Below are 57,424 nucleotides of genomic sequence, written 5' to 3'. Positions count from 1 at the left end.
CATCATCATGACCACAAATGCGGGCGCGCAGGACATGGCCAAACCGGCGATTGGCTTCAAATCGGCGCGCCGTGAAGGCGAGGACATGGAGGCGATCAACCGCCTGTTCGCGCCGGAATTCCGCAACCGCTTGGATGCGATCATCCAGTTCGGGCATTTGCCGCAAGAGGTTGTCTTCCGTGTGGTCGACAAATTCGTGCTGCAGCTGGAAACGCAGCTCTCTGATCGCAACGTGGTCATCGAGCTGACCGACAAGGCACGCGAATGGCTGGCCATTGAGGGCTATGATGAGCATATGGGCGCGCGGCCATTGGGACGCGTGATCCAGGAGCATATCAAGAAGCCACTGGCTGATCAGGTTCTCTTTGGAAACTTGGTCAAAGGCGGGACGGTGCGGGTCGATCTCGATCAGAACGAGAAAGGCAAAACCGTTGGATTGAAACTGGAAACGGTCGCCGAACCGGTGAAGCCTAAGCCCGATCCGGTTCCGTCCAAAGCCAAACGCAAGGCACCGGCGAAGAAGAAGACGGTGGCCAAGGCGACCGCCACCAAAGCCCCAACGGGCAAAGCCTCTGGGCGCAAAAAGCCCGGCTCAAGCGGCGGCCGCGGCGCAGTGCCCAAGGTGCCGTTGAAGACTTAGTTGGAAAAAGGCCGGGCAATTGTCCGGCCTTTTTGCTTAGGGAGGAAATCTTGAAGCCAGAAGCCATCAACCTGGCGGCCAAGCTCAGCCAGTTTTCTGACCAATGGTCACCAAAGATCGTCGGTCAGTTCAACGACAACGACATCATGGTGGTCAAAGTGCAGGGCGAGTTCGTCTGGCACGACCATCCCGACACCGACGATTTCTTTCTGGTTCTCGATGGCGAAGTGCGGATCGAAACCGAGGATGGCAATGTCACACTTGGGCCTGGTGAGCTCTACGTTGTTCCGAAGGGCAAAAAGCACCGTCCGGTCGCCGATCGCGAAGCCCACCTCTTGCTCATTGAACCGCGCGGCACGCCCAACACCGGCGATGAGACCACCGCCGTCATCAAAGAGACGATCTAGAAATCATCCCGGTCAGCCGAGAATGGCGCGATACTTTTCAGCCTGGCTGGCCAGCATCGCCTGGTCGGCCATCTCGCCAGTATGCGGCTTCAGCGGCACGCCGGTGTGCCGCGGGATCACATGCACGTGCAGGTGAAACACCGACTGGCCACCGGCCGCCTCATTGAATTGCTGGATCGTAATCCCGTCGGCCTCAAAGGCCTGATTAGCGGCCTGCGCCACCTTCTGTACCGCCTCGAACAGCGCAGCCAACGTGGCTGGATCGGCGTCGAGCAAGTTGCGTGATGGCGCCTTTGGAATCACCAGCGCATGCCCCTCCGCCTGCGGCATGACATCCATGATAGCCAGAACCTGGTCATTCTCCAGAATCGTATGACTTGGAATCTCCCCCTGCAAAATCTTGGCGAAGATGTTCTGCGGATCATAGTCAGTCATGGCAGGGTCCTTGGCGACAGTCTTGGAGGCGTGATCAAGCTTTGCGGAAAGGGGTGCGCTGTTCAAGATATTGCGCGTCGAACATCACCTGCTCACGCTCGCCAGCCAGATAATCCGAAACGGCGCGGCGAAAGCTCTCATTGGGAATGTAGTGCATGCTCGTTGTGATCGCCGGAATATACCCGCGCGCTAGCTTGTGCGCACCTTGGGCTCCGGCTTCGACGCGGTCGAGCTTGTTTGCGATCGCATAGTCGATGGCCTGATAATAACAGACCTCAAAGTGCAGAAACGGATGATGCTCCGTGCAACCCCAGTTGCGCCCATAAAGCGCGTCGGCACCTTTGAAATTGAGCGCGCCGGCGACATACCGTCCCCCGCGTTTGGCCATGATCAGCACGATGTCCTCGGCCATACGCTCGCCGATCAGCGAGAAGAACGAACGCGTCAGATAGGGTTGACCCCATTTGCGCGCGCCGGTGTCCTGGTAAAAAACGAAGAACGCGTCCCAATGCTCTTCCTTTAAATCGCTTCCGGAAATCCACGCGATTTCGATGTCATTGGCCAGCGCGTCGCGGCGCTCCTTGCGAATTTGCTTGCGCTTGCGCGATGCCAACGCCGCCTCAAAGTTTGAAAACCCTGCATAGTCTTCATTGTACCAATGGAACTGCTGGTCGTGGCGGGTGAGAAAATCATGCGCCTCAAGAAGCTGTGCCTCCTCGTCGCTGACGAATGTGATGTGCGCTGAGGATAGGCCGAGCTTGTCGACGACCGCCTTGGCACCTTCGGCCAGCAGAGCCTGAGAGCCGGTTTCTTCCCCACGCGTGAGCAGTTTTGGGGCGCTGGCCGGCGTGAACGGAATGCTTGATTGCAGTTTGGGATAGTATCGCCCGCCGGCCCGCTCATAGGCGTCGGCCCAAGCATGGTCGAAGACATATTCGCCATAGCTGTGCATCTTCAAATAAGCGGGTAGGGCGGCTTCGACGATGCCGTCGGAATCGCGAAGGATAACGTGCGAGCCGATCCATCCGGTTTCCGGTTCCGCCGAACCGGAATCTTCCAAGGCTGACAAAAATGCGTGAGAAACGAAAGGGTTGTACGCCACACCAGAGGTGCGCGAGGCGCCTTCTAACGCATCCCAAGCGTCTTTGGGCATGTCGCCAATGCTTTCAACCGTCTCAAGCGTGCGCGCACCGTCCTGGCCGGTGTCCGGTTCACTCATGGCGCAAGCTCATGCGGGTCGAAACCCTCAAAGGTGATGGCATCAACATAGCGGCTGACCCGTTTGGCGGCGGCGGCGTTTTTTACGGTCCAGCACAGCAGCGCCTTGCGTCCGAGCCACTTGGCGAGCAGTGGAGAGACAGCCGGCAAATGGTCGTGATTGTAGGATACAAAATCGCACCAAAGCGCTGGCCGGTGCAGTAAAGCGCCCTGAACAAAACTCTGCCATCGCGATAAATGCACCCAATGCTCATACCCCATGCTTGCCGAAACAATGCCCAGCGGACGACCGAGCCTGTGGGTACGCAGGCGGGCAACAAGCGCTGGATCGAACGACATCAGAGCCAGCGGGCCGGGATAAGCGTTCGTCGCGCCAGCAACTGCATCGGCAAGACCCAACTGTCCGTCAAAATTGCTCTTGAGCTCCACCAGCAGCGGCGTTCGCCCATCCACATGGGCCAGCACTTTGGCGAGCGACGGAATCGTCGTCCCCGACCCGGTCACTGGGATAGCTTCCAAAGCCTCACGTGTATGATCGCGCACATCACCTTTTTCCGCTGTCAAACGGCCCAAAGTATGGTCATGAAAGACCACCACATCTCCATCGGCCGTCGGCTGCACATCCAACTCGATGGCAAAGCCACGCTCAATCGCTGCCTCAAACGCCGGTATCGTGTTCTCGACAAGGCCATGGCTTCTGTCGTGCAGGCCGCGATGCGCCGCGGGACGAGCGGTCAACCAAAGGGGAGTGTTCGGCATTGGGTGCTAAGAGACCAGCGTCTTAAACGGACCGCAAAGGCCGGCCAGATTAACGCCAAAACCGGCAAATCGTTGCTCGAAACGCATGGGACGTGTATCTCAAAATTGATGTGAACTTGACCGGCCACGGGACCTGACCACCTCTTGCAGCCTTATCATCTAAAGACGCGCGAGCGAACGTCCAGTGGCTTCGGCCAGCGGCGCAACGGTTTTTTGCTGTTCAGCAGTCTGCTGTCCCTATCTGCCGTTTTTACGGCGTCGACCGCTGAGGCTTCGGATGGTTTCGACTTGCTTTCCCATCGCGCGGTTTATGAACTGACGCTGATCGACAGCGAGCGCGATTCGGGCATCGATTTTGCCTCCGGTCTCTTCATTTTTGAGGTGACCGGGGCTGGGTGCACCGGCTGGACGATGGCCAGCGACATGATCCTGTCCATCGAGGGGCGCAGCGGCAACACGATCCGTACACAGACCAGTTACCGTGCCTTTGAAGATGGCGCCGGCCAGGTATTTACCTTTCAGACCAACACCGAGACCAATGAAGAAGAACCGATCTCGGTGACCGGTGCCGCAGAGCGCGAGCCGCAAGGCAATCTGACGATCCGCCGGTTTGCTGAGGAAGAAACAACTACCGCGGCCATGGCGGAGACACTGTTTCCTAACCAACTGACCGAGGCAGTCATGCGCGCCGCCTTGGCCGAGGAGCATTTGGTTTTCACGTCGGTTTTTGATGGCAGCCACGAAACCGGGCTTGCCCAGCCCGTCACGGCGATCATCGGCGAGGCAGGAGCGCCAACCGTTGTCGGTCCTGTGCGCGCCAACGCGGATGGTGATAGGCAGATCGACGAGGATCAAGGCGATCGTCCGGAAAGCTGGGGTGATTTTCCTGCGCCGACGCGCGCTTGGCCCGTGACGTTGAGCTATTTCGATCCCGTTGAACCCGATTCCGGACCAAGTTTCGTCGTGTCCTACTCGCTGGATACCAATGGCGTGTCGGACCAATTGATCCTCGACTATGGATCGTTCTCGCTTCGCGGTGTGCTTGCCGACTTCGAAGCGTTTCGCCCATCAGCCTGCGTCGAGTGATGGTCTTTGCTCTGCCGTGAAGCCGAATGATCGGCCTGCTTGGGCGCGGACTGTCCAAACACCAAACCAACACCAACCGCATCGTCGCCGAACCGCGCGCGTAAGGAATCCATAGCCTTTTCAGCCTCGGTGCGGCGTTGCGCATCGGCATCAGCCAGATCGCGATCATCGGCATCCTCGGCGTCCATGAGCTCCGAGACGCCCACGCCCAGAAGACGAAACCGCGTGCCATCTACCACACCCTGAAGCATGGGCTCGACCGTGCGAAAAATACGATCCGCACTTTGCGTCGGCGTTGGCAAGCTGTGCGAGCGCGTCAGCGTCTTGAACGCCGCGGTCTTGATCTTCAGCGTGACCGTCCGGCCGCTGAAGTGCTTGGCTTTCAATTGTTTGGCAACCCGTTCGCTGGCGCCACGCGCAATCACCCGTAGCGCATCAAGGTCAACGATGTCCTCGTTGAACGTCCGTTCGGAAGAAACGCTCTTACGTTCGCGGTCCGGTCGAACAGGACGCGGATCGATGCCGGACGCCAGGTCGTGCAGCCGCGCCCCATGCTCGCCGAAACTGCGCCATAAACGTTCCGGCTCGGCAGCCTGAAGATCGGCGAGGGTCGCATAACCCTTCTTTTCAAGACTTCGCGCCATAGCCGCGCCAACGCCAAAAAGCGCGCGCACCGGCATGGGTGCGAGAAGGTCGAGGGTTTCAGCGCGGCCAATGACCGCAAAACCACGCGGCTTGTCCATGTCGGAGGCCATCTTGGCCATCGATTTGTTGTGCGAGAGGCCGACCGAGACGGTTACGCCGATATCCTCCTCGATGCTTTTGGCAAAACGCAACAGGGTGAGCGCGGGCGAACCGTCATGCAGGCGTTCCGTGCCGGTGAGATCAAGAAACGCCTCATCAATCGACAAGGGTTCGACCAGCGGGGTTAGCGCCAACATGTGCTGGCGAATTTCTTGGCCAACCTCAACATAGCGTTTCATGTTGGGCTTCACGATCACCGCATCCGGGCAGAGTTTGCGGGCGGTGAACATGGGCATCGCCGAGTGCACACCATGGATACGGGCGATGTAACAGCAGGTGGAAACGACGCCGCGCTGGCCGCCGCCAACAATGACCGGCTTGTCGCGCAGATCAGGATTGTCGAGCTTTTCCACTGCCGCAAAAAAGGCATCGCAGTCGATATGCGCGATGGATAGGCTTTCAAGCTCGTCATGAACAAGCATCCGCGGTGACCCACAGGCCGGGCAGCGCTTGGGAAGGTCGGCGCGTGTCTTGCCCTGCGCCTGCGCGAGACAGTCACGGCAATAGCCGGTGATCACGGCCAAAGGTCGCCAGCGGATCCAGCCTGCGCTTGGCGCGCGACAGAGGCCGGTTCAAGACCGCTTTCCTCGCAAAAAGCCAGCAACAGCGGTTCATTGGCCATAACGTAGTCGAACAACCCATCCTGAAAGCCGGAATCGCTAACGCGCGCGCGCAGTTCAGCGGGCGCAACACCGGACAGCGCGAAAAATCGCTCCATATCTTCGGGGCGCCCACCCAAAAACACCAGCAACTGCAGGACTATAGTTTCGCGGTCAGCCTTCATTAACGCTGCCTATTGTTTGTCCCAATTGGGACCCGATTTACCCAGGGTCGAGCAGCCTTCATGTGCCGACCTTTGCTTTTTCTTCAAGTTTGAACGGCATAACAAACGTAAAGGCAACCGCGCCTGATGCCCCTTGGATTCGCTTTTGGGGCAAACCCTGGTGCCGGTTTGCCGATCCGGAGCAATAGAATGAGCAAGACGATCCTCATCGTGGAGGACAATGAGCTGAACATGAAGCTGTTCAGCGACCTTCTGGAAGCCAAAGGCTACGCCACCGTGAAAACCGGCAATGGCATGGATGCCATGGAGCTTGCACGTACGCACCGTCCGGATCTCATTTTAATGGACATCCAATTGCCGGAAGTTTCTGGCCTCGATGTGACGCGCTGGCTGAAGGAAGATGATGATCTTCGCCACATTCCCGTTATCGCGGTCACCGCATTTGCCATGAAGGGCGATGAAGAACGCATCCGTTCCGGCGGTTGTGAAGCTTACATCTCCAAACCCATTTCCGTGTCGGGCTTTCTCGACACAATCCGCACATTTGTGGGCGAAGCATAAGGACTTACCATGACCGCGCGCGTACTCGTCGTCGATGACATTGTCGCCAACGTCAAACTTCTAGAAGCCCGTCTGAAGGCGGAGTATTTTGAAGTTCTGACCGCCACCAGCGGCTTCGAGGCGCTTGATATCGCCGGCAGTTCTGATTGCGATATCATCATTCTCGACGTCATGATGCCGGGGCTTGATGGCTTTGAAACCTGTCGTCGCTTGAAGGCCGATCCGAAGACTGCGCACATTCCGGTCGTCATGGTGACTGCGCTTGATCAGCCAAGCGACCGCGTGACCGGCCTGGAAGCGGGCGCCGATGATTTCCTCACCAAGCCAATCAAAGATGTGGCGCTGCTGACGCGGGTGAAGAACCTGGTCCGGGTGAAACGGCTGATCGATGAACTGCGTGGGCGTGCATCGACCCGCGATGCCATGGGGCAGCCTGCCGCCGCGCCCGTCGATGATTCGGCAATAACGGGCAAAATTCTCCTGGTTGACGATCGCCCCAGTTCCTATGAGCGGCTGAAGACGACGCTCTCCAAGCGGTTTGACGTGAATGTTCACACCGATCCAGAATCAGCGCTCTTCCATATCGCCGACGAAGCTTACGACCTCATCGTCGTCAGCCTGTCGCTGCGTGATTATGATGGCCTGCGCCTTTGCTCGCAGCTCCAGAATCTGGAGAAAACACGCGCTCTGCCGATCGTGATCATATCCGAGCCGGAAAATGACGCCAAAGTCCTGCGCGGCCTCGACATGGGCGTTAGCGATTATCTGGTCCGGCCAATCGATGCCAACGAGTTGATGGCGCGTGTGGTGACCCAATTGCGCCGCAAGCTTTATGCCGACCAATTGCGCGAGAGTGTTGAACAGACGATGGAAATGGCGATCATGGATGGCCTAACCGGTCTCCACAATCGGCGCTATTTCGACACCCATTTTCGGGCTTTGACCCATCAGGCGGCATCGCGTGGCAAAACCTTGTCGTTGGTGCTCACTGACATCGATTTCTTCAAATCGATCAACGATACCCACGGTCATGATGTGGGAGATGAAGTCTTGCGCGAGTTTGGCGATCGCATCCGTAAATCGGTACGCGGCGCGGACCTTGCCTGCCGCTATGGCGGCGAAGAGTTTGTGTTGATCTTGCCCGATTCCGATCAAGACGCGGCGGCTGCCATTGCAGAACGCTTGCGTGCGCGCATGGACCATGACCCCATCCCGGTTGCAGGTGGTCAAAAACAACTCACCATCACGATCTCGCTCGGCGTTGCAACAATTCAGGGGCCGGAAGACACCGCTGAAGCCATTTTGAAGCGTGCCGATGAAGCGCTTTACAAGGCCAAACGTGACGGTCGAAACCGGGTCATGCTTGCCGCTTAACCTTACCGGCCAGCTTTAACCACAACAGGCAAGGTTAATCCTACAAATCTGGGCGCCAGAGCCCCATTAACCGCGTATTCGCTTGCGCTAAAGCACTGATTTGCGGCTTAAATTCCTTACCGCCTCGTGCGGGTCCCACTTGCGTTTCGGGTCCGCCGCACACCCCGGAACGTTGGGATGGCTGGTGCCCATCTCCACCTTTTGGCCTCCTCAAGCCTGGAGCACGGCACCAGCCGCTCGCGGTCTTTTCTCCAAACACAAAGCCAAAAAAAGCGCGCTCCCGAACGAGAGCGCGCTGCGATCAAGCGACGTCGACGCGTCGGTTATTTGATCTTCGCTTCCTTGAACTCAACATGCTTGCGCGCGATCGGATCATATTTGCGCACAACCATCTTCTCGGTCATGGTGCGGGAATTCTTCTTGGCCACATAATAGTAGCCGGTGTCGGCTGTCGAAACGAGCCGGATTTTGATGGTCGTGGCTTTTGCCATGCGAAGGGCCTCGATAGTCAATCGGTAAAAGGGTGCCGACCGTCAGACGCGCTGACCACCAATGGGCATAGGTCGGAGGATGCGGTGCTATCGAGCCAAACGGCTTTTTTGTCAAGGGCCGGTGGCCGTGTCGTTCTTGGTTTGCGCGGCTCTCAGATCCCGCGATCGCAGTGGTGGCAATCCCTTCCAGCGCTTGGGTCGGCGGTCGGCTACGAGAAGTCGCGATTGCTCGGTCACATCCTCTTGCAGCCCATGGTTGAGCACGGCCTGCGTCACATGGTGCAGGGGCTGATCAGCCAACGAAGGCGCGGCAAACCACCCTGGCTGCAGAAGCTCACCATCACCAGAACCGGTGGGCATTGGTGGCACCTCTGTTGCCTTGACCTTAGCCAGGAAGAAGCGTGTGTCGTACCGGATAGGTAGGTGCGGCGGTGTGATGGCGCGAGCGATGTAAATGAGGCTGCCGTCCAGATGGCCTGCCAGTGCCAATCCGGTTTCTTCCAAACATTCGCGCAGCGCAGCTTGGGCAAACGATGATCCAGCTATGCCTGCCACCTCCGCATCAAGCACGCGCGCGCAAGCTGCCGTCAGGCGGTCCTTTGTTTCGTCAAGCCGGTCACGGGGTTCGACCCGCCCTCCGGGAAAAACCAGAAAACCTGGCATGAACTTGAGCGAGGCATGGCGGCGGCCCATGAAGATGTGCGGCACGCCTTTGCTATCCTGCCAGAGGGCAAGAATGCTCGCCGCTGGCCTCGGCCGCGCCGCACGCTGGACACCTGCATCGCCAACCAACTTTACCTGCCCTTGGCCTTGCGAACGGCCTTGCGGGCATGGGAGGCTGGTGACTGGCTGCGCTTGCGGGCCGTTCCAGGAACCTTGCGGCCACCCTTAGCTCCCTTGGAGGACCCCTTGGCGCCTTTTCCGGCACGACCGCCACGGCTCACTGGTTTCCCGCTCTTACCCTCGCTCAGCATCTCAAAGCGAAGGGCACCGGCAAGCGGCGCCACCTCAACCAAGCGTACCTCAACCGCATCGCCCAATTGAAAGGTAATCCCGGTGGCTGACCCAACAAGCCGCTGATGGGCCTCGTCGAACGAAAAATAGTCCGCGCCCAATTGAGAAACCGGCACAAACCCGTCGGCGCCTGTTTCCGCCAAACGCACAAACAATCCGGCGCCTACAACGCCGGTGATCCGGCCGTCAAAGCGTGCGCCAACTTTGTCGGCAAGAAACGCTGCGACCAGTCGATCGGTCGTTTCTCGCTCGGCCAACATAGCCCGACGCTCCGTACCCGACAGATGATCGCCAAGACGGGAAAGAACCTCATGGTCGGCCGCCAAAGCATCGTCCTCGCCCAGCCCGTAAGCCTTGAGCAACGCGCGGTGCGCGAGCAAGTCGGCATAGCGGCGGATCGGCGACGTAAAGTGGGCGTAGCGCGACAGATTAAGCCCGAAATGGCCGATATTATCCGGGGTGTACTCTGCTTGCGCCTGGCTGCGCAGCACCATCTCATTGATCAGCTGTTCGCTTGGCTCGCCCTCGGCACGTGCCAGGATTTTGTTGAAATCGGCAGGCTTCAGCGAGCTTTGGCTGGCGATCGAGATGTTGAGGCTTTTTAGGAACGCCCGCAGGCCTTCGAACTTTGCCGCGCCCGGTGCGTCGTGCACGCGATAAAGACACGGCGTTTTCTTCGCTTCGAGCAGTTCAGCCGCCGCCACATTGGCCTGGATCATAAACTCTTCGATGAGCTTGTGAGCATCCAACCGCTCAGGTACGCGCACACCTGTGACCTTTCCGTCACCGTCGAGCACAAGCTTGCGCTCGGGCAGATCAAGATGCAGAGGCGCGCGTCGTTCGCGGGCCTGATGGATCACGCGATAGGCCGCCCAAAGCGGCTTGAGAACCTGTTCGGCGATATCAGGCGGGCAGGGGATGATGCCTTCAGGCGGCTCGGTTCCATCGATCGCAGCCTGCGCGGCTTCATAGGCAAGGCCGGCATGCAATTTGATCCAGACCCTGTGAAGCGAATGCTTGCGCTTCGTTCCGTCCTTGGAAAAGACCATGCGGATGGCAAGCGCAGGGCGATCCTCACCCTCATGCAGCGAACAAAGATCGGTCGAGAGCCGTTCGGGCAACATCGGGATGACGCGGTCGGGGAAATAAACTGAATTGCCACGCAAGCGCGCCTCGCGGTCAATCAAGGAGTGCGGGCGCACATAGTAAGCGACATCGGCAATCGCGACTGTGACAACGAACCCACCTTCATTGTTTGGGTCCTCGTCCGGCGCGGCATGGACAGCATCATCGTGATCCTTGGCATCAGCCGGATCGATTGTGATCAGCGGCAGGTCACGCCAATCTTCGCGCGAGCCTTTTTTCGCCGCGGCCAGGGCTTCTGCATGGGCGAGGACATCGGGGGGGAAGACATCGGGCAGGCCTTGGCGCAGCACAGCAATCTGGCTAATCGCGCGTTCGGTGCCGAGCTGACCAAAGACCTCTTCCACCTTGCCGTTAGGCGATCGACCTCGTCCGCGACCGGGCAAGCGAATTGCTGCCACCAAATCTCCGTCTTCGGCCTCGCCAAGATCGTGTGTGTCGACTTGAAGCACGTCGGCCTTACGCTCAACCGGCTCGATATACGCGCTTCCGCGCGAGGGTATACGCACCACGCCATAGTGGCGCACGTCGCCGCGCCCAATGGCTTTGATGAGATGGACCCGGCCGGGCGTCTCGCCATCGGCGGCGTCAATCAACCGTACAAGCAGAACATCACCGACGCCAGGTGGCGACTGGGTTGAGCTCGCGCGACGGGCGGATTTCTTTTCCACCAGCACAAACTGGTCCGGATCGCGCTCGCCATCCAATTGAATGCGCGGAACGACGATCAAGTCACCTTCATCGTCAACCGAGACCACTTGGGCTGGAAACACTGGCGGCAAAGCGTCCGCGCGGCGGAAACTGTTGCCATCTTTGGTGATCACGCCCTGATCCTTCAACGCCTTCAGGCGCTGTTTCAGGGCGATGCGGTCAGCACCTTTGATACCGAAGGCGCGTGCAACCTCGCGCTTGCCGGTTTGGCCGGGATTGTTGCTCAAAAACTCCAGCAATGCCTCGTCGGAGGGGAGCCCGCTCATTCCGCGCTGGCTGCTTTCTTCGCTGGCTTTTTCGCCGTCGCTTTCTTGGCGGTGGTTTTCTTCTTGGTTGGCGCTTTCTTTTTGGCCGCCGGTTTTTTGCCTGCCTTGGCGGCGCGCGCGGCGATCAGCTCGATGGCTTGCTCCATCGTCACGTCTTCAGGCTTGGTGTCCTTGGGGATCGTGGCGTTGATCTTGCCGTGCTTCACATAAGGCCCGTAACGGCCGGAATGCACCGTGACTGCACCACCTTCGGGGTGATCGCCGAGCGTTTTGAGCGCCTGCGGCGCACTACGGCCACGCCCACCGCCACCGGCGGCTTTTTCTGCCAAGACTGTGACAGCGCGGTTGAGACCAACCTCGAAGACTTCATCAACGGAGTCCAGATTGGCGTACATGCCCTCGTGCAGCACGAAGGGACCGTAGCGACCAATGCCAGCGACAATGTCCTTGCCAGATTCCGGGTGTGCACCGACCAAGCGGGGCAGGGAGAGCAGCCTCAAGGCCTTTTCAAGGTCCATAGCGCCGCGATCCCACCCTTTGGGCAGGCTGGCGCGTTTGGGCTTGGGCGCTTCGCCAAGCTGTACATAGGGGCCGAATCGACCGTCACGCAGTGTAATCTGCTCGCCGGTCTCAGTGTCCTCGCCGAGCACAATCGGACCCGACTGAGCCTCACCATCATTGTCGTTGGCGGCCAACTGGCGGGTGTAATTGCACTCAGGATAGTTGGAGCAACCGATGAAGGCGCCGTAGCGGGATATCTTCAGTGACAGCTGGCCATCTTCGCAGGCCGGGCATTTGCGTGGGTCTGATCCATCGCCCTTATCGGGGAAAATGTGCGGCCCGAGCAGATCGTTGAGTGCGTCGATCACCTGCGTGATACGAAGTTCGGAGATCTCGTCCACAGAGGCTGAAAAGGCCGTCCAGAAAGCGCGCAGAACATCGCGCCAGTCGCGCTCGCCGGCGGAGATTTTGTCCAATTCCTCTTCCAGAGATGCGGTGAAATCATACTCCACGTAGCGCTTGAAAAAGGCTTCCAAAAACGCTGTGACAAGCCGGCCTTTGTCCTTTGCAAAGATGCGCCGTTTCTCGACTTCAATGTAATCGCGATCCTGAAGCACAGCGAGGGTCGCCGCGTAGGTGGACGGGCGGCCGATGCCCAGCTCTTCCATCCGTTTCACCAGGCTTGCCTCGGAAAAGCGGGCGGGCGGCTCAGTGAACTTTTCGATCGCCTCGATTGTCTCATGGGTAATCTTGTCGCGTTCGGTGATCGCCGGCAGACGCTTATCGTCATCATCCTTTGACGAGGTGCCGACGTCATAAGCGGCCAAAAACCCATCAAAGGTGATCACCGAACCGCTGGCGCGCAACTCGGCGGTATGACCGCCTTGGGAGGCGACCAAATCAACGCTGGTGCGTTCAGAGACCGATGCCGCCATCTGGCTTGCCATCGTGCGCGCCCAGATCAAGCGGTAGAGCTTGGCCTGATCGGCATCCAGATAGCGCGAAACGTCCTCGGGCGTGCGCGAAAGCTCGGTTGGCCGAATAGCCTCGTGCGCTTCCTGGGCGTTCTTGGCTTTTGAGGAGTAAAGACGCGGCGAGTCCGGCAGATACTTGGCGCCAAATTTCTCGCCAATCAACTTACGCGTCGACCGAATGGCTTCAGGGGCCATCTGAACACCGTCGGTCCGCATATAGGTGATCAGACCAACGGTCTCGCCATTGATCTCCGTGCCCTCATAGAGGCGCTGGGCAATCCGCATGGTCACGCTCGGCGACATACCAAGGCGCGAGGAGGCATCCTGCTGCAATGTGGACGTCGTGAACGGCGCATAGGGGTTGCGGCGCACAGGCTTGGCTTCGACCTTGGCGACCGAGATATCGGCCTGCTCAAGCATGCTCTTGATCGAGCCAGCCAGGTTGGCATCTGTCAGATCGTGCCGACCGTATTTGGTGCCGTCATAGGATGCCAGACGCGCCTCAAAAGGCGCGTTGCTACCGTTTTTGAGGTGCGCAGTGATCGTCCAATAGGCCTTCGGAACGAAGGCTTCGATCTCGGTTTCGCGTTCCGTCACAAGTCGCAGCGCAACCGATTGGACACGACCAGCCGAGCGTGAACCGGGGAGCTTGCGCCAGAGCACGGGAGAAAGCGTAAAGCCGACCAGATAATCCAGCGCGCGCCGCGCCAGATAGGCATCGACAAGCGGGCCATCGATCGCACGTGGGTTTTCCATCGCCTCAAGCACGGCGCTCTTGGTGATGGCGTTGAACACAACCCGTTCCACCGGCTTGTCCTTCAGAACCTTCTTGGCTTTGAGAATTTCCAAGACGTGCCAGGAGATCGCTTCACCTTCCCGGTCAGGGTCAGTGGCCAGGATAACACGGTCAGCCTCTTTCACGCTGCGCGCGATATCGTTGATCGTCTTTGATTTGCCGGCATCGTTTTGCCAGCGCATGGCAAAATCATCCTCCGGATCCACCGATCCGTCCTTGGACGGCAGGTCGCGCACGTGGCCCATCGATGCCAGAACTTTGTAGTTCGGCCCAAGATATTTGTTGATGGTTTTCGCCTTAGCAGGCGATTCCACAATGACGAGATCCATGTGGTGGCTTCACTCTCACGCAAGAAGGTAGATGATGGTTTCAGCGCTGTTGGATAGCGCCGGGCGGCCGGACGAACCGACGTCGCGATTGGCTGGAACATGAGTATGGGGCTTGCACTTGTCAAACGGCATTCGTCAAGCAGGACGTCGACAACCCGTCACTGAGTGCTAATGCCGAGCCAGTGCGCGAAGACAGAGCAAGAAACGAAAAGAGATCGCTATAAGTGAAGATATACAACTTGAACGTGTATATTTAGCTGTTAGAATACGAAAACTACAACCAGTGAATGGTAATTCCGCAAATGCCCCATGGGCGCTTAGGAAAGGGTAGTTGGTGCGAAATCCTAACGACAGGCCCAACATTTACGACAGTGACGATGGGCGCGATCAAGAGAAAAACGAAGAACAGGAGACAACCAGTCTTCTTTCTTTTCCGTTACGGCTTGTGCGCACAGAAGATGACACCGCAACCATGGACAACACCGCCAAGTCTCATGACGTAGCCGAATACATCGCCGAAATGCTGCAACCACTCGAATCCCTTGCCCAGCAAAACCGGCTTGATGTGTTGGGTCTCATGATCGCCATGGCGCGTGAACAGGCCAATGATGACATTCGCGAGCGTGACCGCTGTCGCTAGGCTGGCACTTTGGCACGGATCCCTAGGGCGAGGCGTAATTATCGCCAGCTTTCTCAGGGCTCCAGGCAAAACGGTCGCCGGCCGATCGAACAATCCGGCCGACAAGTTCATTCTCCACGAGCCAAACGCGCACCTGCGCCGTCGGAAGACCCGTCGATTCAATCAACACATCCGCTGTAATCGGCGAAAACCCCATGGCCTGCTCAATGGCCTGCTGACCTTCGGCATCAACCGGCTCATACTCCGCTCGCAGTTCCTTATCCTCACGCAGAAGCGGCAATTGGTCGCCCGATGACTGTGATTGGACGCTGGGCGGTTCCCACTTGGCCGGCTGCGACAAGAGTGGCCCGATTTCTTCCAAGACATCATCAGCGTTGGTCACAAGCGTCGCGCCGTCGCGAATAAGGCTGTTCGGCCCGTCACTGCGTGGATCAAGTGGAAACCCTGGGACCGCCATGACAAGACGGCCAAGCTCACCGGCCTGCCGTGCCGTGATCAAAGAGCCGGAGCGTTTGGCAGCTTCGACGATCACGACGCCCAGTGAAGAGCCGGCCACGAGGCGGTTGCGTTTGGGGAAATCCTGCGCCCGCGCCACCCAGGTGAGCGGCATTTCCGAGTAGACAGCACCGCCGGTGTCGGCGATGCGCGCCATGAGATCGCTGTGCTCTGGTGGGTAGGGGCGGGCAAGACCACCAGCGGTGAAGGCGAGCGTACCGGTCTCCACGGAACCCAGATGCGCCGCCGCATCAACACCGCGCGCCAGCCCCGACACCACCGTGACGCCAGCTTTCCCGAGGTCAGTGGCCATCCTCTTGGCAAGTGCCAGGCCACCGGCCGAGGCGTTGCGGGCGCCAACCAAAGCCACCGTTGGTTTGGCCGAAACTTCGGCAGACTTCATCAGCGCGCAAAGTATCGGTGGAGGCCGAGGTGTGTGGGTCAGAACAGGCGGATAACCCGGCTCCCCACAGACCAAAAAACGGGCGCCGAGTTTCGCAGCATCGACCATTTCGCGCTCAATGGCGTCTGCATCGGCGGGCTGAAACCGCACGCCACGCCGGGCGCTCATATGGGGCAACGCATCGATCGCGCCTTGTGCACTGCCATAAAGGTTCAAAAGGTCCTGAAAGAGCGCCGGCCCGATGCGTGGCGTTCGAATGAGGCGAAGCCAGGCGAGCCGCTGGTCGTCCGATAACGTCGGCCAGCCCTCGGCCATCTAGGTCTCGCTCTTGCTCTTGGATTCGGACTTGGATCCGCCGATCTTGGATTCTTCGCCTCGGATCAACCGAGCGATGTTGGCGCGGTGTTTCCACCAGACGAGCGCCACCATGATTGCCGTCACTTCACCCAGGGCCGCAGCTCCGAACAAGGAGCCTTCGGGCAACAGAAAGGCCGCCACTGGAACGCACAGACTGGCGACCAGCGCTGCCAGCGACGAGAAGCGAAACGCAAACGCCATCGCCAGCCAAACCACGGCGAACAGCAATGCGTGCGGCCAAGAAAGCGCAAGGACCACACCGAGAAATGTGGCAACGCCCTTGCCACCCTTGAATTTCAGCCAGATCGGATAGCAGTGGCCCACCAGCGCACCAATGGCGGCCAAGGCTGCCGTCCCAGGCCCAAATTGAGCGGCAAGCAAGACGGCAGCGAAGCCTTTGCCCGCGTCCAGCAACAACGTTGCTGCGGCGACATCTTTGCGTCCGGTCCGAAGAACATTGGTGGCCCCAATGTTTCCTGAACCGATCGAGCGCACATCGCCCAAGCCGGCCGCTTTGGATAGCAGCAAGCCGAAGGGAATGCTGCCAAGCAGATAACCGAACAGAAACGCCGCCAAGAAAAACGGCGCCGACGCCGCCAGATTGATGGGATCGGGCATGGATCAGACCTCAAACTGTGATGGAGACGGTAGCGCGTTCAAGCGTCAGGCAGCAACATCGATCGCGCCATCCTCGCGGCGCTCGGCGATCTTCCGCCCACCTACGAATGTGAGTTTAACGCGACCAGAGAAGCGTGCGTCTTCAAACGGCGTGTTCTTGGATCGCGAATAGAGGGCGTGGCGATCAAGGACCCAGGGCTCATCGGGATCAAACACCACAACATCGGCCGGTGCTCCTGGTCTTAGCGTGCCAGCGTTGAGACCAAGTATGCGCGCCGGTGTAGTCGAGAGCTTATCGACCAGCTGTATCAAGCTCAGATGCTCATTGTGAACCAATCGCAGCGCCGCCGGCAGAAGCGTTTCCAAACCGATGGCGCCATCATGCGCTTCGGCAAACGGATGGCGCTTGCGTTCAACATCCTGCGGATCATGGTCAGAGACAATGACATCAATGGTTCCGTCGGCAACGCCCTCGATCAGCGCCTGGCGATCGTCTTCGGTGCGCAGCGGTGGCGAAAGCTTCAAAAAGCTGCGCCACATGCCGATGTCGATCTCATTCAAGGAAAGGTGATTGACCGACACGCCGACGGTCATCATGACGCCAGCGGCCTTGGCGCGACGCACTGTTTCAACGCTCTTTGCGCAGGAAAGCTGGGCCGCATGGTATCGTCCGCCGGTCAGTTGCGCCAAGCGAATGTCACGGTCGAGCATGATAAGCTCAGCCTCCACCGGAATGCCGGGCAGACCATAGCGCGTCGCGGTTTCGCCTTCATGCATCACGCCGGCACCTCGCAGATCGGGGTCTTCGGGGTGATGGATCACTAAGGCACCGAAATCGCGCGCATAGGTAAGCGCGTGGCGCATAATGGCAGCGTTCGCGACCGGGTGGCGACCATTGGAAAAAGCAACGGCGCCAGCCTCTTGCAGGAGCCCGATCTCGGCCATTTCCTCGCCAGCCAGGCCCTTCGTCAGGGCGGCAATCGAGTGAATGTGCACTTTGGCCGTGTCGCGTGCCCGGCGCATCAAAAAGTCGACAAGCGCCGCATCATCGATGACCGGGTCGGTGTCGGGCAGAACCCCAAGGCTGGTGACGCCACCAGCGGCAGCGGCCTGGCTGGCCGATGCCAGCGTCTCCAGATGGTCCGCGCCCGGTTCGCCGACCCGAACCTGCATATCCACCAGGCCTGGGCAGGCGACGGCACCACGCCCGTCAATGGACAAGCATCCATCGGGTTCAGCAGTCGAAACAGCATCTGGACCGGCCGCTATAATCCGGCCATCGATCATCAAGATCGCGCCCTGCGCATCGAGATTGCGTGACGGATCGATGACCCGAACATTACTGATCTTGGTGGGGCGTACGGCCATGCCCTAGCGCTCCCCGCTGGACGGATCGAGATTGCTACCAGGCAAATGATGCGCCAGAGCATCGAGCACCGCCATGCGCACCGCGACGCCCATCTCTACCTGTTCGTTGATCACGCTTTGTGTGCTTTCGGCGACTTCCGGATCGATCTCGACACCGCGGTTCATCGGCCCTGGATGCATGACAAGGGCATCCGGCTTGGCGAAGCGCAGTTTGGCCGCATCAAGGCCGTAATAACGGAAATACTCGCGTGTTGATGGGATGAGAGCGGCATGCATGCGCTCGCGCTGCAATCGCAGCATCATGACGACATCGGCGCCATCCAATGCGTCGGGCATAGACGTATACACATCGCATCCAAGCCGCTCAATTTCGGCAGGCATCAAAGTCGAAGGTCCGCATAGCCGCACGCGCGCACCCATGGCGTGGAGAAGGAGGAGGTTGGATCGGGCCACGCGCGAATGAAGAATGTCGCCACAAATCGCCACGATCAGCCCCTGCAGCGATCCTTTGTGCCTGCGTATCGTCAAAGCATCGAGAAGCGCTTGCGTGGGATGCTCGTGCGCGCCGTCACCGGCGTTGATCACCGAGCAGCCGACTTTGCGCGCTAGGAGCTGGACCGCACCGGCCGCATGATGGCGAACAACAATGATGTCAGGCCGCATGGCGTTCAGCGTCGCCGCGGTATCCACCAATGTCTCGCCTTTCTTCACCGATGAGGAGGCGACGGACATGTTCATGACGTCGGCGCCAAGGCGTTTGCCCGCCAGTTCGAAGGAGGATTGCGTGCGGGTGGAGGCTTCAAAGAAGAGGTTGATTTGCGTGCGGCCACGAAGCGTCGAGAGCTTCTTTTCGACTTGGCGACTGACGTCAATCGCCTTCTCGGAAAGATCGAGCAACGCAGAGATGTCGTGGGGCTGCAGGCCTTCAATGCCGAGCAAATGGCGGTGACCGAAACGCGGGGCTTCTGGTCGGTCAAGCGCGGCATTGCTGGTTGCTGTCATAAAGCTGGGTCATAGACCCCAGACCAGGCGGCGGCAAGGCTTTGCCGACCACCTGATGAGATTTCCACCCAAAGCTGCCGGCTAACCCCGCGAGGCGCGCCACAGCGATGGATAGGTCGCCAGCGTATCGCCAAGTGCGCCGCGCGGTGTGCCGGTCTCGATGTGGACGGCAACCGTGCCGCTAACAGCGGCATGCTCGGCAAGCGCCATGGCAAGCGCATGGGCGTCCTCCGCCGACATACGTGGGGCAAGGCCTAGGATCGCATGGTGGGGAACTTCGGGCATGTAGACGCACGGTGCGCCGAGCACCCAGACTTCACGCAGCCCCGGGGAGTGACTGAAGAGCGAAGACAGCGTCTCACGATCCGGGGCGTCGAGCGTGCAATCGGAGAGCTTTTCAAGATCGATTTCAGCGCGCTCTTGCGCGACGGCTGCGGCATCATTTTGCAGCTTTGTAACGGCTTGGCGCAGTGGTTCTTCTTCAAGCGGGCTGACCATCGCCAGCGCACTTTGCAGTCGGTCAAGTATGGTCGGGAGCGCGCTCGGCAGGCGATCGGCGCAGGTCATCAAGTTGGCAACGCAGTCGGGAATCCCCATCTCGATTTGCGCCTCAGCCATCCGAAGCCGCGCCAACGCCCAGCGTGGGTTGGCATCAACCAGAGCTTGATAGGCTTCCAGGCCGAGGGCCGGATCATTCTTATAGAGTTCATCGGCGTGGTAGAGCGGATGGTGATGCGGGTCGAGCGCAGGCAAGACGTCTTTTCCGCCGCGGCCGCGCGAGAGCAGGCCAAACAAACCTTTCGAGCGCACCGCCGATGTGCTTGCTGTCTCCGCCGAAGGTTTTGCCGGCTTTTTCTTCGATTTTTTCGCTGCTTTGGCTGTCTTGGTCTTGGCGGCTTTTGGTATCACCGGATCTTGGTCGGCTGAGTCGCTCACCCGTGATCCTTCCGGTGCAAGCATGCGCTTTGTGACCGCCTTCTGGACAGAGTCAGTAAGGGTTTCGAGCACGGGCGCCTCGGCGGGCAGTACGGGAACGGCGCAGGACGTGTCGAGACCGGCAATGCGCTCTAACAGCATGGTCGGCAGCCCAAAGCGGACCTCGTCATGCTTCGGTTGGCGATGATCCGCGATGAAATGCAAGGCACTATCCAATTCCGCTGCAGCATACCCCGAACGCAAGGCCGCGACGGACTCAGCACTTGATTGTCCGGCTAAGCCGTCCTGCCAGAACCGGGCGGCAAGCAGGCCCTGCGCCAACAACGCTTCAACAAGCACCTGCGGTCCAGCGTAGCGCGCTGCCAATCGATCGGCCTCGCGCATATGGGATTCTAGAGCCTGGCCATAGGCCCGCTGGGCCTGATGCTCGGTTTCTTGGACACCATTGAGATTGGTGAGGCGGATCAGCTTTGATCGCTCGCCCAAAGACGATTTGAGCGAAGCTAGACGAGCAAGCGTTTCATTATCAACCGTTTCGTTCTCCGCCTCGCGTCTGGCACAGACAAGAGCGTGCGCCGCAAGCGCTTCGATCTGCCGCAAAGCAAGACCTGCCAGGACAGCAAAGCCAATCGTGACCAAATACCCTTTTGGTGTGGAGCGCCTTGAGCCACCGGTTGCGGTCGCACGCAAGCCTGCAGACTGATCGACCGCGATTTTCAACGATCCTTCAGAACATTCCACCAGACCGCAGGCTGACCGCACGGCCTCGAACAATTCCGGCGCTTGCTTGGCTTTCAGGGGCAGGGCCCTGGCGGTGTCGGCGGCAATGCGCTGCGAACGTTTTCCCACATAGTTTCCAGCCGCAGCGCCGAGCACGCCACCGAAAGGAGCGGCAAGCGGAACGCCAGTTGCCGCGATTCCGGCAGCTGCGCCGACCACACCACCAATGCCCACATGCCGCACCACGATCTGACGCAGAGGTTTGCTCGCCTCGGCGCGCAAAAACGTGTCGCCGGCTGACGGTCTAGTCGACGCAAAGTTGGTTGGAGCATCACCGGCTAGAACGCCGGCAGCGGCGGGCTCTGACACCAGCTCTGACGTCGTCGCGGGTTCAGGCGACTCTCCTGATCGACCTTTCGATCCGGCCAAACGGGCAAGGTGCGAGACAGGTGAGACATCTGGATTCGACGTTCCGTCACCACGCGCGAATGGCAGTTTTGACAGCAGACTCCCGTTCGACGGTTTGTCTTGCGTTCCTGTCTGATTGCGCTCCGCGCCTATTCGGCGCATGTCGGCCAACGACAATCCGCTCATAGTTCCGATCCCGTACACACTTACACCCCGGGAGCGCCGCAAAGCGCACCTCGTCTGCCTCAGGGTAAACCGGAATGCTTACCGATTCGTGAGGCTGCGCAGTTTGGGCAAGCAATCGGATAGAATGTGCGCTGCTGCCGCGGCATCAATGGTTGCTTCGCGTTGGCGATTGGACACACCGGCGGCGCGCAAAGAGTCAGCGGCAGCTTCGCTGGACAGGCGTTCATCCCAGAACAGCATCGGCAAATCGATATGCTCGGCCAGCCCGCGACGGAACGCGCGCACGGATTGGGCGCGCGGACCCAAGGACCCATCCATGTTGAACGGCATGCCGATGACCAGGCCCCGTACATCTTCTTTTTCAATGATTTCGATGAGCGCGCCGACATCGTTTCGAAACTTGGAGCGATGGATCGTGGTGAGCGGACTTGCCAAGCCCCAATCAACATCGCTTATCGCAACGCCAATGGTCTTTGTTCCGGGATCAAGGCCAAGCAACGCGCCCGAACCACCGGATTGATCGACAAAGGCTTGCGCATCGAAAAACTGTTGCGGTGCAGCCACTTACTGGAACGCTGACTCAGAGAAGCTGCGCAGTTTGCGCGAATGGAGCCGTTCACTGGGCATGGATCGCAGAAGCTCCATCGCACGAATGCCAATCTGCAAATGCTGATTGACCTGCGTGCGGTAGAACGCGCTTGCCATACCTGGAAGCTTCAACTCGCCATGTAGGGGCTTGTCGGAAACGCACAGAAGCGTGCCGTAGGGCACGCGAAAGCGGAACCCGTTTGCCGCAATCGTCGCCGACTCCATGTCCAGCGCAATGGCACGCGACTGCGAGAACCGCTCGACCGGCTCCAAAAAGTCGCGCAATTCCCAGTTCCGATTGTCGATTGTCGCGACGGTTCCGGTACGCATGATGCGTTTCAGCTCATAACCGGAAAGATCGGTGATCTCAGCGACAGCCTGCTCAAGGGCCACTTGCACCTCGGCAAGTGGCGGTATCGGCACCCATGGCGGCAGATCAGCGTCCAGAACATGGTCTTCGCGCACGTAACCGTGGGCCAGCACATAGTCGCCAAGACGCTGCGAATTGCGCAGGCCTGCGCAGTGGCCGAGCATCAGCCAGGCATGGGAACGCAGAACAGCAACGTGATCGGTGATCGTTTTCGCGTTGGATGGTCCAACACCGATGTTGACGATGCTGATGCCCTCATGCTCACCGGCGCAAAGGTGGTACGCGGGCATTTGCGGAACGCGCATGGCGACCTCGCCCTCAGGCTCACGCCCCATGCGGACGTTAAAACTCGTCCGGCCGCCCGGCTCGACAAAATGCGAGTAGGCACTGTCAGGATTGGATAGTTCCTTCTTTGAAAATTCAATAAATTCATCGATATAGAACTGATAGTTCGTGTAAAGAACGAAGTTCTGAAACGCCTCAGGCGGTGTCGCCGTGTAGTGCTTGAGACGGTAAAGCGAGTAGTCGGTGCGCGGCGCGGTGAACAGCGCCAGCGGATAGGGCTCGTTCTGGAGCGATGGCGCGACGCCGTTGACGATCGCATCGTCGGTGATGCCGAGATCAGGCACATCGAAATAGTCGCGCAGCGGCCTGTCGTCCTCGAATGTTCCATCACCCTCGATCACCATTCCATCGGGAAAGGCAAAATGGATCGGGATCGGAGTATCGGACAGGCCAACCTCGACCGGCACATCATGGTTCTCGATCAGCGCACCGATCTGTTCCAAAAGGTAGGTTCGATAGAGTTCCGGTTGCGAGATCGTGGTCTCGTGGCGTCCAGGGCGGGTCACATGGCCATAGGCAAGGCGCGAATCCACTTCCGCGTAAGACTGCGTTGCCAGCCGTACAAACGGATAAAATCCCCGCACCTTCCCATACCCCGACCGTTTCTTGGTCTTTTCGCCCAAGGCATCCATGTGCTCGTAGAACGCCTCGCGCAGACGCGCCGTCTCATCATTGTATAGCTCGGTGAGCGCATCGACCGCTTCGCCGGCGTCGCGGGTTTGCAAGGTGGAGTGTTGGCTATGCGGCATGGGGTTTTGTTCTTTTCGTTGTCTGCTGCTTGTCGAAGATAGGCTGTCACGAGGAATCGATAGCCTCGCGCGGTCGCTTTCCTGTGACGTATCACCACTTCAACGTCGCTTGAACCCATTTGGGACGCGCGCTATCACCCTGCCAGTATTTTCCTGCAGTCTGTGCACGCAGCCAACTCTCGCGTGCCGAACCAAGGTTTACTCCATTGAGCGTAGACAGTGACACCGTGCGCCGCATTGCACATCTGGCCCGCATCCGGCTTGAGGATGACCGCATCGAGCCGATGCGTGAAGAACTCAACACCATTTTGGCCTTTGTCGAGCAACTCGACGAAGTCGATACGCAAAATGTTGAGCCGATGACCTCCGTTGTTGCGACAAAAATGCGTCTGCGCGCCGATGTTGTGACCGATGGCGGCATAAGCGATGATGTGATTGCCAATGCGCCGGCTAGCGAAGACGGCTTCTTCATGGTCCCGCGTGTGGTCGAATAGCAGCGTCGTGCTGTGCTCGATCGTGTTTTGAAAAGACTGATAGAATGTCCGATTTGACCACCCTTTCCATCGCACAAGCGCGCGAAGGCCTTGGCGAGAAACAGTTTTCCGCGCTGGAGCTGACAGATGCCTATCTGGAAGCCATTGAGACCGCCAACGCAAAGCTCAATGCATACATCGTTGAAACGCCCGATCAGGCACGCGCCATGGCCAAAGCCAGCGATGAAAAACTCGCGGCAGGCGAGGGCGGCACGCTGGAAGGCATTCCGCTCGGGATCAAGGACCTGTTCGCGACCAAGGGCGTTCACACACAGGCTGCCAGCGGCATCCTGCACGATTTCAAGCCGCGCTACGAATCGACCGTCACCCAGAACCTTTGGGACGATGGTGCGGTCATGCTCGGCAAGCTGAACATGGACGAGTTTGCGATGGGCTCGTCGAACGAAACATCGGCCTATGGCCCGGTCGTGAACCCGTGGCGATCGACAGGCTCCAACGCCGATCTGGTCCCAGGTGGATCATCCGGTGGCTCAGCGGCCGCCGTTGCCGCCTGGCTCTGCGCCGGTGCGACGGCCACCGACACCGGCGGATCCATTCGCCAACCGGCAGCCTTGACCGGCACAGTCGGGGTAAAACCGACGTATGGCCGATGCTCGCGCTGGGGTGTCGTGGCGTTTGCTTCATCGCTTGACCAAGCAGGGCCAATCACTCGCGATGTGCGTGATGCAGCCATTCTGCTCAAAAGCATGGCATCGGTGGACACCAAGGATACGACCAGCGTTGATCTTCCTGTGCCTGATTATGAGACGGCTATCGGCGAGTCGATCAAAGGCAAAGTCATCGGTATTCCCAAGGAATACCGCATGGACGGCATGCCGGATGAGATCGAAGAGCTTTGGCAGACCGGCATCGCATGGATGCGGGACGCAGGCGCCGAAATCCGCGATATCTCACTGCCCCACACCAAATATGCGCTACCTGCCTACTATATCGTGGCCCCCGCCGAAGCGTCGTCCAATTTGGCGCGCTACGACGGCGTTCGCTATGGCAAACGCGAACCTGGATCGGATATCGCCGCGCTTTATGAGAACACGCGCGCAGCTGGGTTTGGCCAGGAAGTTCAGCGCCGTATCATGATCGGCACCTATGTGCTTTCGGCAGGCTATTACGACGCTTATTACAAGAAGGCGCAGCGGGTCCGCACGCTGATCAAGCAGGACTTTGAAACAGTCTATGCCGATGGCGTTGATGCGATCTTGACCCCCACCACGCCAAGCGCGGCGTTTGGGATCAACGAGATGGCAACGGCTTCGCCGATCGAAATGTATCTGAACGACATTTTCACCGTCACGGTGAACATGGCCGGCCTGCCAGGGATGTCGGTGCCTGCAGGTCTCAGTAAGGATGGCTTGCCGCTTGGCCTGCAGATCATTGGTCGGCCCTTCGATGAAGAGACATTGTTCACGGTTGGGTCGGTGATCGAAAAGCACGCCGGGCATTTTGCGCCGAAGCGATGGTGGTAGGGCATGGGAATATTCCCGCTCACACTACGGCCTGCGGACAAAGCGGATGTGCCCCGCCTCATCGAAGTGGGGGTGGCATCGTTTTTGAGCTTTGCTCAAGACCTGCCGGGTTTTGGCAAAGCGCCTGAGACGGGGCCTGATGCTGTGCCGCACTGGGTTGGTGAAACCGGTGAGAGCATTTTGCTGGCCGAGCATGCTGGCGATACCGTCGGCTGGACGAAGGTCAATCCCAACAGTGGCGAAATCGAAGACCTTTGGATCGACCCGTTCAACCATGGCCAAGGCATCGGGGCAATGTTGCTGACAGCTGCCGAAGCTCAGGTTAAGGCCTCTGGCCTTGGCTGCACGTGGCTGACAACCCACGCTGAGAAGACGGGCGCCATGCGGTTTTATCGCACGCACGGCTATGCGCTGCTCAACATTGACAGGCATTGCAGCGCCGAGAGCGTGCCGGGTGTCATCTATCCGCGGGCCCTACTTGGCAAGCAACTGCACCGCCCGAACGCCGCAGCGGCAGAAACCATGGCCGACGTGCGCATCGGTATCGACACGCTCGATCCGATGCTTGTGTCGCTGGTCGCCGAGCGGTTCGCGTTTATCGATCGCGCCGCCGACCTGAAGCCAGCGCTTGCGATGCCGGCGCGTGTCGGTGACCGGGTGGAAGAGGTCGTGGCCAACGCACGTGCTCAGGCTGAAGGCATGGGATTTGATCCAGACCTAACCGAAACGCTGTGGCGCACCATGATCGACTTGGCGATCGAGCGCGAAGAAGACAAAATGGCAAGCCCTCAGCCCGAGCCAGCCGCATGAGCACCTTGCCGCTTTCGCGCATGCTTCTGGACGTCTTCGCCGGCATTCTGGCCGTTCTGATGGCCGTCACGGCGGTGCTATTGCTCATTTTGGTTGCCATCAATGCCAGCCGAGGGCAGGGCGATGCCAACGCGTCACTCTTGGTCGTTGCCGGTTGTTTTGGCATTGGCGCGGCTGGGTTTTACGCCTTAAAACGCTGGGCCAAGGCGATCCGATCTGAACCGAACTAACTTCACGCCTTGCCGACGAACCCCTGAACGCTCGGCACAAGAAAGACCGTCATGAACGAGCATGTAACCCCCACCGTCGTCCGCGAAGCTGATCCGGCTAAATTCATTCCCGGAGCCACCGGCGACTGGGAATTGATCATCGGCCTGGAAGTTCATGCCCAGGTGACCAGCAACTCAAAGCTGTTTTCCGGCGCATCGACGCAGTTCGGCTCTGCGCCCAATTCGAACGTTTCTTTGGTCGATGCCGCGATGCCCGGCATGCTGCCGGTGATCAATGAGGAGTGCGTGAAGCAGGCAGTGCGGACGGGCCTTGGTCTCAACGCCAAAATCAATCTGCGCTCGGTGTTCGACCGCAAAAACTATTTCTATCCAGATCTGCCGCAGGGCTACCAGATATCGCAGTTCCTCGACCCAATTGTGGGTGAGGGCATCGTAACGGTGGATCTTGTTGGCGGCTCGTCCTTCCAGGTCGGCGTCGAGCGTCTGCATTTGGAGCAAGATGCCGGTAAGTCGCTGCACGACCAGCACCCGACGATGAGCTTTGTCGACCTCAACCGGTCTGGCGTCGCGCTGATGGAAATTGTCTCCAAGCCGGACATCCGCTCATCCGAAGAAGCGCGGGCCTACCTTACTAAGTTGCGCTCGATCCTGCGCTATCTCGGCACGTGCGATGGCAATATGGAAGAAGGCTCCATGCGCGCCGATATCAATGTCTCGGTACGCCGTCCCGGCGAACCTCTTGGCACACGGTGCGAGATCAAGAACGTCAACTCCATGCGGTTTGCCGTCCAAGCTATTGAATATGAAGCGCGCCGCCAGATCGCGATTCTGGAGGATGGCGGCACGATCGATCAGGAAACGCGGCTGTTCGACTCCGTCAAAGGCGAAACGCGATCCATGCGGTCCAAGGAAGAAGCGCATGATTACCGCTATTTCCCGGACCCGGACTTGCTGCCGCTGGAGTTCGACCAGGCTTTCGTCGATGCCTTGGCCGCCGACCTGCCAGAGCTGCCTGACGACAAGAAAAACCGCTTCATCGAGGCCTATGGGATCACGCCTTACGACGCTTCCGTGCTCGTCGCCGAAAAAGAGACAGCCGACTTCTTTGATGCTGTCGCCGAGGGGCGTGATGGGAAACTGGCCGCCAACTGGACGATCAACGAACTGTTTGGCCGACTCAACAAAGAAGGGGTCGCCATTGCCGACAGCCCGGTGAACGCCGAACAATTGGGCGCGATCATCGATCTCATCGGAGAAAAGGTGATTTCCGGCAAAATCGCCAAAGACGTTTTCGAGATCGTCTGGTCCGAAGGCGGGGACCCGCGCCAGATCGTGGAAGATCGTGGGATGAAACAGGTCACAGACACCGGTGCAATTGAGGCCGCCGTGGATGAGGTCATCGCCGCCAATCCCGACAAAGTGGAACAGGCCAAGGCCAAGCCCAACCTTGCCGGTTGGTTCGTCGGACAGGTGATGAAAGCGACGGGTGGCAAGGCCAACCCGCAGGCGGTTCAGGCGATTGTGCGAGAGAAGTTAGGGCTGTAGGTTTCGCGCCATCAGCTCTGAAAAAGGACCGGGACCATGAAACGATTTCTCACCATCGCTATCCCGGTCTTTCTCATTGGATTCGTGGCCGGCAACGCGTTCTGGTACCTGGCCTCACCGCTTTGGATCGACAACGTCGTCTCAGAAGCCTTGCCGGACGAACTGATGGTCTCAGTCGTCAGTGAAGGCACCTTCCAAGACGCCGACCGGGCGCACCAGGGTGCCGGCAACGCCATGCTCCTGCAAACGGCAACCGGGTCGCACCTGATGCGGTTCACTGAGTTTGAAGTGACCAACGGCCCAGACCTGGAGGTCTGGCTGGTTGCCGACGATGCACCGTTTTCGTCCGGCGCCGTGCTTGCCAGCGAATGGGTGTCGCTGGGACAGTTGAAGGGCAATATCGGCGATCAGACATACACGATCCCAGACGATGTCGATGTCGGCCAGTTTGGCTCGGTGGTCATCTGGTGCGAACAGTTCAGTGTTCTGTTCTCAGTCGCCACATTGGCAGCGCCTAGCTAGCGCCGCCGAAAAGCTGCGCTGCCAATCCCGCAGTCGATTGATAAGCCGAGGCAGCGCTCGCTGCGCTTGACCCGTTTGCTTGCGTAGATGTGTCCCCATCGGCCTGGCTCATGATCTGCGCCAAAAGGCCAGCCTCCATTCCTACGGCACCCGCGCTTTCAACCTCTTCCGGTGCGCCCGGCTTACGTTCACTGGCTTGTTGCTGCGCCACCTGTTGCTGCGCTTCCAGACGTTGCTGCTGCGCCTGCCGGGCAACGGCGCGATCCTGAGAAGATGGTTCCGCAGGAGCGAGGGCAGCGCGAATGACGATATCCATCTTGCGGATCGTGGCATCAGGTGTTCGTTCGGGCGAGGTATCGATCTGCACCTCGCCGCCCACGGCGTACTTCTTCCCATCAGGGCCGCGCGTGTAGGTGTATTTCGGCGCACTGGCATAGGCTCCACCAACCGTCGCATGCGCCTGTTCGTGCGCTTTGACCTCGGCATCGCGCTTCTTCAGCTCACGGACCTGCGCCTCTTGCTCTTTGGAGAGTGGCTCGCCGGTGGAAGACGTCGCGCCGGGTTGGGTGGGTTTCTCCGGTTTGTTGCCGGTAGCTTCGCGCCCAGCACCAAACCCCGCGTCAGCCGAAGGACTGCGCGGCGAGGCGAGTGGAGAAGAAAAGGCTGCACCCAATTCCAATCGACAGGACCCCATTTAAAACCGGCGTCAAGAATCGAAGAAAAGGGTCAGCAAATCCTTACGATCCGCCGACTTGCGCGGCGTGGCCGATCAAAGCTTTGTGAGCAACAAGCACCAAAGCTTGCATATGACCTTTTCATTCATCGCTGAGGACATAGATTGAGGCCATCTCTTGGCATGGATCGGGCGCAATGCTTGCCGTCCGTGCCGCTCCCCGAAATGAATGAAGGATGGCGTCATGACGACCCAAACCGAGCCCATCGACCTTTACTTTTGGCCAACGCCCAATGGCTTCAAAGTCACCATCTATCTGGAAGAATTGGACATTCCCTACAACGTCCATCCGATCAACATCGGCAAGGGCGATCAGTTCAAGCCGGAATTTTTGGCCTTTTCACCGAACAATCGCATGCCTGCCATCATCGACCCGGAAGGTCCTGGCGGTGACCCGGTATCGGTATTCGAATCCGGCGCTATCCTGCAATATCTCGGCCGCAAGTTCGGCGCCTTCTATCCGACGGATGAGCGCGATCGCGTGAAAACCGAAGAATGGCTGATGTGGCAGATGGGCGGTTTTGGCCCAATGCTCGGCCAGAACCACCATTTCAACCAATATGCGCCCGAAGAGTTGCCCTACGCCAAGAAACGCTACACCGACGAGACCCATCGCCTTTACGGCGTACTGAACAAGCAACTCGACGGTAAAGACTATATCATCGGGGACTACACGATTGCCGACATGGCCTGCATTGGCTGGGCCCGCGGCTGGGAACGCCAGCAGATGGACATCGCCGAGTTCCCCCATGTCGGTCGCTGGATCGACACAATGATGGCGCGTCCCGCCGTAGAGAAAGGTTTCGCGGTCGGCTCAGAATGGCGCAAACCGATGTCGGACGATGATAAAAAGGTGCTCTTCAACCAGCGCGCCAAATAACCAGGTTTGCTAAACGCCGGTCGCGGTCGGTTGAAGACGATTAGCCGCGACCGGCGACCGGCGAAAGCTTGGTAACGTCCACACCGAGGTTAGAAAGGCTCGCCGCATAGTGCAGTTCCGAGGGCGTTTCGAACAACGCCTTTGCACCCATCGGCGCATGCAGCCAGGCGTTCTGCAAGATTTCTTGATCAAGCTGGCCTTCACCCCAATTGGCAAAACCAAGAGCCAGCAAGAACTGGCCAGGGCCTTGGCCAAGGCTGATGTCGCGCAGCACATCCATCTTCGTGCTCAGATGAATATCGTCGGTAACGGCGACGGTGCCATCGCGTTCAAGAACGTCCGGCGAATGCAGCACGAAGCCTCGGGTTTTCTCCACCGGCCCACCGAGCAAAACCCGTGCATCCAGCCGGGATTGCAGTGTCTCATCAAGCGACGCGCCGTCATCGCTGGAGCGACCATCGTTATCCATCAATCCCAGCTCACCAAGGACGTCGCCAACAGTCTGCGCAGGCTCCGGGCGGTTGACAACAATGCCCATGGCGCCGTGCTTATCATGGACACAAAGATAGATGACCGTGCGCTCAAATCGCGGATCGCCGATCGACGGCATGGCGATCAGGGCTTGACCGGCAAGGCTTGGAAACTCATCCATTATGAAACGCTTCGCTGAAGGCAAAAGGGAAAGGGCGCCGGCGAAAGGCCGGTGCGCCGCCTGGATGCCAATGTTTGCTGCTCCTGACGCCAAAGGCCAGCCCAAAGTTGATGTGTCGATGAAGTTGGCCGTATTGGCGGTGGTAGCATCTTTTGCTTGGACGTCCACTCCGGTTGTCGCGCTTGGCGAAACGCGCAATTCCGTCGCCCTGGAGGGCGCAACAATCAGCCTGTTTTCTGCGCCACCTATGGCCGCGGCGCTGCTGGCTGACGCGATCTCGCTTGGCGAGGGCGAGCAGCTCCTGTTCCTCTCCATCGATCTCAACGAGGGCTGGAAAACTTACTGGCGTCTGCCTGGCCGTTTTGGACTGGCGCCCGATCTCGATTGGCAGCGCAGCGATAATGTCGCCGCCGCGACGGCCCATTTTCCCGCACCAAGCTTGTTCGACGAGGGAGACGGTTCGTCCATCGGGTATGCCGCACCCACCGTTTGGCCGATTGTTCTGCAGCCTGAAAACAAAGATCAGCCAATGACCTATCGGCTGTCCTTGGAGATTGGCCTGTGCGCGGCGCTCTGCCTGCCTGAAAGAGTTGAGCTAACGGCCCGGTCACAATCCTCCGGCGCCGATCAGAATATGACCTTGGCGCAGATTTTCGACCTTCAAGGTGACCTGGCGCGGGGCACGCGACCCTTGTCAGAGCTGATCTTGGAGCAGGCTGGCGCTCAAATCACGTTGACCAGCGGGGGAACGATGCAGGACGAGCAGGCCCAAACCTGGCACGATCTTGCAGGCTTTGCTGTTGCTGAAGACAATTTGGGACGCCATAGCCTTCTTCAACGAACCGAGAGCGAAGCTGACGAAGTTCCGACCATGACCGGTCCATGGTCCTGGCGAACACCAATCACGCGCGTCACGATCATTGAACCTGGCAGACCGATGCGCGTCTACGCTCGCGAGCCGACCACCGCGCCCTGAGCCGTCGGATTTTTCGCAACTCTGCCTCTAGCCCAGGGCAGGGAGCGCCTTAGATGCATGGCTGAAACAAGAACCTGGAGAATCGCATGCCTCTTTCCGTTGGCCAATCGATGCCAAATGTCACCCTCAATGCCGTTTCTCATGATGGCGATGAAGCGATTGAAACTGGCGATCTGTTCGCCGGCAAAAAAGTCCTCCTTTTGGCCATGGTCGGTGCATTCACCGGAACCTGCAACAATGACCATCTGCCCGGTTACATTGAGCGTGCCGTCGAGCTCAAAGCCAAAGGTGTCGATCTCATTGCTGTGCTAACTGCCAACGACGTTCATGTGATGAAGGTGTGGCACCAACAGAGCGGATCTCCAAAGGACATCGTGTTTTTGGCCGACGGAAGCCTGGCCTTCACCAAGGCCGTCGACATGGTGCTAGACGGAACCGCATTCGGAATTGGCATGCGCACAAAGCGTTATGCAGCGTTGGTCGAAAACGGCGCCGTAACCAAACTGATTGTGGAAGAAAATCCAGGCGTTGTCGCGACAACTGACGTTTCGTCAATGCTCGCCATGCTTGACGAGCAGTAAAAATCTGGACCGGAAAAAGTAAAGGCGCGGGCGCACGCGCCTTTACAAAAGCCCGTAAAAGCTGGGCTTGCGTGGTTACTGCTTGCCGCGGCGTTAGCGAAGCCTAAAGAGCTGATTTGCTTTCAATTAATCTCGAATTTTAGCGACCGATTCAAACCGCGTCGCCATACTGCCACTCATCGACGTTTTGGGAACGTCACGGCCAATTAGCCACATGGGAGGCACACAAAATGGCACGTTTAGCAGTCAATGAGTTCGAAGCTGGCTATCTCGGTCAGCGCGCCGACGAAGGCGATCTGTTCTTCGATCTCGGCATGATGTACGCGACCGGTCGCTCGGTTGCCGTCGATCTCGTCGCGGCACACAAATGGTTCAACCTTGCATGCCTGCGCGGCAAGCAGGCAGCCAAAACCTATCGCGAAGAAATCGCTGCCGAGCTGTCCAAATCGCAACTGGCTCAGGCGCTGCAATCGGCACGGACATTCCTAGCCAGCAACAAGGCTTAAAAGGCCGGATCGCAAACGTGAATCGGCGTTAATGCTGCTCTGCACAATTTGCATAGCAGAGGTGCTTTTTTGGTTCTCCAAGTGTGGGGCGAGTGAGTCTATATCGGTTCTGTCCACTCCCCCCGGACACTTCAAAAACTGAGGAAGAACAGCCATGCCAATGATCAAAGCCATCACGTCCAGCGTTGAACGTGCCATTGCCAATTACAACCAAAAGCGTATCCGCGCCGAAGAAGAGCGTTTGACCGAACTTCAGTTCGCTCGTGAGATGCGCGTCCGCGCCGAACCAGGCTCGCCTGATTTCTACTACTACAACGCGATCGTTAAGCGTTGCGGTGGCATCTAGGCAACCAGCCAAACACCGGCCAATGATGCCGCGATCGCGCGGTTGACAAAGTCCCGTTCCCGTTTGACAAGCGACGGCGAACGGGCACGTGGCCGAGTGGCTGAAGGCGCTCCCCTGCTAAGGGAGTATACGGTGTTGAGCCGTATCGAGGGTTCGAATCCCTCCGTGCCCGCCATCATCAAAAGCCCGCCGAAACGGCGGGCTTTTTGCGTTTGTGAATGGTCGATCGTCGTACCGCGAACACGACCAATAGGGGCATGCTTATGGGACAAAACTCCGCGCCGCTGGTGGGCCTCAAAGTCATCGAACTGGCGCGCATCCTGGCCGGGCCCTGGGCAGGGCAGGCGCTCGCCGATCTTGGAGCCGATGTCATCAAGGTCGAGGGGCCTGGCGGCGACGACACCCGCACATGGGGTCCGCCCTTCATTGAGCGCGATGGCGACACTTCGGCGGCCTATTATTATGCATGCAACCGCGGCAAGACTTCGGTCTTCGCCGACTTCAAGACCGAAGAGGGGCGCCAGCGCGTCCTTGACCTCATCGACGACGCCGACATCCTGATCGAGAACTTCAAAGTTGGTACACTTGCGAAGTTTGGTCTGGATTACGAGTCACTAGCCGCCCGAAACCCGCGCCTGATCTACTGTTCGATCACGGGGTTTGGCCAAACCGGACCATACGCGCAGCGCGCCGGCTATGACTTCATGATTCAGGGCATGTCCGGCCTTATGTCGATCACGGGCGATGCTGACAGTGGCCCCCAAAAGACCGGTGTTGCAATCTCCGACCTGGTGACCGGGCTTTACAGCGGCATGGGCATTCTTGCCGCCGTCGAACAGCGCCACCGCACAGGCCGAGGCCAGCACATCGATATGTCGCTGTTCGATTGCTCCGTCGCCTTGCTCGCCAATCAAGCGATGAACTATCTGGCAAGCGGCGTCAGTCCGTCGGGCTTGGGCAATGCGCACCCCAATATTGCGCCCTACCAAACGTTCCAAACCAAAGATGGCTACGTCAACATTGCCGTCGGTAATGACGGCCAGTTTGCGCGATGTTGCGCCGTGCTCGGATTGAACGACCTTACCCATGACTCGCGATTTGCGACCAATGCCGCCCGGGTCGCCAATCGAACCCTGCTGATCGAACGAATGACCGACGCGACACGGACACAAACCTCGGCTGATCTTCTTGCCGCCTTCGAGGCCGCCACGGTTCCAGCTGGCCCGATCAACAGCGTGGGCGATGCTCTCGAGGACCAACAGATCGCCGCGCGCGGTATGCGGATTGCGCCGGGGGGCGTGCCAGGTCTTCGCGGTCCCTGGCAGTTTTCAGACGCCACATTGAAAAGCGACCAGACAGCGCCGGTGCGGCCTATGCGCGTTGAGAAAAAAAGTTAGCATCAAAGGGCATGTCGACGGTCCTGCCATCGGCTTCGCGTATCGTGAGTTGCCCGCTTTCCAGGGCGATGGATTCGATCGCCTTCCAGCCCGTCGGGCGCGGAACCGCCCCTATGACATGAGCAATGCGATGCGTCACACCCTCGGCCAAATCGAGCACCGTTGGTACACCGGCCTTTGAGAAGACAGTTTCGCCAAGCGCCGCCTTGTGACCGGCCGCGCCTGCCGCGATTCCGTCTTCGATCCCCAAAACGCCACGGTGGCGTCCGCTCCATGGCGCGTCTTCGCGCCCACCATTGGAATGCCAAAGCATGGTGAGCGGTAGCACCGATGGGTCTTTCAACACGAAGACGATGTCGTCAAAAGCGTTGTGAATGACGGCCGTCCATCCCAGCGCAGAGCCTTCGGCCTCGACCAGCGCGACAAAGTCTTCATCCCCGTCGGAAATCGGTAGCTGAGAGACATCGATCGTCCCGCCTTCGGTGGCAGGGACCTTCGTAAAGTCATCGATGGCTGTTCCGCTGGCCAAGGCATGACGACCTTCGACAATCGGCGCATCGGGTGTGACCGCAAGTCGCTTGGGCGAGGTGAATAACCGTGCGCCGCCCGCGATGCGCATCATCGGGTGGTGGGCATAGGTCAGCCCGCCAGCGCCACCAATGACCTCATGAACCTGATAGAGAAGCGGTGCGTCGGGGGCAGGGCGCACATGTTTGGTTATCTTGGCACCCATGATAGGGCGCTCCAAGGTGAAATGCAGTCCCGATTCATCACTGCGATCTAAGGACCAGGAGCTGTTCGCGCTCCACCCGTGTGGCGGGGAGGGCTCGACATCGCTCTTTCCAAATGGCGCGCAAACAAAATCGCCGGAAAGCTTGCGATCGACCGGCGGCATGTCCTCTGGAAACGACTGATCATTGATCCATGGCGCTCGGTGCAGCGGCGCCAGCGTCTTGCCTTGCCAATGAAACGTCAGAACCGGCACGTTGCCTACCGTCGGATCGACGCCCACTTCGCAACAAGCAGAACTGGCAAAGACAGTGCCTGGCGGCAGGGATGTCGGCGTTTCCATTCATCAACCTTCCAAAAATCGAAATCCAGCCTACGCCAAGAGGTTCACAGTGCTGGCCCCGCATCAATCTGGCATGCTAAGCAGGGCGCTCACCAGTCCTCCACGGCTTCATACACAAGCGGGTCAAACCGATGACATCCAATGTCACACCCATCACGCCAGATGCCCACCTTGGTCATAACGCGCCGCATCATCCTCGCAACGAGGCGATGCCGCTCGATCTTGGCTGGGTGCGGGACGTTCGCGTCAATCTGTCGGCAACCGAACGGCGTGTCGCGACACTCCCCGGACGCCGCACGGTGAAGAAAGATGCGCAGGCTGCATGGCTCCTCAAGGCGTTGACTTGCATCGATCTCACCACGCTCAACGGCGATGACACCGGAGGACGGGTTCGCCGTCTTTGCGCCAAGGCCGCACGGCCGGTCCGACCGGATTTGCTTGAAGCGCTGGGCATGGCCGAGCGCAACCTCACAACCGGCGCGGTCTGCGTGTATCATCGCTTTGTTGCCACGGCCGTTGATGCCTTACAGGGCACCGGCATCCCCGTCGCGGCTGTCTCGACCGGCTTTCCCGCCGGGCTCTCGCCGCACCATTTGAAAGTTCAGGAAATCAAAGAGTCGGTGGCCGACGGCGCACAGGAAATCGACATCGTCATCACACGCGAACATGTGCTGACCGGCAATTGGCAGGCGCTTTACGACGAAATGCTGGAGTACCGCGAAGCCTGTGGCGATGCCCATGTGAAAGCGATCCTGGCGACCGGCGACATCAAAACGCTGCGCAACGTTGCGCGCGCCTCTTTGGTCTGCATGATGGCCGGCGCCGATTTCATCAAGACGTCCACCGGCAAAGAAGGCGTCAACGCAACCTTGGCGGTATCGCTGACCATGCTGCGCTGTATCCGCGCCTATGAAGAGCGCACCGGTTTGAAGGTTGGCTACAAGCCTGCCGGTGGCATCTCCACCGCCAAAGATGTGCTCAACTATCAATTCCTGATGAAAGAAGAGCTTGGCCGGGAATGGCTCGAACCCGATCTCTTCCGCATTGGTGCCTCCAGTCTGCTCGCCGACATTGAACGTCAGCTTGAACATCACGTGACCGGCGCCTATTCCGCCTTCCTCCGCCACCCGATTGGATGAGTCGATTATGAGCGTTGCTGACTATTTCGACACGATGGATTACGGCCCCGCGCCTGAGGCTGATGGTGATGCGCGCGCCTGGATCGCCAAGCACGACGCCAATTTCGGCCATTTCATCGATGGCAAATTCGTCCAAGGTTCGACCACCTTCGACAGCCACGCCCCGGCATCTGGTGAGCATCTGGCCAAGCTTGCGCAAGGGTCGTCGGACGATGTGGATGCTGCGGTCAAAGCTGCGCGCAAAGCACAAAAAAAATGGGCGGCGCTGCCAGGCCATGCGCGCGCGCGTCACCTCTATGCGCTTGCCCGCTCGATCCAGCGCAACGCCCGGCTGATCGCCGTCATTGAGGCGCTGGATAATGGCAAGCCGATCCGCGAGACGCGCGACATTGATGTGCCGCTCGCCGCACGCCATTTCTACCATCATGCTGGTTGGGCGCAGCTGCAGGACAAAGAGTTCCCCGACTATGACCCGGTCGGCGTCGTCGGGCAGATCATCCCGTGGAATTTTCCGGTTCTCATGCTGGCTTGGAAAATCGCGCCGGCGCTCGCGCTCGGCAACACATTGGTCTTGAAACCCGCCGAATTCACCTCGCTTACCGCCTTGCTTATCGCCGAACTGGCGCAAGCCGCTGGTCTTCCCGCTGGTGTCCTCAACATCGTCACAGGCGAGGGCGACACGGGCGCGGCGCTCGTTGATCATCCCGATGTGGACAAAGTGGCCTTCACCGGTTCTACGGAAGTCGGCCGGATCATCCGCAAACAAACGGCAGGAAGCGGAAAGTCGCTAACGCTGGAGCTGGGTGGCAAGTCACCGTTCATTGTCTTTGACGATGCTGATTTGGATGGCGCTGTGGAAGGCGTCGTTGACGCCATCTGGTTCAACCAGGGCCAAGTGTGCTGCGCTGGATCGCGACTCTTGCTGCATGAGGGCATTGCCGACGCCTTCATTGCTAAGCTGACCCGTCGCATGGAGACATTGCGGGTCGGCGCCCCGCTCGACAAAGCCATCGATATGGGCGCCATCGTCGCCCCGGTTCAACTGGATCGCATCAAAAGGCTTGTCGACCAGGGCGTGAAGGAAGGCGCGACACTGCACCAACCTTCTGGCTCTATTCCCACAGCCGGTAGCTATTTTCCGCCGACGCTTCTATCCAATGTCGGCACGTCCTCGACGGTTGCGACCGAAGAAATTTTTGGCCCAGTCGCCGTGTCGATGACCTTCCGCACACCTGATGAAGCCGTGCAGCTCGCCAATCATTCCCGCTACGGCCTTGCCGCCTCCATTTGGTCGGAAACGATTGGGCTGGCGCTCAACGTGGCAGCCAAGCTCGACAGCGGCGTGGTGTGGGTGAACGCCACCAACATGTTCGATGCTTCCGCCGGCTTTGGCGGCAAGAAGGAATCCGGTTTTGGCCGGGAAGGGGGCCGGGAAGGGGCGTTTGAATATCTGAAGCCCAAATTCTGGAAGAATGCCAAACAGCGTCCGTCGACAGGTCTGCCCGAACCCAAGCTGCAAGCGGGCGGGTTTGACCTGCCGACCATCGACCGCACCGCCAAACTCTACATCGGCGGCAAGCAAGCGCGCCCGGATGGCAACTATTCGCGTCCCGTTGTTTCACCCAAGGGGGAGGTAATCGGCGACGTCGGTGTTGGCAATCGCAAAGACATCCGCAACGCCGTTGCCGCGGCGCGCAAAGCAACTGGTTGGGCGGCTGCAACTGAACATAACCGTGCACAAGTGATCTATTACATCGCCGAAAACCTGTCGGCGCGCGCCGACGAGTTTGCCGCGCGCTTTTCCAGTGTCGCTGGAACGACGACCTCAAAGGCTGCAAAAGAGGTTGATGCCGCCATCGATCGCCTGTTCACCTATGCGGCCTATGCCGACAAGAATGATGGCCGAGTGCACGTTCCGCCCTTGCGCGGTGTTGCCCTGGCAATGAACGAACCGGTTGGCGTGGTCGGCGTGGTGTGCCCCGATGAAGCGCCTTTGCTCGGCGCGATCAGCCTCGCAGCCCCCCTGATCGCCATGGGCAATCGCGTGGTATTGGTGCCAAGCACTGCCAATCCACTGGCGATGACCGATTTCTACTCGGTGCTCGAAACGTCGGATCTTCCAGGTGGCGTTCTCAATATCGTCACCGGCGACTCGCTGGACTTGGCTGAGGTTCTGGCAAGCCACGCAGACGTCGATGCGGTGTGGGCCTTTGGTACGCCCGAGCTATCGACCAAGGTCGAAGCGCTATCGGCTGGCAATTTGAAGCGCACCTTTGTCGACTATGGGCGGGCGATCGACTGGTTTGCGCCTGCGGCAGAAGGCCCCGAATGGCTGCGAAAAGCGTGTGAAATCAAAAACATTTGGATCCCCTACGGCGAGTAATGCGCCCGTAGAAGCGCGCTGACTTAACATCCTCTTCACGCTTATGCTGCACTTTGGCAGCAGAGTTTCACTGTTTGTGAAGTATGCCGCATCGAACAAGCCGCTTATTGTGCTTGCCGGTGTGGCCGCCAGTTTGTATCGAGTATGGCGTGATGATGAAATGGTTAACGGCGCTTTCAGGCGCCTTTTCGGCTGCGCGCAACGCAGCTGCTTTCCCTGTTCGAACGCCCTTTGGTCGTGCGGTCGCCGTATCAGGCGTTTGCGCGTTGACGCTTGCCGGCTGCAACGCTGTGACGACCAGCGATGGTGGCGGCGGCGATGGCATTAATGATGCTGCGCTTGGCGTGGCGGCCAGCCCACGGGTCACCGATCAGGAAACCAACTTGCCGCGCGGCGGGGGCAGGGCACAAGTTGGCCGCCCCTATCGCATTGCTGGTCGGCTCTACACGCCACGCGAGGACCCCAATTACGACCGCACCGGCATCGCGTCTTGGTACGGACCCGGGTTTCATGGCCGGCTGACCGCGAATGGCGAGGTTTTTGACCAATACACCCTGTCGGCAGCGCACCCGACGCTGCCCTTGCCGAGTTATGTCCGTGTCACAAACCTAGAAAACGATCGCTCGGTTATGGTCCGCGTCAACGATCGCGGGCCTTTCGCCCATGATCGGATCATCGACCTATCCAAGCGTGCAGCAGACGTCCTGGCATTTCGCGGCGACGGCATAGCGCGCGTCCGCGTGGAATATGAAGGCCGTGCACCGCTGCACGGCCAGGATGTAGCCTGGCTGGAGGCATCGGCTGAAATCAATGGACGGCCGATCAATGGTGGCGATCCCAACATAATGCTTGCCCGCGCGCCGGTCCCTGCACCAACGCCGGTCGCCGCGCCTGCTCAAGCCGCCTTTGTGGCGACCTCGGACGCAACGCCGGTTCCGCAGCAGGGCGTACCGCAGCGCACCTCATTCTTGGACACGTTGTTCGGTCAGCCTCAACAGCCACAGGTCCAGCGCGCGCCGGCGATAACGCCAGCCGTGGCGCCTGCCGGGTCTCCAATGGTTCTGGCGCCGCCCGCTGGGTCTCAGGCTTCCGTGACGCCTGCCTTCGTACCGGCCCAATCCCAACCTGCAGCAAGCCTTGTACCGAATGCGCCGATCCCAAGTGCCGCTATTGGCTTCATGGCGACCGATTTGGAAACCGGTTTTACCCAGCGTAATCAATCTTCCTTGGCGCAAACCGCGCGCATTGAGCTTGCCCACCGTGCAGCATCCGCCAATGCCCTTGATGCCGCCAGCCGCATGGCGCTGCAATCTCAAGCGATTGCCCGTTTGAGTGAGGCGCAGAACGCACCGGTCTTAGCTCTCGCTCCCACCGAAAGATCTCCGACCGGTCGAACCGCTCTCATCCAGATTGGCATCTTTGGTGATCCAGCCAATGTCGCCCGCCTTCGCAGCGAATTGTCGAGCCTGGGAGAGGTGGTTACCCAGCCAATTCAATCGCGAGGCCGTGAATTGACGCAGGTGCGCTTGCGCGCTGCTGCACCGACGCGCCAAGCTGAAGACGACCTCTTGCGCAGGCTGGCCAGCCGAGGCTACACCGACGCCTATGTGACAGACGCCAACGGTTGATCCGGTCTGTCGCAGCCGGGTCGGCACGGCGTAGGAGCAATCGTCTATGGTGCAAGCAAGAGCGACGCAAGCGCGCAGCCTTCGTGCGTTGGCACGTTGGTCAGCCCTTGCGACGCTGGCCATGCTTCTGGCCGGTCTTAGTTTTGCCGAAGGCGCACTCGCCCAAGCCTTTGAAAGCCGCGCGCCCCGCGCCTTTCTCTATGATGTAAACTCACGCACAGTTCTCTACACGCAACTGGCCGACGAAGCCTTTGAACCGGCGTCGATAGCCAAAACGCTGACCGCTGCCGTCGTTTTTGAGGCGATTTCGAACGGATCGGTGAGCCTCGATACACCTTTAACCATCAGTGAGGATGCCTGGCGCCGCGGTGGCGGACCGTCCGGACGGGCTGCAATGTTCGCCGAGTTGGGTAGCGATGTGGCGATCGCCGATCTTTTGCGCGGTCTTACAATCATTTCCGGCAATGATGCCGCTATAGCGCTATCGGAAGGCATCGCCGGTAGTGAACGGGCCTTTGCCCAGCGGATGACAGACCTCGCGATGGAACTTGGCGCGACCAACAGCCGATTCTCCAACGCTACAGGGCAGCCGGAACGCGGCATGCGCACAACGGTGCGCGATATGGTGGTGGTCACAACGGCTCTGATCGACGCCTACCCCGATCTTTATGCCATGTTCGGCGAGGATCAGTTTTCCTGGAACAACATCACCCAGCGCAACCGCAATCCGATCTACAATCAAATCGAAGGCGCCGACGGCCTGTTTGCTGGCTACAGCGACGAGGCGCTGTATGGCCTCGTCGGTTCGGTTGAGCGCGACGGACGCAGGATTGTATTTGCGCTTTCCGGCGTCGATACGCCAGAGGGCAGGGTGGATGAGGCACGCCGCCTGGTCCGCTACGCATATGAGGATTTCCGCACGGTTCGTGTCGCCGAACCCGGCGAACCCATCGCCTTTGCACGAACCTATGGAGGATCATTTCGGGAGGTCGGACTGGTCGCTGCCGACAACGGCGCACTGGAGCTTTTGTTGCCGCAAGAGGGTGTCGATCGGGTGCGTGCCCGCGTGGTCTATGACAGCCCCATTCCAACACCCATTGTTGAAGGCCAGCTGTTGGGACGCCTCTTGGTCGAACGCGACGGCACGATCATCCAAGAAACACCGCTGGTTGCCGCTTCGACAGTGGAAACGGGATCCATGGTGCAACGGGCCCGTGACGGGTTTTTGGAACTTGTGCTTGGCTGGATTCCGCCAATCTCTTTTGCTGGAACGTTCTGAACTGATGGCAGCAAAAAAGACCAGTCCTAAGCAGCCCAAGGGTGGCTTCTTCATTTCATTTGAAGGTGGCGAGGGCTCCGGTAAATCGACCCAGGCTGCCATGCTTGGAGAGACCCTACGAGCAGAAGGCTATGACGTCCTGGAAACCCGGGAGCCAGGCGGTTCGCCAGGCGGAGCCATTGTCCGCGAAGTTCTGCTAGGCGGTCACGCGGCTGAAAAAGGTCCGCTTGCCGAGGCATGCTTACTGACCTCCGCGCGCCGCGAACATGTCGATCACATCATCAGGCCGGCCCTGGACCGAGATCAGGTGGTTCTTTGTGACCGATTTGCTGATTCCACCCGCATCTACCAAGGCTATGTTGGTGGTCTACCGACCGAAACCATTGACCAGCTGGAAGCCGTTGCCACCGATGGCCTGATGCCGGAGGTCACCTATGTTCTTGATGTCACCAAGGACGTGGCCAAGACACGACGGCAAGCGCGCCTATCCACGAAAGGCGACGCTGACGATCGTTTCGAAAAAGAAGATCAGAGCTTTCACGATAAAGTCGCAGAGGGGTTTCGCCGCTTGTGCGAGGCCAATCGGCATCGCTGCATCCTGATCGACGGCAACGGAAAAGCAAACGCGGTTGCCGTGACCATCCGCGACAGCCTCCGCCTGCGCGGCCTGATCTGACCGATGGCCCGAAAAGCTGTCACCAAGGAACCTGAATCCTCCGCTGGTCTGCCGCTCAATGCGCCGCTTGTCGGTCATTCTGGTCCCCAAGCAGCGTTCATCGATGCTTTTTCAGCTGGACGCATGCATCACGGCTGGCTGTTGCACGGGCCAAAAGGTGTCGGAAAAGCACGTTTCGCCGCGCAGGCCGCTGCCTATCTGATTGCCGAACAGGCGCGCCAAGGCACCGAAACACTGGCGGTCAATGTTACCCACCCCGACGCACGATTGGTGACCCAGGGCGCACATCCCGACCTTCATTGGATCGATCGAAAGACCGGCAGTGACGGCAGGAAATTGCCCAAAACCATTCCCGTCGGCGCCGTCCGATCCACGCTTCAAAAGTTGCAATCGACGGCGGCCTACGGCGGATGTCGCGTATTGGTGATCGATGCCGTTGACGAGCTCAATGTGGAAGGCGCTAACGCGCTTTTGAAACCGCTGGAAGAACCATCGCACCAGACAGTGCTTTTGCTGGTCGCCCATGCCCTCAATCAAGTTTTGCCGACCATCAGGTCACGCTGCCGCCATCTGGCCTTCGGGCCATTGGATGGTTCGGACCTGCAAAGCGTGGCGCGCGCACTCTCCGAAACCGACATCTCAGAAACCCTCGTGGAACTATCGGACGGCAGGGCAGGGCACATGCTCACACTAGCTCGCGATCCCGAGGCGATGGCCGCCTACCAGAGCTTCTGTGCGCTAGCCGCCGACGCTGGAGGACGACCTGAAAGCCGCACTCTGTCAGAAAGGCTCATGTTGGCCGGAACACTAGGTGCGATGGCACCGGAATCGCGCGATCTCCTGCTCGGTCTTATTGAAGACTGGTTGTCGCGACGATTACGAGGAAAGGCAGAGCCGCCCGGCCTGCCAACACCGCCATCCTTGTCCGATTTGCGGGCAAAGAAAGCGCTTGCTGACCTTTGGAGCGAGCACACAGCGGCGGTCCGAACGCATGTGGCCATCAACCTCAATATTTCGGAACGCATCATGGTGCTTTTCGACCGGCTGGATCAGGTCTATAGCCACGGGTAAATCCCTGCGCGCCGAATGCTATCCAGAAAGCCCTCCACCGCCCTATGTCCAATCGTTATTATATCACGACCGCCATTTCTTATCCCAACGGCACCCCGCATATCGGCCACGCTTATGAAGCGCTGGCCACCGATGCGCTGGCCCGCTTCAAACGCTTGGACGGGTACGATGTCCGGTTCCTGACCGGTACCGATGAGCATGGGCTTAAAATGGACAAAACGGCACGCGAGGCAGGCATGACGCCGGCGCAGTTGGCCGACCAGAATGCACCGCGGTTCCAGGCGATGGTCGAGGCGCTTGGCTGTTCCAACGATGATTTCATCCGCACGACCGAACCTCGCCATCATGCGGCTAGCCAAGCGATCTGGCAGCGCATGCAAGATGCTGGCGACATCTACAAAGATAGCTATGCCGGCTGGTACTCGGTGCGCGACGAAGCCTATTACGGCGATGACGAGACGCGCCTCAATGATGATGGCGTGCGCCTTGGACCGCAAGGTACGCCAGTCGAATGGGTCGAAGAGGAAAGCTATTTCTTCCGATTGTCAGCTTTCCAGGATCGCCTGATGAAGCACTACACCGACAATCCTTCCTTCATCGGGCCGGATGAGCGCCGAAACGAGGTGATGAAATTCGTTGAAGGTGGGCTAAAAGACCTCTCCATTTCACGCACCACCTTCGATTGGGGGATCAAGGTCCCCGGCGATGAGGCCCATGTCATGTATGTCTGGGTCGATGCGCTCACCAATTACATTACCGCGCTCGGCTTTCCCGACGAGACGAACCCTCTTTGGCAATATTGGCCAGCGGATTTGCATGTGATTGGCAAGGACATTGTGCGGTTTCACACCGTCTATTGGCCGACTTTTTTGATGTCGGCAGGCATCCCGTTGCCCAAGCGCGTGTTCGGGCACGGATTTCTGTTCAACAAGGGCGAGAAGATGTCGAAGTCCGTGGGCAACGTGATCGATCCTTTCACGATGGTCGATCACTATGGCCGTGACCAGGTGCGCTATTTTTTCCTGCGGGAAGTGCCCTTTGGACGCGACGGCAATTACAGTCACGAGGCTATCGTTGGTCGTATCAATGCCGATTTGGCCAACGATCTTGGGAACTTAGCGCAGCGGTCACTCTCGATGATTGGAAAAAACTGCGACGGCAAAGTTCCGGAAGCCGGTACACTAACCAGCGATGATGAGACCTTGCTGTCGTCTGCGGACGCCCTTCTTGATCAGGCCCGGACGGCCATCGACAAGCAGGAGTTGCACGCGGTTCTGACATCCATTTGGGCCGTGGTTGCCGACGCCAATCGCTATTTCGCAAGCCAAGAGCCTTGGGCGTTGAAAAAAACCGATCCCGAGCGCATGGCGACCGTCCTTTGGGTGACAGCCGAGACGATCCGCAAGATTGCCATTCTTGTGCAACCTGTCATGCCTGAAAGCGCCGGCAAACTGCTCGACGCCCTTAGCGTGCCAAATGGCGCCCGACAGTTCGCGCATCTTGGCGCGGACAACCGTCTGCAAGCAGGTGCAGATTTGCCGAAACCGACGCCAATTTTTCCGCGCTATATCGATGATGATTCTGGGCAAGCAGCAGCAGGGAAGGGGGCCTAACCCCCAATGCTGGTCGATAGCCACTGCCATCTTGATTTCCCCGACTTTGAGCCGGAACGCGACGCCGTCATTGAGCGCGCACGCGAGGCTGGTATCGGCCACATGGTGACGATCTGCACACGGGTAAAAAAGTTCGACCAGATCAAAGCCGTTGCCGAGGCCTATGACATTGTGACCTGTTCCGTCGGCACGCACCCCCACAACGCCGACGAAGAACTCGACATCACAGTCGAAGATTTGGTTGCGTTGGCCGATCACCCCAAGGTCGTGGCCATTGGCGAGGCCGGACTCGATTATCACTACGACAATGCGCCGCGCGACGCTCAGGCAGATGGGCTAAAACGCCACATCAAGGCTGCACGTATCACGGGGCTGCCATTGGTCATCCATGCCCGCTCGGCGGATGAAGACATGGCAACAATCCTTGAGGAAGCACACGCAACGGACGGCGCTTTTCCCATGGTGCTGCATTGTTTCTCGTCCGGCCTTGATCTGGCCAGGCGCGGCGTTGCGCTTGGCGCCTTTGTCTCGTTTTCCGGTATATTGACGTTCAAAACCGCGCAGGAACTGCGCGACATTGCAGCAAGCATCCCCGAAGAGCGGCTGCTGGTCGAAACCGACGCACCTTACCTTGCGCCAGTACCGTATCGCGGGAAACGCAACGAACCGGCCTTTGTGACGCACACAGCCAAAGTGTTGGCCGACGTGCGCGGCATGGATCGTGCTCACCTGGCCGATCTAACGACAAACAATTTTCAACGTCTTTTCAAAAAGGTAGCGCTTGGATGACTTTGACGCTCACCATTCTCGGCTGCGCGTCGTCGGCTGGTGTGCCCAGGGTAGGGGGAACAACCCATGAAGAACGGTGGGGGGCCTGCGATCCAAACAATTCCAAAAACCATCGCCGCCGCTGTTCTGTGCTCCTCACGAAGACAGGTCCTGGCGGCTCCACCTACTGCGTCATCGACACCGGCCCGGATTTTCGCGCGCAGATGCTGGAGGCCGAGGTCCCGCGCCTTGATGGCGTTGTCTACACCCATGAGCATGCCGATCATTTGCACGGAATTGACGACATGCGGCCCTACGCGTTGATACAGCGCGCGCGGATCCCGGTGTTCATGGACGATCGCACATTTGCGCGGGCCAACGCTGCCTTTGGCTATGTGTTCGAAACGCCGCCCGGTTCAACTTATCCGCCTATCCTCCATCGCCATTCCATCGATATCAACAAACCTGTAACTGTCGACGGCGCCGGTGGAACGATCGAGATGATGCCCGTGCCCGTCGACCATGGCGACATCAGTGCGCTTGGTTACCGTATCGGCACCACGCTTTATCTGCCGGATGTCAGTGCCATACCGGCGGCGAGCATGGCGCTTTTCGAGGACCTCGACACGCTGATTATCGATAGCTTGCGCCGACGGCCGCATCCCAGCCACTTGAATTTGGAGCAAGCTTTGGCGCTTGTGGCCGATGTGAAGCCCAAGCGTGCAATTCTCACCAATCTGCACAATGATCTGGATTATGAGACCGTGCACGCTGAAACACCGCACACGGTAGAGCCGGCCTTTGATGGGCTGCAAGTCAGCATTGCCTAGCATCTCTGGCGTTTGCAGCATTATTTATGTTCCATAATATATCTTATCGGACAAATGGTGATATTTCTTGTGGGCTATCCCCTTGGCGGAACTGGCGAGCCGATGCGACGCCAGTTGCTGCGATAGGCTGGGCAGCAGTCGAAGCCCACGGCCAATTGCAAGGAGCTGAGCATGAGCACCAATGGATCGACGGACGGCCCACCTGGCGAACTCTCGACGCTGCTTGCGATCATGGCCAAGCTTCGCGATCCCGAAACCGGCTGCCCATGGGATGTTGAGCAAGACTTTGCGTCTATCGCGCCCTATACGATCGAAGAGGCCTATGAGGTGGCAGACGCCATCCAGCGCGATGACCGCGACGATCTCTGTGACGAATTGGGCGACCTCCTCCTGCAGGTCGTCTTTCATGCCCAGATGGCCAAGGAAGAAGGTTCGTTTGCCTTTGAAGACGTTGTGGCCGCCGTAACGACCAAGATGATCCGGCGTCACCCTCACGTTTTCGGCGATAATGATCGCGATGATCCGAAGGCCGTCAAGGCGCGTTGGGAGGAAATTAAGGAAGAGGAAAAAGCCGCCAAACGCGCCCGACAGGCGGCCAAGGGCGATGCATCAGGCGAGGGGCACAACAATCACCCGACAAGCGCCATAGAGGGCGTGCCGACCACCCTGCCCGCGCTTCAACGAGCCTTCAAACTCCAAGCCAAGGCAGCGCGCGTCGGCTTTGATTGGCCAACCCCGCAAGCGGTGATGGAAAAGCTCGCCGAAGAAACAGCCGAAGTCGCCGACGAGCTTTCCGCCACGCCGCATGATCGCCGCCGCCTTGAGGACGAGATTGGTGACGTCCTGTTCGTTGTGACCAATCTTGCGCGCAAACTCGATATCGATCCAACCGTTGCCTTGGAACGGACAAATCAGAAATTCATCAAACGCTTTCAATGGGTCGAAGACAGCCTGTCGCAAAGCGATACGCCCGTTGGCAAAGCGCCGCTGGAAGCAATGGAATCGGCCTGGCAGGAAGCCAAGACAAAGGCCTGACTGACAGAAAAACCTATTCAGCTGCTGCAGCAACACCAAATCGCGCTCGCGCATGCGCCATCCGTCGCGGTGTCATAGCGACACGGATTTTGGTTGAGCCATCGTCCAAGACCGTCTCATCGAGCACGGTCGCATTGGCAAAAACCCAAGCCCGTCCCTCGCCGTCCTGAACCGGAATATGAAAGGTTTCTTCCTGGCGCGTGGCCGTAATTTCTTCCTCAATCTGTGCCAGGAGCGCATCAAGCCCCTGCCCGCCCACAGCCGATACGGCCAGCACGCGTTCGCCCTGCACATCCGCTTGGCGTCGCGTTACGGCTAAGCTATCGGCATCCATCAAGTCAATCTTGTTCCAGGCCTCGATTATCGCGCGATCACTCTGGCCGTCGCGATCGACCACGCCCAATTGTGTAAGAACATCAAGCACATCAGCGCGCTGTGCCTCCGTTTCCGGATGCGTGATATCGCGGACATGGACGATCAGATCGGCTTCGAGAACCTCTTCCAACGTCGCACGAAACGCCGCAATCAACGAGGTCGGCAGATTGGAGATAAAACCCACCGTGTCGGAGAGAATGACCTCCGTTCCCTTGGGCAACTCTACCTTGCGCAGTGTTGGATCGAGCGTGGCAAACAACAGGTCCTTCGCCATTACCTTTTCATCGACGATCCGATTGAAAAGGGTGGATTTGCCAGCGTTTGTGTAGCCGACCAAGGCGACCGTCGGCGCCGGAACGTCCTGACGGCGCGACCGGTGCAGCGTCCGCGTGCGTCTGACCTCTTCCAACTGGCCCTTCAAACGCGTGATCTTTTCTTGGATCACACGGCGATCGGACTCGATCTGCGTTTCGCCCGGTCCACCAAGAAACCCCTTGCCGCCGCGCTGCCGTTCAAGGTGGGTCCAAGACCGTACCAAACGGCTTTTCTGGTAGCTTAGATGCGCCAGATCAACCTGCAGCGTACCCTCACGGGTTTGTGCGCGGCGGCCAAAGATCTCTAGGATGAGCCCGGTTCGGTCCACCACCTTTGCCTTCAAGGCGCGTTCTAGGTTGCGCTGTTGAATCGGCGTCAGTTCGTGGTCAACGACGACCAACTCAACATCTTGATCGGCGACGCGATGCGCGATCTCTTCAACCTTGCCAACGCCAAGCAACGTGGCGGGTCGGGGCGCCTGAAGAGTCAAAAGTTCAACGAAAACAACATCAAGACTGATCGCGGCCGCGAGACCAACCGCCTCTTCCCGGCGGGCGCCTAGCGAGCGCTGCTCACCAACAGCGCGCCCGCCCGCATCCCCTACCCGCCTTGCGGCACGGCCGGAAATGACTGGTACGATGACAGCAGTACGAGTTTCTTTGGCGCGCGTATCTTCGATCTGGAAGCGCGGCTTGCCAGTAGGTTTGCGATCTTCATCGCCAGTTTCAACGGTCAAGGACGATCCTTTTACCCGTCTGTACGCTCTTCGTCAGACGGATCAAACAGTTGCACCGGTTGCGCCGGCATGATGGTTGAAATCGCATGCTTGTAGACCAGCTGCGAATGGCCATCACGACGCAAGAGAATGCAAAAATTGTCAAACCAGGTCACAATGCCCTGGAGTTTCACCCCATTGACCAAAAAAATGGTCAGCGAGGCTTTCTGCTTGCGCACATGGTTGAGGAAGGCGTCTTGCAGATTCTGGGTTCGCTCGTTTGCCATGGTTACCCCCTGGTCGTTGTTGTTTCTTGGCCGCACATGTCGAACGCACCCTCATGCGCCCTTGCGCCACGCTAGCACGGCTTTTTCGCAAGCCAAAGAGCTTTGGGCGTTGAATTAGCGTTTCCTAAAGACCAGCATTTGGGCAACTAACGCCTAAAAAACAAGACACTAAAGCCCGCCACAAGACCAATGATCTCAAGCCGCCCTGCCACCATCGTCAGGCTCAAGGCACCGCTCGCCAGCGGCTCAAGCTCATAATAGCCCGGCCACTCTTGCCGTGGCGCCCAGCCAAAGGTGTAAACCGGGCCGGCATTCACCAAGGCACTTAAAGACGCAACCAGCGCAGCTTCCGGCGGTAGACCGGACAGGGCCAGAACCACGCCACATCCGGCCCATACGACGAGAAACAGTACGAAGGCTGTCCAAATCGCTCGCATACCGTCGGTATCATAGGCAAACCGGCCGAGATGGTCGGTGTGCACCGCGTGCGGATAAATGATGTGTTCGAGTTCCTTGAGGCTATGCCGCGCCATCACGGCCACACGATAGAGCTTAACACCGCCGGCTGTGGAAAACATGCCGCCGCCAATCAGAATGACGACGAGCACCAGAGACAAGGGCAACACTGAAGCGCCAGCATTGCGCGCCTCAAAACCAGTGGTTGAAACCAGCGATGCAGCGGTAACAAACCCTTCGCGCAAAGCTGTGACCGGTCCCAACACGCTGCCTGATCCCGCCGCGAGCGCAAAAGCAATGGCGTAGGCGACCCCTAGGACGCAGGCCAGCCCGCCCACCGAAACGCTCTCAATCAAAGTGATCGATCGACCGAGGCGCCCGGTCGCTACCAATCTGTGCCACATGATGCTGGATGCGCCGATCAGCATGAACAGCCCGACAACCCACTCTGCCAGCGGCGCACCATAGTCGCTGAGCGTTCCCGGACGCGGCATCATCCCGCCGGTCGAAACCGTCGACAAAGACAGGGCAAACGCATCAAAAGCGCCGATGTTGGCGGCAAGCAGAAGCGCAAAACATGCAAGCGTGACCGCGACATAGGCACCAAAGACGCCGCGCACCCGGTTTTCCAGGATCTGTTGGGAATCTCCGCCAAGGCGCAACAATGGCGTACCCCCAGCCCCTGCCGGTGCCAGAACAACGATGATCGACATCAGCGTTGCCAACCCGCCGAGCCATTGCAGCCAAGCGCGCCAACCGATGATCGACAGCGGCACGGTGTCCAGATTTTCGATCGCCGTCCCGCCGCTTGTGGTTACTGCTGATGTCGCTTCGAACAGCGCCAAATGGATTGGTAGATCCGTCAGAAGCAAAAACGGTGGTGCTGCGATGATGGGCGTCACGACCCAAGCAATGATCAGAACGCGGAAGCTGATGGCGCGTGTCAATGGCGCGCGTCGTCCCGCAAACGTTAGGCGGACAGCCGCCGCAAAGAAGATCAGGATGCCCGCCTGCCCGGCAAACAGGGAGACCGCTGCGGTGTCGCTCTGCCCTAGCCCGATTACAGCGCACATAATCATCGCGAGCGCCATGACTAGACTGACGGCAGCAAGGGCGCGAAAGCCGACTAGCATGGGTGTCGCTGACCCAAACTGTAGAAAGCTTGCTCTGTCTCTTGGGCGCAGGCCACGGGACAGCTAGAAGAACTCGAGCGAAACACGGAAAAGCTGTTCAACGCGTTTCACCTGGCCCGCCAGGGCGAACATAACCACGCGATCGCCAGCCTTCACCATGGTTTCGCCGTCCGGCATAATGACCTTCGACCCGCGCAATATCGCACCGATCCGCAAACCATCGGGCAAATCGAGATCGCGCAAGTGCGCCCCAACCAGAGGTGATGTGTCCAGTGCCTCAGCCTCAATCACCTCTGCCACACCGTCTTGGAGCGAGTGGACCTGACGAATGCGTCCCTTGCGAACGTGCTGCAAAACACGGGAAATCGTCACTTGGCGAGGGTTCACATAGGCATCAATGCCAAGCGACTGGGCAAGCGGCGGGTAGGAGCTGTTATTGATGAGCGCCAAATTCTGTCGCACGCCAAGACGCTTCGCCATCACACAGGAGAGAATGTTGACCTGATCGTCATTGGTCAGCGCAACGATCGTATCGGTCTGGCCGATATCACTTTCGTTCAGAATGTCCTGGCTGAGCGCGCTGCCGTGCAGAATTACCGTTCGTGAAAGATCGTCAGCAATATCGACCGCCCGCTCGCGATCTTGCTCGATGATCTTCACTTTGGTGCGTACCTGGCGCGTCTCCAGCGCTTGGGCGACATAAAGGCCGATATTGCCGCCACCTGCGATGACCACGCGGCTTGCCTCGGCCTCTTCACGTCCGAAAATTCCAAGTGTCCGGCGAACCTGCTCACGGTCGGCAGCAAAGTAGGCAACGTCGCCAGCCAACATGGCATCGTCGGACCGCGGCACGAACATACTGTCATTGCGAAGAACGCCAACCACCGTGGCTTTGAGCTCTGGAAAAAGCCCGGAAAGCTGACGCAAGGGCGTGTCGATCACCGGGCAATCATCGCGCAGATAAACGCCAACAACCGAGATCCGTTCGTCGGCAAAGCGTGCTGAGTCCAATGCGCCAGGAAGGGCTAGACGCCGCAGCACCATTTCCCCGACCTCGATCTCCGGAGAAATGATCACATCAATGGGAAGATTATCGCGCGAGAAGAGCGAGGCGTACTGTTTTTCCAGATAGCTCTGGGCGCGGATACGCGCGACCTTTGTGGGCACATTGAACAGTGAGTGCGCCACTTGGCAAGCAATCATGTTCACCTCGTCGTACAAGGTGACGGCAATAATCATATCGGCTTGTTCGATGCCGGCCTGAACCAGGGCATCGGGATGCGAGCCATGGCCAACGACGCCGCGCACATCCAGCGTGTCGCGGATAGCTTGAACAAGCCGCGCGGACGTATCGATCACCGAGACATCATTGTTTTCGCGCGACAGGCGTTCGGCAATACCAAAGCCAACCTGCCCTGCCCCGCAAATCACTACCCGCATCGGCGACGGCGCCCCTGTTTCTTACATCACCACTGTATACGCGGCTTCTTGAATGATCTCTGGTCGCACATTTCAGGTGTGCGTGCCAATCACCCGTTGAGGCCCAATGATTTCAGCTTGCGGTGGAGCGCCGAGCGCTCCATGCCGATGAACTCAGCGGTTTTGGAGATATTGCCGTTGAACCGGTTGATCTGCGAGGATAGATAGTCGCGCTCGAAAAGTTCACGCGCATCGCGCAAAGGCATGCTCATCAGATGTTCGCTGCCCATGCTCGCCGTTTTTGGAAGCAAGGACGAGACATCGGGCGGTAACAGATCCGCTGTCACGTGCGAGCCGTTGTCGCCGCGCGCCAAAATCATCAGACGTTCCACATTGTTGCGCAACTGGCGCACATTACCGGGCCAATCGTGAGTTTGCAGGATCGTCATGGCATCGTCGGCAATCTGCCGCGTCGGCAAGCCACTGGCTTTGGACAGCTGCTGCATGAAGTACTCTACCAACTCCGGGATGTCCGAACGCCGTTCCGCCAAGGACGGGACGGGCAGCGGCACCACGGCCAATCGGTGGTAAAGATCGGACCGGAACATGTCGTCCTCAATCAGCGGCTCCAGCGGGACTGACGATGAGGAAAGAACGCGCACATCAACTTGAACCCGGGTCGATCCTCCGACGCGCGTGAAGGTCTGATCGACAAGAACCCGCATGATTTTCGACTGGGTATCACGCGGCATTTCGGACACTTCATCAAGATAAAGCGTGCCGCCATGCGCCTCCTCCAGCGCGCCAACCTTGCGCGGTGTGCCCGGTTCAGCTTCGGTCCCAAAGAGTTCCAGCTCCATGGTTTCAGGTGAGATATTCGCCGCATTGAGAACCACGAACGGTCCGTTGGCGCGCCGCGATTTGGTGTGGATGGCACGGGCAACCAGCTCCTTGCCGCAGCCTGACGCACCAAGAACCATCACACGCGAATTGGTCGGTGCCAGCCGATCGATCTGCGCCCGCAGCGTGTTCATCTCTGGTGACGAGCCGACCAGTGTGTATTCAATACCCGACGTCTGGCGAAGCTCGGTGATTTCCCGTTTCAGCGCGGTTGTTTCCAAGGCGCGCATGGCAACATGCAACAGCCGGTCGGACTTGAACGGTTTTTCGATAAAATCGAACGCGCCCGTCTTGATCGCATTTACGGCAGTATCAATCGTTCCGTGACCTGAGATCATCACTACGGGAAGCTCTGGATAGGACGACCGCACAACGTCAAGAAGCTGCATGCCGTCCAGGCGGCTGCCCTGCATCCAGATGTCCAAAAACACAAGGTTTGGCCGCCGTTCTTCGATCGCTTGCAATGCCTCATCAGCGTTTCCAGCGAGCCGCGTCGTGTAGCCCTCATCTTCAAGAATGCCGGCAACGAGTTCGCGGATATCCGCTTCATCGTCGACGATCAGAATATCACCACTCACGCCTCGTGCTCCTTCGCCTGGTCCGTCGCATCCGCGTCGGTGTCAGGATGTTGTATGATCTCAGTGTCGATCTGTTCTGAACCAAGGGGTTTGGTCGTATCTTTGTCGGCGCCCGGCAACGTAATCCGCACCAGGGCACCGCTGGTAGGCGGAGTCGCCTGGTCGCCGTCGAGCAGCCGCAGGGTCCCGCCATGGTCCTCGACAATCCGCCTGACGATGGCGAGGCCAAGCCCCGTGCCCTTCTCGCGGGTCGTCATGTAGGGCTCAAGCAGTTGGTTGCGCCCAGACTTGGGGAAGCCGATGCCATCGTCGGCAACATCGATGACATAGGAACCATCCTCGCGCCGCTTGGCATGAACCTGCACATGGCCTTTGGGCGCCGCATCGCCCGCTTGTTCGCCGCGCGAGGCAATGCCTTCGGCGGCGTTTTTGAAGAGGTTGGTGAACACATGCCCCATCAATCGACTATCCAGGGAAAGCGGCATGCCGCCGGGCTCCAGCTCCGCCGCAAACCGAATGTCAGGATACCCATTGTCCATCAGGAAAACTGTGTCGCGTATCACAGTCGCCAGGTCACCAGGCGCAAATTCAGGTTTCGGCATGCGGGCAAACGAGGAAAATTCATCAACCATTTTGCCGATGTCACCCACCTGGCGGATGATCGTGTCCGTGCACTGCTCAAACACCTCGGTGTCTTCGGTGAGTTTTTTGCCGTAGCGCCGCTTCAAGCGCTCCGCTGAAAGCTGGATCGGAGTCAGCGGATTTTTGATCTCATGGGCGATGCGCCGAGCAATGTCGGCCCATGCGCTGGACCGTTGTGCGGCGACCAAATCGGACACGTCGTCAAACGTCATCACAGCCCCTTGAATGGTACCTTCGTCGTTGGCTTCAACGGTTATGTTGACGGTCAAGATGCGCTGATGTTCACCGCGCTCAATGCGGATTTCGCGAGCGGGACGGCGTCCGAGCTGCTCGTCGATCGTGCCTGAAAACAGAGAAGAGAATTCCGGCACGGCATGGCTGATCGATCGGCCGAGAAGCGCGCTTTCTTCCACATCCAGAAGGCGGCAGGCCGAGCGGTTAACGAGCGTAATCCGCATCGACCGATCGATGCCGATCACGCCGGCCGACACACCGGCCAGCACCGCCTCGGTAAATCGGCGGCGGCCATCGATTTGATCCTTGGCGTCAATAAGTTCGTTGCGCTGGGTGCGCAGATCGTTGGTCATGCGGTTGAAGCTTTGACCGAGCACCGCGAGGTCTCCCTCCTCGCGCCTCACCGGCACCTGAACGTAAAGATTGCCCGATGAGATTTGCTGCGCAGCAACCATTAGGCGACGTACCGGCAAAACCAGCCGATCCGCAAAATTGATGGCAATCCACATGGCGGCCAGAAGCATGATCAGCGCTAACCCGAGAAACATGAACCCAAAGGAAAGCTGCACGCCGAACCGGCGATCCTGCATGGCCTGGAACTCGCTGGCGTTCTGTTCGGTCACCAACAAATATTGGACGACACGCGGATCGACCGCGCGTGAAATGAACAAATAAACGTCGTTGAACTCAGGCAGGCGAATGAGCCCTGCAATCTGGTTGGTCGTGCCCGGCGGGATGAGCACCGGATCATCCCCTGTGACACGCGCGATCATGCCGGGATCGGGTTGCCGATACCCTTCAGCAAAGCGCGTGTCGGCGCGCAAAATCTCAACGCCGTCCGCCCCGACAATCGACATATAGGGGATCGATCGTAACGCGGCGATGTTTGACATGTGTTCCGCGAAGCGCTGCGGGTCGAAATCGTAAAGAGCCTTGGAGCGATCGAGCTCACTGGCGACGGCAGTGAGTTCGACATTCAGCACCTGGCGGTACTCGTCGAGATAGGCGCGGGCCACAACAAGCGAGAAGTCCACCATGGATTGGGTGCGCTCAGAGAACCAGCGGTCAAGGCCACGGTCCAACGTCAGGGTCGCGACGATGGCCACGAGAACGGCGGGCACAGCGGCAATCAGACTGAAAAGAGCCAATATCCGCGTGTGAAGACGCGCCCCTGCCCTTCTTTCCTGACGCGCGCGCAAAATCTTGCGCACTTCCAACCCGATCAGCACCATGAGCGTCAGCACGGCACCGGCGTTCAGCGTGACCAAACGGACCACGACATCGCGTGTCGGAATGATCGCAGTCGAACCCGTCAAAATGGCGAACGTGACGCCTGCCAAAACGACGGACAAGATTACCAAAATTGGCGCGAAAAACCGCAAGCGCGGGCGACGCGTTTCGGTCATCATGCTGGGTTTTTGGCTTACGGCATCGACCAAGCGAGAAACGCTCCAATGGAATTGCGGCAGCCGGTCCGGCATCCGAAAATGGGATCACGCCACTGTGGCGAGCGAGTCACAGCAGTGTTGTATATTTATGACAAAAAAGAGGTCGCTGGCCAGATCAATGGCCAGCCTCCAGGGGTTTGCTAGCGGACAGCGTTAACGCGAACCGCGGATCACCTGAATATCAAGGTCGCGGATTTTCTTGCGCAGCGTGTTGCGATTTAGACCCAACAGTTCCGCCGCCTTGATCTGATTACCGCGTGTGGCCGCCAGCGCCACCGAAAACAACGGGATTTCCAGCTCTTTGAGCATGCGATGATAGAGTCCTGGCGGCGGCAGATCATCGCCAAAGTCTTTGAAATATTTCACCAAATGCCGCTCAATCGAAACCGAAAGCCCTTCATCGGCTTCGGCTTGATCGCCAGTCGGTGCGAGCCCTGTGACCGCAGTGCGCAACTCATCTTCGACGATTGGCGCGGTTATGACGTCCTGCGGGTAGAGGGCCGCAAGGCGACGCACCAGGTTTTCCAACTCACGGATGTTACCCGGCCAGCGATATTGCCGCAGCACGTCCAACGCCGCGCCATCGATTTGTTTCGCCGGCAAACCTTCCTCGGCGGCCTGCGCAAAAAAGTGCCGAACAAGATCAGGCACGTCCTCGGTGCGTTCGCGAAGTGGCGGCAAGCGTAGCGGCACCACATTGAGCCGGAAGAACAAGTCTTCGCGGAACAACCCCTGATTGATCAACTGGCGCAGAT

The 57,424-nt window shown here is 58.9% G+C and carries 54 protein-coding genes and 1 tRNA gene (2 of these 55 running past the window's edge); 29 read left to right on the top strand and 26 right to left on the bottom strand.

The window, feature by feature from the left end; translation table 11 throughout:
- Together clpA and JJ917_04650 are read left to right on the top strand one after the other, a co-directional pair.
- Nucleotides 1–640: the 3' end of an ATP-dependent Clp protease ATP-binding subunit ClpA gene (clpA, locus tag JJ917_04655; protein MBO6698104.1), read on the top strand. The gene continues 1,820 nt to the left of window position 1, outside the view; 640 of the gene's 2,460 nt are visible here — the last part of the coding sequence; its start codon lies beyond the left edge, outside the window; it ends in the stop codon at nucleotides 638–640.
- Between the two features lie 146 nt (nucleotides 641–786).
- Nucleotides 787–1,047: a cupin domain-containing protein gene (locus JJ917_04650; protein ID MBO6698103.1), complete on the top strand. Its 261-nt coding sequence runs from the start codon at nucleotides 787–789 to the stop codon at nucleotides 1,045–1,047.
- Between the two features lie 12 nt (nucleotides 1,048–1,059).
- On the opposite strand, the gene JJ917_04645 is transcribed toward JJ917_04650, so the two are convergent.
- The 3 genes from JJ917_04645 to JJ917_04635 are packed head-to-tail and all read right to left on the bottom strand — an operon-like array spanning nucleotide 1,060 to nucleotide 3,459.
- Complete coding sequence (locus tag JJ917_04645; GenBank protein MBO6698102.1) at nucleotides 1,060–1,482, bottom strand: HIT family protein; 423 nt, start codon at nucleotides 1,480–1,482, stop codon at nucleotides 1,060–1,062.
- 34 nt (nucleotides 1,483–1,516) lie between these two features.
- Nucleotides 1,517–2,701 carry an N-acetyltransferase gene (locus tag JJ917_04640; GenBank protein MBO6698101.1) on the bottom strand — a complete coding sequence of 395 codons (1,185 nt, stop codon included), beginning with the start codon at nucleotides 2,699–2,701 and terminating at the stop codon, nucleotides 1,517–1,519.
- The gene (locus JJ917_04635; protein MBO6698100.1) at nucleotides 2,698–3,459 is read right to left on the bottom strand and encodes a glycerophosphodiester phosphodiesterase; all 762 of its coding nucleotides are present in this window, start codon (nucleotides 3,457–3,459) and stop codon (nucleotides 2,698–2,700) included. The genes JJ917_04640 and JJ917_04635 overlap by 4 nt, the downstream gene beginning before the upstream one ends.
- Nucleotides 3,460–3,747: 288 nt before the next feature.
- On the opposite strand from JJ917_04635, the gene JJ917_04630 reads away from it, so the two are divergent.
- Nucleotides 3,748–4,545, top strand: coding sequence for a DUF1849 family protein (locus JJ917_04630; protein ID MBO6698099.1), 798 nt, complete (start codon nucleotides 3,748–3,750; stop codon nucleotides 4,543–4,545).
- Here the strand turns inward: JJ917_04630 and JJ917_04625 are convergent.
- The gene (locus JJ917_04625) at nucleotides 4,473–5,873 is read right to left on the bottom strand and encodes a DNA polymerase IV (GenBank protein ID MBO6698098.1); all 1,401 of its coding nucleotides are present in this window, start codon (nucleotides 5,871–5,873) and stop codon (nucleotides 4,473–4,475) included. The genes JJ917_04630 and JJ917_04625 overlap by 73 nt on opposite strands.
- The gene (locus JJ917_04620) at nucleotides 5,864–6,133 is read right to left on the bottom strand and encodes a DUF3572 family protein (protein MBO6698097.1); all 270 of its coding nucleotides are present in this window, start codon (nucleotides 6,131–6,133) and stop codon (nucleotides 5,864–5,866) included. Before JJ917_04620 ends, JJ917_04625 begins: the two co-directional genes overlap by 10 nt.
- 189 nt (nucleotides 6,134–6,322) lie before the next feature.
- Between JJ917_04620 and JJ917_04615 the strand changes: the two genes are divergently transcribed.
- Nucleotides 6,323–6,694, top strand: a complete 372-nt coding sequence (locus tag JJ917_04615) for a response regulator (GenBank protein ID MBO6698096.1) — start codon at nucleotides 6,323–6,325, stop codon at nucleotides 6,692–6,694.
- 9 nt (nucleotides 6,695–6,703) lie between these two features.
- A complete protein-coding gene (locus JJ917_04610) occupies nucleotides 6,704–8,068 on the top strand; it encodes a PleD family two-component system response regulator (GenBank protein ID MBO6698095.1) in 1,365 nt (454 codons plus the stop codon).
- 323 nt (nucleotides 8,069–8,391) lie between these two features.
- Here the strand turns inward: JJ917_04610 and rpmG are convergent, their stop codons facing one another.
- The 4 genes from rpmG to topA form a co-directional block, all read right to left on the bottom strand.
- Nucleotides 8,392–8,559, bottom strand: a complete 168-nt coding sequence (rpmG, locus tag JJ917_04605) for a 50S ribosomal protein L33 (GenBank protein ID MBO6698094.1) — start codon at nucleotides 8,557–8,559, stop codon at nucleotides 8,392–8,394.
- A 111-nt stretch (nucleotides 8,560–8,670) separates the two neighbouring features.
- Nucleotides 8,671–9,351 (bottom strand): NUDIX hydrolase, encoded by a 681-nt coding sequence (locus tag JJ917_04600; GenBank protein ID MBO6698093.1) that lies wholly within the window; start codon nucleotides 9,349–9,351, stop codon nucleotides 8,671–8,673.
- Nucleotides 9,352–9,353: 2 nt separating this feature from the next.
- A complete protein-coding gene (gene rnr / locus JJ917_04595) occupies nucleotides 9,354–11,693 on the bottom strand; it encodes a ribonuclease R (protein MBO6698092.1) in 2,340 nt (779 codons plus the stop codon).
- The gene (topA, locus tag JJ917_04590) at nucleotides 11,690–14,293 is read right to left on the bottom strand and encodes a type I DNA topoisomerase (GenBank protein ID MBO6698091.1); all 2,604 of its coding nucleotides are present in this window, start codon (nucleotides 14,291–14,293) and stop codon (nucleotides 11,690–11,692) included. The genes rnr and topA overlap by 4 nt, the downstream gene beginning before the upstream one ends.
- 334 nt (nucleotides 14,294–14,627) lie before the next feature.
- On the opposite strand from topA, the gene JJ917_04585 reads away from it, so the two are divergent.
- Nucleotides 14,628–14,933 (top strand): hypothetical protein, encoded by a 306-nt coding sequence (locus JJ917_04585; protein MBO6698090.1) that lies wholly within the window; start codon nucleotides 14,628–14,630, stop codon nucleotides 14,931–14,933.
- A gap of 22 nt (nucleotides 14,934–14,955) precedes the next feature.
- Here the strand turns inward: JJ917_04585 and JJ917_04580 are convergent, their stop codons facing one another.
- From JJ917_04580 to JJ917_04550, 7 genes are all read right to left on the bottom strand, one after another.
- Entirely contained in the window at nucleotides 14,956–16,146 is a 1,191-nt protein-coding gene (locus tag JJ917_04580) for a DNA-protecting protein DprA (protein MBO6698089.1), read from the bottom strand.
- Nucleotides 16,147–16,806, bottom strand: coding sequence for a glycerol-3-phosphate 1-O-acyltransferase PlsY (gene plsY / locus JJ917_04575; protein MBO6698088.1), 660 nt, complete (start codon nucleotides 16,804–16,806; stop codon nucleotides 16,147–16,149).
- Nucleotides 16,807–16,851: 45 nt separating this feature from the next.
- The gene (locus tag JJ917_04570; GenBank protein ID MBO6698087.1) at nucleotides 16,852–18,174 is read right to left on the bottom strand and encodes a dihydroorotase; all 1,323 of its coding nucleotides are present in this window, start codon (nucleotides 18,172–18,174) and stop codon (nucleotides 16,852–16,854) included.
- Nucleotides 18,175–18,177: 3 nt separating this feature from the next.
- Complete coding sequence (locus JJ917_04565; protein MBO6698086.1) at nucleotides 18,178–19,176, bottom strand: aspartate carbamoyltransferase catalytic subunit; 999 nt, start codon at nucleotides 19,174–19,176, stop codon at nucleotides 18,178–18,180.
- 81 nt (nucleotides 19,177–19,257) lie between these two features.
- A complete protein-coding gene (locus JJ917_04560; GenBank protein ID MBO6698085.1) occupies nucleotides 19,258–21,426 on the bottom strand; it encodes a hypothetical protein in 2,169 nt (722 codons plus the stop codon).
- A gap of 78 nt (nucleotides 21,427–21,504) precedes the next feature.
- Nucleotides 21,505–21,990: a Holliday junction resolvase RuvX gene (ruvX, locus tag JJ917_04555; GenBank protein ID MBO6698084.1), complete on the bottom strand. Its 486-nt coding sequence runs from the start codon at nucleotides 21,988–21,990 to the stop codon at nucleotides 21,505–21,507.
- Complete coding sequence (locus tag JJ917_04550; GenBank protein MBO6698083.1) at nucleotides 21,991–23,478, bottom strand: AMP nucleosidase; 1,488 nt, start codon at nucleotides 23,476–23,478, stop codon at nucleotides 21,991–21,993.
- A gap of 206 nt (nucleotides 23,479–23,684) precedes the next feature.
- Between JJ917_04550 and gatC the strand changes: the two genes are divergently transcribed.
- Genes gatC through JJ917_04520 form a run of 6 tightly spaced genes read left to right on the top strand, consistent with a single transcriptional unit; the run spans nucleotide 23,685 to nucleotide 28,602 of the window.
- On the top strand, nucleotides 23,685–23,972 hold the full coding sequence (gatC, locus tag JJ917_04545; protein MBO6698082.1) for an Asp-tRNA(Asn)/Glu-tRNA(Gln) amidotransferase subunit GatC: 288 nt from the start codon (nucleotides 23,685–23,687) through the stop codon (nucleotides 23,970–23,972).
- A 44-nt stretch (nucleotides 23,973–24,016) separates the two neighbouring features.
- Nucleotides 24,017–25,495, top strand: coding sequence for an Asp-tRNA(Asn)/Glu-tRNA(Gln) amidotransferase subunit GatA (gatA, locus tag JJ917_04540; protein ID MBO6698081.1), 1,479 nt, complete (start codon nucleotides 24,017–24,019; stop codon nucleotides 25,493–25,495).
- A gap of 3 nt (nucleotides 25,496–25,498) precedes the next feature.
- Entirely contained in the window at nucleotides 25,499–26,305 is an 807-nt protein-coding gene (locus JJ917_04535) for a GNAT family N-acetyltransferase (protein MBO6698080.1), read from the top strand.
- Nucleotides 26,302–26,535: a hypothetical protein gene (locus JJ917_04530; protein ID MBO6698079.1), complete on the top strand. Its 234-nt coding sequence runs from the start codon at nucleotides 26,302–26,304 to the stop codon at nucleotides 26,533–26,535. Before JJ917_04535 ends, JJ917_04530 begins: the two co-directional genes overlap by 4 nt.
- A 51-nt stretch (nucleotides 26,536–26,586) precedes the next feature.
- A complete protein-coding gene (gene gatB, locus JJ917_04525; GenBank protein ID MBO6698078.1) occupies nucleotides 26,587–28,080 on the top strand; it encodes an Asp-tRNA(Asn)/Glu-tRNA(Gln) amidotransferase subunit GatB in 1,494 nt (497 codons plus the stop codon).
- A gap of 36 nt (nucleotides 28,081–28,116) precedes the next feature.
- Nucleotides 28,117–28,602: a DM13 domain-containing protein gene (locus tag JJ917_04520; GenBank protein ID MBO6698077.1), complete on the top strand. Its 486-nt coding sequence runs from the start codon at nucleotides 28,117–28,119 to the stop codon at nucleotides 28,600–28,602.
- Here the strand turns inward: JJ917_04520 and JJ917_04515 are convergent.
- The gene (locus tag JJ917_04515) at nucleotides 28,595–29,281 is read right to left on the bottom strand and encodes a hypothetical protein (GenBank protein ID MBO6698076.1); all 687 of its coding nucleotides are present in this window, start codon (nucleotides 29,279–29,281) and stop codon (nucleotides 28,595–28,597) included. The genes JJ917_04520 and JJ917_04515 overlap by 8 nt on opposite strands.
- A gap of 238 nt (nucleotides 29,282–29,519) precedes the next feature.
- Here JJ917_04515 and JJ917_04510 point away from each other — a divergent pair, with 238 nt between their 5' ends.
- Nucleotides 29,520–30,215: a glutathione S-transferase N-terminal domain-containing protein gene (locus JJ917_04510; protein MBO6698075.1), complete on the top strand. Its 696-nt coding sequence runs from the start codon at nucleotides 29,520–29,522 to the stop codon at nucleotides 30,213–30,215.
- Nucleotides 30,216–30,255: 40 nt separating this feature from the next.
- Here JJ917_04510 and JJ917_04505 read toward each other — a convergent pair whose 3' ends face one another.
- Nucleotides 30,256–30,867: a YqgE/AlgH family protein gene (locus JJ917_04505; GenBank protein ID MBO6698074.1), complete on the bottom strand. Its 612-nt coding sequence runs from the start codon at nucleotides 30,865–30,867 to the stop codon at nucleotides 30,256–30,258.
- 70 nt (nucleotides 30,868–30,937) lie between these two features.
- Between JJ917_04505 and JJ917_04500 the strand changes: the two genes are divergently transcribed.
- From JJ917_04500 to JJ917_04475, 6 genes are all read left to right on the top strand, one after another.
- Nucleotides 30,938–31,843, top strand: a complete 906-nt coding sequence (locus tag JJ917_04500; GenBank protein MBO6698073.1) for a hypothetical protein — start codon at nucleotides 30,938–30,940, stop codon at nucleotides 31,841–31,843.
- 86 nt (nucleotides 31,844–31,929) lie between these two features.
- The gene (locus JJ917_04495) at nucleotides 31,930–32,424 is read left to right on the top strand and encodes a peroxiredoxin (protein MBO6698072.1); all 495 of its coding nucleotides are present in this window, start codon (nucleotides 31,930–31,932) and stop codon (nucleotides 32,422–32,424) included.
- Nucleotides 32,425–32,654: 230 nt separating this feature from the next.
- Nucleotides 32,655–32,930 carry an SEL1-like repeat protein gene (locus JJ917_04490; GenBank protein ID MBO6698071.1) on the top strand — a complete coding sequence of 92 codons (276 nt, stop codon included), beginning with the start codon at nucleotides 32,655–32,657 and terminating at the stop codon, nucleotides 32,928–32,930.
- 154 nt (nucleotides 32,931–33,084) lie between these two features.
- On the top strand, nucleotides 33,085–33,276 hold the full coding sequence (locus JJ917_04485) for a hypothetical protein (protein ID MBO6698070.1): 192 nt from the start codon (nucleotides 33,085–33,087) through the stop codon (nucleotides 33,274–33,276).
- Nucleotides 33,277–33,358: 82 nt separating this feature from the next.
- Nucleotides 33,359–33,451 (top strand) — tRNA-Ser (locus tag JJ917_04480).
- Between the two features lie 88 nt (nucleotides 33,452–33,539).
- A complete protein-coding gene (locus JJ917_04475) occupies nucleotides 33,540–34,673 on the top strand; it encodes a CoA transferase (GenBank protein MBO6698069.1) in 1,134 nt (377 codons plus the stop codon).
- Here the strand turns inward: JJ917_04475 and JJ917_04470 are convergent.
- Nucleotides 34,648–35,745, bottom strand: a complete 1,098-nt coding sequence (locus JJ917_04470; protein ID MBO6698068.1) for a hypothetical protein — start codon at nucleotides 35,743–35,745, stop codon at nucleotides 34,648–34,650. The genes JJ917_04475 and JJ917_04470 overlap by 26 nt on opposite strands.
- 131 nt (nucleotides 35,746–35,876) lie before the next feature.
- On the opposite strand from JJ917_04470, the gene deoC reads away from it, so the two are divergent.
- The 10 genes from deoC to mazG all read left to right on the top strand — a co-directional run bounded on the left by deoC (nucleotide 35,877) and on the right by mazG (nucleotide 48,167).
- Nucleotides 35,877–36,884 (top strand): deoxyribose-phosphate aldolase, encoded by a 1,008-nt coding sequence (deoC, locus tag JJ917_04465; GenBank protein ID MBO6698067.1) that lies wholly within the window; start codon nucleotides 35,877–35,879, stop codon nucleotides 36,882–36,884.
- Nucleotides 36,885–36,891: 7 nt separating this feature from the next.
- Nucleotides 36,892–39,267, top strand: coding sequence for an aldehyde dehydrogenase family protein (locus JJ917_04460; protein ID MBO6698066.1), 2,376 nt, complete (start codon nucleotides 36,892–36,894; stop codon nucleotides 39,265–39,267).
- A gap of 152 nt (nucleotides 39,268–39,419) precedes the next feature.
- Nucleotides 39,420–40,895: a septal ring lytic transglycosylase RlpA family protein gene (locus JJ917_04455; protein ID MBO6698065.1), complete on the top strand. Its 1,476-nt coding sequence runs from the start codon at nucleotides 39,420–39,422 to the stop codon at nucleotides 40,893–40,895.
- Nucleotides 40,896–40,941: 46 nt separating this feature from the next.
- The gene (locus JJ917_04450; protein ID MBO6698064.1) at nucleotides 40,942–42,174 is read left to right on the top strand and encodes a D-alanyl-D-alanine carboxypeptidase; all 1,233 of its coding nucleotides are present in this window, start codon (nucleotides 40,942–40,944) and stop codon (nucleotides 42,172–42,174) included.
- A gap of 4 nt (nucleotides 42,175–42,178) precedes the next feature.
- Entirely contained in the window at nucleotides 42,179–42,850 is a 672-nt protein-coding gene (gene tmk, locus JJ917_04445) for a dTMP kinase (GenBank protein ID MBO6698063.1), read from the top strand.
- A gap of 3 nt (nucleotides 42,851–42,853) precedes the next feature.
- Nucleotides 42,854–43,921 carry an AAA family ATPase gene (locus JJ917_04440; protein ID MBO6698062.1) on the top strand — a complete coding sequence of 356 codons (1,068 nt, stop codon included), beginning with the start codon at nucleotides 42,854–42,856 and terminating at the stop codon, nucleotides 43,919–43,921.
- A 44-nt stretch (nucleotides 43,922–43,965) separates the two neighbouring features.
- The gene (locus JJ917_04435; GenBank protein MBO6698061.1) at nucleotides 43,966–45,534 is read left to right on the top strand and encodes a methionine--tRNA ligase; all 1,569 of its coding nucleotides are present in this window, start codon (nucleotides 43,966–43,968) and stop codon (nucleotides 45,532–45,534) included.
- A gap of 6 nt (nucleotides 45,535–45,540) precedes the next feature.
- Nucleotides 45,541–46,323, top strand: a complete 783-nt coding sequence (locus JJ917_04430) for a TatD family hydrolase (GenBank protein MBO6698060.1) — start codon at nucleotides 45,541–45,543, stop codon at nucleotides 46,321–46,323.
- Nucleotides 46,320–47,132, top strand: a complete 813-nt coding sequence (locus tag JJ917_04425) for an MBL fold metallo-hydrolase (GenBank protein MBO6698059.1) — start codon at nucleotides 46,320–46,322, stop codon at nucleotides 47,130–47,132. Before JJ917_04430 ends, JJ917_04425 begins: the two co-directional genes overlap by 4 nt.
- A gap of 171 nt (nucleotides 47,133–47,303) precedes the next feature.
- Entirely contained in the window at nucleotides 47,304–48,167 is an 864-nt protein-coding gene (mazG, locus tag JJ917_04420) for a nucleoside triphosphate pyrophosphohydrolase (GenBank protein ID MBO6698058.1), read from the top strand.
- 13 nt (nucleotides 48,168–48,180) lie between these two features.
- Here the strand turns inward: mazG and hflX are convergent, their stop codons facing one another.
- The 7 genes from hflX to ntrC form a co-directional block, all read right to left on the bottom strand.
- Nucleotides 48,181–49,536: a GTPase HflX gene (hflX, locus tag JJ917_04415; GenBank protein MBO6698057.1), complete on the bottom strand. Its 1,356-nt coding sequence runs from the start codon at nucleotides 49,534–49,536 to the stop codon at nucleotides 48,181–48,183.
- A 68-nt stretch (nucleotides 49,537–49,604) separates the two neighbouring features.
- Nucleotides 49,605–49,859, bottom strand: a complete 255-nt coding sequence (hfq, locus tag JJ917_04410; protein MBO6698056.1) for an RNA chaperone Hfq — start codon at nucleotides 49,857–49,859, stop codon at nucleotides 49,605–49,607.
- A 146-nt stretch (nucleotides 49,860–50,005) separates the two neighbouring features.
- Nucleotides 50,006–51,448, bottom strand: a complete 1,443-nt coding sequence (locus JJ917_04405; protein ID MBO6698055.1) for a TrkH family potassium uptake protein — start codon at nucleotides 51,446–51,448, stop codon at nucleotides 50,006–50,008.
- A 63-nt stretch (nucleotides 51,449–51,511) separates the two neighbouring features.
- On the bottom strand, nucleotides 51,512–52,888 hold the full coding sequence (gene trkA / locus JJ917_04400) for a Trk system potassium transporter TrkA (GenBank protein ID MBO6698054.1): 1,377 nt from the start codon (nucleotides 52,886–52,888) through the stop codon (nucleotides 51,512–51,514).
- A gap of 89 nt (nucleotides 52,889–52,977) precedes the next feature.
- On the bottom strand, nucleotides 52,978–54,345 hold the full coding sequence (locus JJ917_04395) for a sigma-54-dependent Fis family transcriptional regulator (protein ID MBO6698053.1): 1,368 nt from the start codon (nucleotides 54,343–54,345) through the stop codon (nucleotides 52,978–52,980).
- The gene (locus JJ917_04390) at nucleotides 54,342–56,630 is read right to left on the bottom strand and encodes a PAS domain-containing sensor histidine kinase (protein ID MBO6698052.1); all 2,289 of its coding nucleotides are present in this window, start codon (nucleotides 56,628–56,630) and stop codon (nucleotides 54,342–54,344) included. The genes JJ917_04395 and JJ917_04390 overlap by 4 nt, the downstream gene beginning before the upstream one ends.
- Nucleotides 56,631–56,822: 192 nt before the next feature.
- Nucleotides 56,823–57,424, bottom strand: the end of a protein-coding gene (gene ntrC, locus JJ917_04385) for a nitrogen regulation protein NR(I) (protein MBO6698051.1). It continues 856 nt past the right edge of the window; only the last 602 of its 1,458 coding nucleotides appear in the window; its start codon lies beyond the right edge, outside the window — the gene reads right to left on this strand; it ends in the stop codon at nucleotides 56,823–56,825.

This window comes from Hyphomicrobiales bacterium, from assembly GCA_017642935.1.
Classification (GTDB): domain Bacteria; phylum Pseudomonadota; class Alphaproteobacteria; order Rhizobiales; family MH13; genus MH13.
Note: the sequence above shows the minus strand (reverse complement) of the source record. Positions and strands in the feature narration are given on the sequence as shown.

Excerpts from the sequence above, each read along its gene's own strand:
- JJ917_04425 (MBO6698059.1), top strand. The coding sequence starts at position 46,320 with ATGACTTTGACGCTCACCATTCTCGGCTGCGCGTCGTCGGCTGGTGTG.
- JJ917_04530 (MBO6698079.1), top strand. The coding sequence starts at position 26,302 with ATGAGCACCTTGCCGCTTTCGCGCATGCTTCTGGACGTCTTCGCCGGC.
- JJ917_04485 (MBO6698070.1), top strand. The coding sequence starts at position 33,085 with ATGCCAATGATCAAAGCCATCACGTCCAGCGTTGAACGTGCCATTGCC.
- JJ917_04450 (MBO6698064.1), top strand. The coding sequence starts at position 40,942 with ATGGTGCAAGCAAGAGCGACGCAAGCGCGCAGCCTTCGTGCGTTGGCA.
- JJ917_04570 (MBO6698087.1), bottom strand. The coding sequence starts at position 18,174 with ATGGCCGTACGCCCCACCAAGATCAGTAATGTTCGGGTCATCGATCCG.
- mazG (MBO6698058.1), top strand. The coding sequence starts at position 47,304 with ATGAGCACCAATGGATCGACGGACGGCCCACCTGGCGAACTCTCGACG.
- gatB (MBO6698078.1), top strand. The coding sequence starts at position 26,587 with ATGAACGAGCATGTAACCCCCACCGTCGTCCGCGAAGCTGATCCGGCT.
- JJ917_04500 (MBO6698073.1), top strand. The coding sequence starts at position 30,938 with ATGTTTGCTGCTCCTGACGCCAAAGGCCAGCCCAAAGTTGATGTGTCG.
- JJ917_04510 (MBO6698075.1), top strand. The coding sequence starts at position 29,520 with ATGACGACCCAAACCGAGCCCATCGACCTTTACTTTTGGCCAACGCCC.
- JJ917_04650 (MBO6698103.1), top strand. The coding sequence starts at position 787 with ATGGTGGTCAAAGTGCAGGGCGAGTTCGTCTGGCACGACCATCCCGAC.
- hfq (MBO6698056.1), bottom strand. The coding sequence starts at position 49,859 with ATGGCAAACGAGCGAACCCAGAATCTGCAAGACGCCTTCCTCAACCAT.
- rpmG (MBO6698094.1), bottom strand. The coding sequence starts at position 8,559 with ATGGCAAAAGCCACGACCATCAAAATCCGGCTCGTTTCGACAGCCGAC.
- JJ917_04495 (MBO6698072.1), top strand. The coding sequence starts at position 31,930 with ATGCCTCTTTCCGTTGGCCAATCGATGCCAAATGTCACCCTCAATGCC.
- JJ917_04615 (MBO6698096.1), top strand. The coding sequence starts at position 6,323 with ATGAGCAAGACGATCCTCATCGTGGAGGACAATGAGCTGAACATGAAG.
- JJ917_04610 (MBO6698095.1), top strand. The coding sequence starts at position 6,704 with ATGACCGCGCGCGTACTCGTCGTCGATGACATTGTCGCCAACGTCAAA.
- JJ917_04550 (MBO6698083.1), bottom strand. The coding sequence starts at position 23,478 with ATGCCGCATAGCCAACACTCCACCTTGCAAACCCGCGACGCCGGCGAA.
- JJ917_04580 (MBO6698089.1), bottom strand. The coding sequence starts at position 16,146 with ATGGCCGAGGGCTGGCCGACGTTATCGGACGACCAGCGGCTCGCCTGG.
- trkA (MBO6698054.1), bottom strand. The coding sequence starts at position 52,888 with ATGCGGGTAGTGATTTGCGGGGCAGGGCAGGTTGGCTTTGGTATTGCC.
- JJ917_04565 (MBO6698086.1), bottom strand. The coding sequence starts at position 19,176 with ATGACAGCAACCAGCAATGCCGCGCTTGACCGACCAGAAGCCCCGCGT.
- JJ917_04390 (MBO6698052.1), bottom strand. The coding sequence starts at position 56,630 with ATGATGACCGAAACGCGTCGCCCGCGCTTGCGGTTTTTCGCGCCAATT.
- JJ917_04490 (MBO6698071.1), top strand. The coding sequence starts at position 32,655 with ATGGCACGTTTAGCAGTCAATGAGTTCGAAGCTGGCTATCTCGGTCAG.
- deoC (MBO6698067.1), top strand. The coding sequence starts at position 35,877 with ATGACATCCAATGTCACACCCATCACGCCAGATGCCCACCTTGGTCAT.
- JJ917_04635 (MBO6698100.1), bottom strand. The coding sequence starts at position 3,459 with ATGCCGAACACTCCCCTTTGGTTGACCGCTCGTCCCGCGGCGCATCGC.
- JJ917_04620 (MBO6698097.1), bottom strand. The coding sequence starts at position 6,133 with ATGAAGGCTGACCGCGAAACTATAGTCCTGCAGTTGCTGGTGTTTTTG.
- topA (MBO6698091.1), bottom strand. The coding sequence starts at position 14,293 with ATGGATCTCGTCATTGTGGAATCGCCTGCTAAGGCGAAAACCATCAAC.
- JJ917_04560 (MBO6698085.1), bottom strand. The coding sequence starts at position 21,426 with ATGAGCGGATTGTCGTTGGCCGACATGCGCCGAATAGGCGCGGAGCGC.
- JJ917_04405 (MBO6698055.1), bottom strand. The coding sequence starts at position 51,448 with ATGCTAGTCGGCTTTCGCGCCCTTGCTGCCGTCAGTCTAGTCATGGCG.
- JJ917_04520 (MBO6698077.1), top strand. The coding sequence starts at position 28,117 with ATGAAACGATTTCTCACCATCGCTATCCCGGTCTTTCTCATTGGATTC.
- JJ917_04535 (MBO6698080.1), top strand. The coding sequence starts at position 25,499 with ATGGGAATATTCCCGCTCACACTACGGCCTGCGGACAAAGCGGATGTG.
- JJ917_04435 (MBO6698061.1), top strand. The coding sequence starts at position 43,966 with ATGTCCAATCGTTATTATATCACGACCGCCATTTCTTATCCCAACGGC.
- gatA (MBO6698081.1), top strand. The coding sequence starts at position 24,017 with ATGTCCGATTTGACCACCCTTTCCATCGCACAAGCGCGCGAAGGCCTT.
- plsY (MBO6698088.1), bottom strand. The coding sequence starts at position 16,806 with ATGCCCGATCCCATCAATCTGGCGGCGTCGGCGCCGTTTTTCTTGGCG.
- tmk (MBO6698063.1), top strand. The coding sequence starts at position 42,179 with ATGGCAGCAAAAAAGACCAGTCCTAAGCAGCCCAAGGGTGGCTTCTTC.
- JJ917_04645 (MBO6698102.1), bottom strand. The coding sequence starts at position 1,482 with ATGACTGACTATGATCCGCAGAACATCTTCGCCAAGATTTTGCAGGGG.
- JJ917_04505 (MBO6698074.1), bottom strand. The coding sequence starts at position 30,867 with ATGGATGAGTTTCCAAGCCTTGCCGGTCAAGCCCTGATCGCCATGCCG.
- JJ917_04440 (MBO6698062.1), top strand. The coding sequence starts at position 42,854 with ATGGCCCGAAAAGCTGTCACCAAGGAACCTGAATCCTCCGCTGGTCTG.
- JJ917_04475 (MBO6698069.1), top strand. The coding sequence starts at position 33,540 with ATGGGACAAAACTCCGCGCCGCTGGTGGGCCTCAAAGTCATCGAACTG.
- JJ917_04640 (MBO6698101.1), bottom strand. The coding sequence starts at position 2,701 with ATGAGTGAACCGGACACCGGCCAGGACGGTGCGCGCACGCTTGAGACG.
- JJ917_04460 (MBO6698066.1), top strand. The coding sequence starts at position 36,892 with ATGAGCGTTGCTGACTATTTCGACACGATGGATTACGGCCCCGCGCCT.
- JJ917_04455 (MBO6698065.1), top strand. The coding sequence starts at position 39,420 with ATGATGAAATGGTTAACGGCGCTTTCAGGCGCCTTTTCGGCTGCGCGC.
- JJ917_04430 (MBO6698060.1), top strand. The coding sequence starts at position 45,541 with ATGCTGGTCGATAGCCACTGCCATCTTGATTTCCCCGACTTTGAGCCG.
- JJ917_04470 (MBO6698068.1), bottom strand. The coding sequence starts at position 35,745 with ATGGAAACGCCGACATCCCTGCCGCCAGGCACTGTCTTTGCCAGTTCT.
- rnr (MBO6698092.1), bottom strand. The coding sequence starts at position 11,693 with ATGAGCGGGCTCCCCTCCGACGAGGCATTGCTGGAGTTTTTGAGCAAC.